59 protein-coding genes and 1 tRNA gene (1 of these 60 cut by a window edge) are annotated in these 55,697 nt (G+C 64.4%); 31 read left to right on the top strand and 29 right to left on the bottom strand.

Annotated elements, in window-relative coordinates; translation table 11 throughout:
• From prmC to FJ430_RS08170, 4 genes are all read right to left on the bottom strand, one after another.
• Positions 1-426, bottom strand: partial view of a peptide chain release factor N(5)-glutamine methyltransferase gene (prmC, locus tag FJ430_RS08185; protein WP_140711003.1) — the 5' end (the start) only. Its footprint begins 444 nt before the window's first position; 426 of the gene's 870 nt are visible here — the first part of the coding sequence; it begins with the start codon at positions 424-426; the stop codon falls past the left edge of the window.
• Positions 419-1,498 (bottom strand): peptide chain release factor 1, encoded by a 1,080-nt coding sequence (gene prfA / locus FJ430_RS08180; RefSeq protein WP_140711002.1) that lies wholly within the window; start codon positions 1,496-1,498, stop codon positions 419-421. The genes prmC and prfA overlap by 8 nt, the downstream gene beginning before the upstream one ends.
• A gap of 208 nt (positions 1,499-1,706) precedes the next feature.
• Positions 1,707-3,977, bottom strand: a complete 2,271-nt coding sequence (ptsP, locus tag FJ430_RS08175; RefSeq protein ID WP_140645253.1) for a phosphoenolpyruvate--protein phosphotransferase — start codon at positions 3,975-3,977, stop codon at positions 1,707-1,709.
• Positions 3,978-4,060: 83 nt separating this feature from the next.
• The gene (locus tag FJ430_RS08170) at positions 4,061-5,314 is read right to left on the bottom strand and encodes an aspartate kinase (protein WP_140711001.1); all 1,254 of its coding nucleotides are present in this window, start codon (positions 5,312-5,314) and stop codon (positions 4,061-4,063) included.
• 213 nt (positions 5,315-5,527) lie between these two features.
• Here FJ430_RS08170 and FJ430_RS08165 point away from each other — a divergent pair, with 213 nt between their 5' ends.
• Positions 5,528-5,818 (top strand): antibiotic biosynthesis monooxygenase family protein, encoded by a 291-nt coding sequence (locus FJ430_RS08165; RefSeq protein ID WP_140711000.1) that lies wholly within the window; start codon positions 5,528-5,530, stop codon positions 5,816-5,818.
• A 118-nt stretch (positions 5,819-5,936) separates the two neighbouring features.
• Here the strand turns inward: FJ430_RS08165 and FJ430_RS08160 are convergent, their stop codons facing one another.
• Positions 5,937-6,500, bottom strand: coding sequence for a putative glycolipid-binding domain-containing protein (locus FJ430_RS08160; protein ID WP_140710999.1), 564 nt, complete (start codon positions 6,498-6,500; stop codon positions 5,937-5,939).
• A 276-nt stretch (positions 6,501-6,776) separates the two neighbouring features.
• On the opposite strand from FJ430_RS08160, the gene ubiG reads away from it, so the two are divergent.
• Positions 6,777-7,526, top strand: coding sequence for a bifunctional 2-polyprenyl-6-hydroxyphenol methylase/3-demethylubiquinol 3-O-methyltransferase UbiG (gene ubiG / locus FJ430_RS08155; RefSeq protein WP_140645249.1), 750 nt, complete (start codon positions 6,777-6,779; stop codon positions 7,524-7,526).
• 11 nt (positions 7,527-7,537) lie between these two features.
• Here ubiG and FJ430_RS08150 read toward each other — a convergent pair whose 3' ends face one another.
• Both FJ430_RS08150 and FJ430_RS08145 read right to left on the bottom strand, forming a co-directional pair.
• Positions 7,538-8,059: a flavin reductase family protein gene (locus tag FJ430_RS08150; RefSeq protein WP_140710998.1), complete on the bottom strand. Its 522-nt coding sequence runs from the start codon at positions 8,057-8,059 to the stop codon at positions 7,538-7,540.
• 14 nt (positions 8,060-8,073) lie between these two features.
• Positions 8,074-9,198 carry an LLM class flavin-dependent oxidoreductase gene (locus FJ430_RS08145; RefSeq protein ID WP_140710997.1) on the bottom strand — a complete coding sequence of 375 codons (1,125 nt, stop codon included), beginning with the start codon at positions 9,196-9,198 and terminating at the stop codon, positions 8,074-8,076.
• A 111-nt stretch (positions 9,199-9,309) separates the two neighbouring features.
• Between FJ430_RS08145 and FJ430_RS08140 the strand changes: the two genes are divergently transcribed.
• Positions 9,310-9,891: a winged helix DNA-binding protein gene (locus FJ430_RS08140; RefSeq protein WP_140710996.1), complete on the top strand. Its 582-nt coding sequence runs from the start codon at positions 9,310-9,312 to the stop codon at positions 9,889-9,891.
• Here FJ430_RS08140 and FJ430_RS08135 read toward each other — a convergent pair.
• Positions 9,888-10,820: a DMT family transporter gene (locus FJ430_RS08135; protein ID WP_140710995.1), complete on the bottom strand. Its 933-nt coding sequence runs from the start codon at positions 10,818-10,820 to the stop codon at positions 9,888-9,890. The two genes, FJ430_RS08140 and FJ430_RS08135, sit on opposite strands and share 4 nt — an antisense overlap.
• 99 nt (positions 10,821-10,919) lie before the next feature.
• Between FJ430_RS08135 and FJ430_RS08130 the strand changes: the two genes are divergently transcribed.
• Positions 10,920-11,405, top strand: a complete 486-nt coding sequence (locus FJ430_RS08130; protein ID WP_140711007.1) for a MarR family winged helix-turn-helix transcriptional regulator — start codon at positions 10,920-10,922, stop codon at positions 11,403-11,405.
• Positions 11,406-11,420: 15 nt separating this feature from the next.
• On the opposite strand, the gene FJ430_RS08125 is transcribed toward FJ430_RS08130, so the two are convergent.
• The 5 genes from FJ430_RS08125 to FJ430_RS08105 form a co-directional block, all read right to left on the bottom strand.
• Entirely contained in the window at positions 11,421-12,008 is a 588-nt protein-coding gene (locus tag FJ430_RS08125) for a hypothetical protein (RefSeq protein WP_181175597.1), read from the bottom strand.
• A gap of 59 nt (positions 12,009-12,067) precedes the next feature.
• Positions 12,068-12,493, bottom strand: coding sequence for a DUF1178 family protein (locus FJ430_RS08120; RefSeq protein WP_140710993.1), 426 nt, complete (start codon positions 12,491-12,493; stop codon positions 12,068-12,070).
• A complete protein-coding gene (locus tag FJ430_RS08115; protein WP_140710992.1) occupies positions 12,490-13,356 on the bottom strand; it encodes a carbon-nitrogen hydrolase family protein in 867 nt (288 codons plus the stop codon). Before FJ430_RS08115 ends, FJ430_RS08120 begins: the two co-directional genes overlap by 4 nt.
• 2 nt (positions 13,357-13,358) lie before the next feature.
• Entirely contained in the window at positions 13,359-13,622 is a 264-nt protein-coding gene (gene grxC, locus FJ430_RS08110; protein ID WP_140645242.1) for a glutaredoxin 3, read from the bottom strand.
• Between the two features lie 70 nt (positions 13,623-13,692).
• The gene (locus tag FJ430_RS08105) at positions 13,693-14,493 is read right to left on the bottom strand and encodes a ComF family protein (RefSeq protein ID WP_140658875.1); all 801 of its coding nucleotides are present in this window, start codon (positions 14,491-14,493) and stop codon (positions 13,693-13,695) included.
• Between the two features lie 63 nt (positions 14,494-14,556).
• On the opposite strand from FJ430_RS08105, the gene FJ430_RS08100 reads away from it, so the two are divergent.
• Entirely contained in the window at positions 14,557-15,429 is an 873-nt protein-coding gene (locus tag FJ430_RS08100) for a methyltransferase domain-containing protein (RefSeq protein ID WP_140710991.1), read from the top strand.
• 12 nt (positions 15,430-15,441) lie between these two features.
• Here FJ430_RS08100 and FJ430_RS08095 read toward each other — a convergent pair whose 3' ends face one another.
• From FJ430_RS08095 to argJ, 5 genes are all read right to left on the bottom strand, one after another.
• On the bottom strand, positions 15,442-15,621 hold the full coding sequence (locus FJ430_RS08095; protein ID WP_140710990.1) for a Flp family type IVb pilin: 180 nt from the start codon (positions 15,619-15,621) through the stop codon (positions 15,442-15,444).
• A gap of 111 nt (positions 15,622-15,732) precedes the next feature.
• Complete coding sequence (locus FJ430_RS08090; RefSeq protein ID WP_140645239.1) at positions 15,733-16,053, bottom strand: hypothetical protein; 321 nt, start codon at positions 16,051-16,053, stop codon at positions 15,733-15,735.
• A 168-nt stretch (positions 16,054-16,221) separates the two neighbouring features.
• On the bottom strand, positions 16,222-16,644 hold the full coding sequence (locus tag FJ430_RS08085) for a (deoxy)nucleoside triphosphate pyrophosphohydrolase (protein ID WP_140645238.1): 423 nt from the start codon (positions 16,642-16,644) through the stop codon (positions 16,222-16,224).
• A complete protein-coding gene (locus FJ430_RS08080) occupies positions 16,641-17,420 on the bottom strand; it encodes a GNAT family N-acetyltransferase (RefSeq protein ID WP_181175596.1) in 780 nt (259 codons plus the stop codon). Before FJ430_RS08080 ends, FJ430_RS08085 begins: the two co-directional genes overlap by 4 nt.
• The gene (gene argJ, locus FJ430_RS08075; protein WP_140710989.1) at positions 17,420-18,661 is read right to left on the bottom strand and encodes a bifunctional glutamate N-acetyltransferase/amino-acid acetyltransferase ArgJ; all 1,242 of its coding nucleotides are present in this window, start codon (positions 18,659-18,661) and stop codon (positions 17,420-17,422) included. Before argJ ends, FJ430_RS08080 begins: the two co-directional genes overlap by 1 nt.
• A gap of 188 nt (positions 18,662-18,849) precedes the next feature.
• Between argJ and FJ430_RS08070 the strand changes: the two genes are divergently transcribed.
• Entirely contained in the window at positions 18,850-19,443 is a 594-nt protein-coding gene (locus FJ430_RS08070; RefSeq protein WP_140710988.1) for a TetR/AcrR family transcriptional regulator, read from the top strand.
• Positions 19,444-19,503: 60 nt separating this feature from the next.
• On the opposite strand, the gene FJ430_RS08065 is transcribed toward FJ430_RS08070, so the two are convergent.
• On the bottom strand, positions 19,504-20,418 hold the full coding sequence (locus tag FJ430_RS08065) for a peptidylprolyl isomerase (RefSeq protein WP_140645235.1): 915 nt from the start codon (positions 20,416-20,418) through the stop codon (positions 19,504-19,506).
• Positions 20,419-20,679: 261 nt separating this feature from the next.
• On the opposite strand from FJ430_RS08065, the gene secA reads away from it, so the two are divergent.
• Positions 20,680-23,412, top strand: a complete 2,733-nt coding sequence (gene secA, locus FJ430_RS08060; RefSeq protein WP_140710987.1) for a preprotein translocase subunit SecA — start codon at positions 20,680-20,682, stop codon at positions 23,410-23,412.
• A gap of 216 nt (positions 23,413-23,628) precedes the next feature.
• Here secA and FJ430_RS08055 read toward each other — a convergent pair whose 3' ends face one another.
• The gene (locus FJ430_RS08055) at positions 23,629-24,726 is read right to left on the bottom strand and encodes a malate/lactate/ureidoglycolate dehydrogenase (protein ID WP_140658901.1); all 1,098 of its coding nucleotides are present in this window, start codon (positions 24,724-24,726) and stop codon (positions 23,629-23,631) included.
• A 29-nt stretch (positions 24,727-24,755) separates the two neighbouring features.
• A complete protein-coding gene (locus tag FJ430_RS08050) occupies positions 24,756-27,341 on the bottom strand; it encodes a helix-turn-helix transcriptional regulator (protein ID WP_140710986.1) in 2,586 nt (861 codons plus the stop codon).
• A 238-nt stretch (positions 27,342-27,579) separates the two neighbouring features.
• Between FJ430_RS08050 and FJ430_RS08045 the strand changes: the two genes are divergently transcribed.
• The 12 genes from FJ430_RS08045 to FJ430_RS07990 all read left to right on the top strand — a co-directional run bounded on the left by FJ430_RS08045 (position 27,580) and on the right by FJ430_RS07990 (position 38,967).
• A complete protein-coding gene (locus FJ430_RS08045; RefSeq protein WP_140658868.1) occupies positions 27,580-27,852 on the top strand; it encodes a DUF4242 domain-containing protein in 273 nt (90 codons plus the stop codon).
• A 457-nt stretch (positions 27,853-28,309) separates the two neighbouring features.
• The gene (locus FJ430_RS08040) at positions 28,310-28,759 is read left to right on the top strand and encodes a hypothetical protein (protein WP_226892223.1); all 450 of its coding nucleotides are present in this window, start codon (positions 28,310-28,312) and stop codon (positions 28,757-28,759) included.
• A gap of 452 nt (positions 28,760-29,211) precedes the next feature.
• Positions 29,212-30,615 (top strand): lipopolysaccharide biosynthesis protein, encoded by a 1,404-nt coding sequence (locus FJ430_RS08035; RefSeq protein ID WP_140645231.1) that lies wholly within the window; start codon positions 29,212-29,214, stop codon positions 30,613-30,615.
• Complete coding sequence (locus tag FJ430_RS08030) at positions 30,615-31,895, top strand: GNAT family N-acetyltransferase (RefSeq protein WP_140710984.1); 1,281 nt, start codon at positions 30,615-30,617, stop codon at positions 31,893-31,895. The genes FJ430_RS08035 and FJ430_RS08030 overlap by 1 nt, the downstream gene beginning before the upstream one ends.
• Before the next feature lie 68 nt (positions 31,896-31,963).
• Positions 31,964-33,124, top strand: coding sequence for a YncE family protein (locus FJ430_RS08025; protein ID WP_140710983.1), 1,161 nt, complete (start codon positions 31,964-31,966; stop codon positions 33,122-33,124).
• Positions 33,125-33,455: 331 nt separating this feature from the next.
• Positions 33,456-34,136: a hypothetical protein gene (locus FJ430_RS08020; protein WP_140710982.1), complete on the top strand. Its 681-nt coding sequence runs from the start codon at positions 33,456-33,458 to the stop codon at positions 34,134-34,136.
• A 320-nt stretch (positions 34,137-34,456) separates the two neighbouring features.
• Positions 34,457-34,789 carry an ArsR/SmtB family transcription factor gene (locus tag FJ430_RS08015; protein ID WP_140645227.1) on the top strand — a complete coding sequence of 111 codons (333 nt, stop codon included), beginning with the start codon at positions 34,457-34,459 and terminating at the stop codon, positions 34,787-34,789.
• 75 nt (positions 34,790-34,864) lie between these two features.
• Complete coding sequence (locus FJ430_RS08010) at positions 34,865-35,503, top strand: aquaporin (protein ID WP_246677367.1); 639 nt, start codon at positions 34,865-34,867, stop codon at positions 35,501-35,503.
• On the top strand, positions 35,500-35,922 hold the full coding sequence (arsC, locus tag FJ430_RS08005; protein WP_140710981.1) for an arsenate reductase (glutaredoxin): 423 nt from the start codon (positions 35,500-35,502) through the stop codon (positions 35,920-35,922). The genes FJ430_RS08010 and arsC overlap by 4 nt, the downstream gene beginning before the upstream one ends.
• A gap of 65 nt (positions 35,923-35,987) precedes the next feature.
• Positions 35,988-36,308, top strand: a complete 321-nt coding sequence (locus FJ430_RS08000) for an ArsR/SmtB family transcription factor (RefSeq protein WP_140658860.1) — start codon at positions 35,988-35,990, stop codon at positions 36,306-36,308.
• Between the two features lie 55 nt (positions 36,309-36,363).
• Positions 36,364-37,752, top strand: a complete 1,389-nt coding sequence (locus tag FJ430_RS07995; protein ID WP_140711005.1) for an NAD(P)-binding protein — start codon at positions 36,364-36,366, stop codon at positions 37,750-37,752.
• A gap of 15 nt (positions 37,753-37,767) precedes the next feature.
• Positions 37,768-38,967: an MFS transporter gene (locus FJ430_RS07990; RefSeq protein ID WP_140710980.1), complete on the top strand. Its 1,200-nt coding sequence runs from the start codon at positions 37,768-37,770 to the stop codon at positions 38,965-38,967.
• A 273-nt stretch (positions 38,968-39,240) separates the two neighbouring features.
• On the opposite strand, the gene FJ430_RS07985 is transcribed toward FJ430_RS07990, so the two are convergent.
• A tRNA-Leu gene (locus FJ430_RS07985) sits at positions 39,241-39,325 on the bottom strand.
• A 272-nt stretch (positions 39,326-39,597) separates the two neighbouring features.
• Here FJ430_RS07985 and FJ430_RS07980 point away from each other — a divergent pair.
• Positions 39,598-40,185 (top strand): YqaA family protein, encoded by a 588-nt coding sequence (locus FJ430_RS07980; protein ID WP_140658858.1) that lies wholly within the window; start codon positions 39,598-39,600, stop codon positions 40,183-40,185.
• Between the two features lie 24 nt (positions 40,186-40,209).
• Entirely contained in the window at positions 40,210-40,728 is a 519-nt protein-coding gene (locus tag FJ430_RS07975) for a disulfide bond formation protein B (RefSeq protein ID WP_140645221.1), read from the top strand.
• Positions 40,729-41,136: 408 nt separating this feature from the next.
• On the opposite strand, the gene FJ430_RS07970 is transcribed toward FJ430_RS07975, so the two are convergent.
• The gene (locus FJ430_RS07970; protein ID WP_027167440.1) at positions 41,137-41,694 is read right to left on the bottom strand and encodes an HNH endonuclease; all 558 of its coding nucleotides are present in this window, start codon (positions 41,692-41,694) and stop codon (positions 41,137-41,139) included.
• 111 nt (positions 41,695-41,805) lie between these two features.
• A complete protein-coding gene (locus tag FJ430_RS07965; protein ID WP_140710979.1) occupies positions 41,806-42,465 on the bottom strand; it encodes a DNA-3-methyladenine glycosylase family protein in 660 nt (219 codons plus the stop codon).
• A gap of 91 nt (positions 42,466-42,556) precedes the next feature.
• Here FJ430_RS07965 and gluQRS point away from each other — a divergent pair, with 91 nt between their 5' ends.
• Positions 42,557-43,429 carry a tRNA glutamyl-Q(34) synthetase GluQRS gene (gluQRS, locus tag FJ430_RS07960; protein ID WP_140710977.1) on the top strand — a complete coding sequence of 291 codons (873 nt, stop codon included), beginning with the start codon at positions 42,557-42,559 and terminating at the stop codon, positions 43,427-43,429.
• On the opposite strand, the gene FJ430_RS07955 is transcribed toward gluQRS, so the two are convergent.
• Positions 43,426-43,713 (bottom strand): hypothetical protein, encoded by a 288-nt coding sequence (locus FJ430_RS07955; RefSeq protein ID WP_140658855.1) that lies wholly within the window; start codon positions 43,711-43,713, stop codon positions 43,426-43,428. The genes gluQRS and FJ430_RS07955 overlap by 4 nt on opposite strands.
• A 153-nt stretch (positions 43,714-43,866) precedes the next feature.
• Between FJ430_RS07955 and FJ430_RS07950 the strand changes: the two genes are divergently transcribed.
• A complete protein-coding gene (locus tag FJ430_RS07950; protein WP_226892109.1) occupies positions 43,867-44,769 on the top strand; it encodes a DMT family transporter in 903 nt (300 codons plus the stop codon).
• Here the strand turns inward: FJ430_RS07950 and FJ430_RS07945 are convergent.
• Positions 44,739-45,590: a YihY/virulence factor BrkB family protein gene (locus FJ430_RS07945; protein ID WP_140645216.1), complete on the bottom strand. Its 852-nt coding sequence runs from the start codon at positions 45,588-45,590 to the stop codon at positions 44,739-44,741. The genes FJ430_RS07950 and FJ430_RS07945 overlap by 31 nt on opposite strands.
• A 58-nt stretch (positions 45,591-45,648) precedes the next feature.
• On the opposite strand from FJ430_RS07945, the gene FJ430_RS07940 reads away from it, so the two are divergent.
• The 7 genes from FJ430_RS07940 to FJ430_RS07910 all read left to right on the top strand — a co-directional run bounded on the left by FJ430_RS07940 (position 45,649) and on the right by FJ430_RS07910 (position 51,103).
• On the top strand, positions 45,649-46,515 hold the full coding sequence (locus tag FJ430_RS07940) for an SDR family oxidoreductase (protein WP_140704933.1): 867 nt from the start codon (positions 45,649-45,651) through the stop codon (positions 46,513-46,515).
• A gap of 25 nt (positions 46,516-46,540) precedes the next feature.
• Positions 46,541-46,732, top strand: a complete 192-nt coding sequence (locus tag FJ430_RS07935) for a twin transmembrane helix small protein (RefSeq protein ID WP_140645214.1) — start codon at positions 46,541-46,543, stop codon at positions 46,730-46,732.
• 19 nt (positions 46,733-46,751) lie between these two features.
• Positions 46,752-47,333, top strand: coding sequence for a cob(I)yrinic acid a,c-diamide adenosyltransferase (locus tag FJ430_RS07930; protein WP_140704931.1), 582 nt, complete (start codon positions 46,752-46,754; stop codon positions 47,331-47,333).
• Positions 47,334-47,354: 21 nt separating this feature from the next.
• Positions 47,355-48,158: a rhomboid family intramembrane serine protease gene (locus FJ430_RS07925; protein WP_140645212.1), complete on the top strand. Its 804-nt coding sequence runs from the start codon at positions 47,355-47,357 to the stop codon at positions 48,156-48,158.
• Between the two features lie 162 nt (positions 48,159-48,320).
• Entirely contained in the window at positions 48,321-49,070 is a 750-nt protein-coding gene (locus FJ430_RS07920; protein WP_140658799.1) for an electron transfer flavoprotein subunit beta/FixA family protein, read from the top strand.
• A gap of 23 nt (positions 49,071-49,093) precedes the next feature.
• Positions 49,094-50,023, top strand: coding sequence for an electron transfer flavoprotein subunit alpha/FixB family protein (locus FJ430_RS07915; RefSeq protein WP_140704929.1), 930 nt, complete (start codon positions 49,094-49,096; stop codon positions 50,021-50,023).
• A 201-nt stretch (positions 50,024-50,224) separates the two neighbouring features.
• Positions 50,225-51,103, top strand: coding sequence for a 3-hydroxybutyryl-CoA dehydrogenase (locus FJ430_RS07910; protein ID WP_140658797.1), 879 nt, complete (start codon positions 50,225-50,227; stop codon positions 51,101-51,103).
• A gap of 30 nt (positions 51,104-51,133) precedes the next feature.
• Here FJ430_RS07910 and FJ430_RS07905 read toward each other — a convergent pair whose 3' ends face one another.
• From FJ430_RS07905 to FJ430_RS07895, 3 genes are all read right to left on the bottom strand, one after another.
• On the bottom strand, positions 51,134-53,110 hold the full coding sequence (locus FJ430_RS07905; protein ID WP_226892108.1) for a PAS domain S-box protein: 1,977 nt from the start codon (positions 53,108-53,110) through the stop codon (positions 51,134-51,136).
• A 166-nt stretch (positions 53,111-53,276) separates the two neighbouring features.
• A complete protein-coding gene (locus FJ430_RS07900; RefSeq protein WP_140704925.1) occupies positions 53,277-53,915 on the bottom strand; it encodes an NrsF family protein in 639 nt (212 codons plus the stop codon).
• A 1-nt stretch (position 53,916) separates the two neighbouring features.
• Positions 53,917-54,453 carry a sigma-70 family RNA polymerase sigma factor gene (locus FJ430_RS07895; RefSeq protein WP_140645206.1) on the bottom strand — a complete coding sequence of 179 codons (537 nt, stop codon included), beginning with the start codon at positions 54,451-54,453 and terminating at the stop codon, positions 53,917-53,919.
• Between the two features lie 205 nt (positions 54,454-54,658).
• On the opposite strand from FJ430_RS07895, the gene FJ430_RS07890 reads away from it, so the two are divergent.
• Positions 54,659-55,660 (top strand): iron ABC transporter substrate-binding protein, encoded by a 1,002-nt coding sequence (locus FJ430_RS07890; protein WP_140704923.1) that lies wholly within the window; start codon positions 54,659-54,661, stop codon positions 55,658-55,660.
• Positions 55,661-55,697 lie beyond the last annotated feature (37 nt).

The raw sequence follows: 55,697 nt of genomic DNA, 5'->3' as shown, positions 1-55,697 counted from the left end.
GCCGAGCAGGGCCAGCGCGATGGCTCCGGTGCCCGTGCCGAGATCGAGAATACGGCATTCCCCGAGCCTTTCGGCCGTTGCCCGGGCGAACGGCAGGACGGCGTCGACCAGCGTCTCGGTGTCCGGCCGGGGCTCCAGCGTCTCCGGCGAAAGCGACAGGCGCAAACCGTAGAATTCGCGGTAGCCGAGGATACGGTGTACCGGCTCGCCTGCGATGCGACGCCTGAGGGCCGCTTCGATGGCCGAAAGCGCCGCGGAACCCACCTTTTGCTCCGCTTCGGCAATGGCCTGGGTGCGGGTCGTGCCGGAGAAATGCTCGACGATCAGCCGGGAATCGAGCGCCGGATCGGCAATGCCGGCGGCGGCCAGGCGCCCGCGCGCCACCCTGAGCAGCGGCCCGAGCGCCGCGGGCAGTTGGTCAGCCATCGAGGCTCATATCGGCAAGCAGCTTCGACTGATGGTCGGCGATCAGCGCGTCGACCACCTCGTCGAGCTCGCCCATCATCACCCGGTCGAGCTTGTAGAGCGTGAGGTTGATGCGGTGGTCGGTGACGCGCCCTTGCGGGAAATTATAGGTGCGGATGCGCTCCGACCGGTCGCCCGAGCCGACCTGCGACTTTCGCGAGGACGAGCGTTCCTCGTCGGCCCGGCTGCGCTCCAGGTCGTAGAGCCGCGCGCGCAGGATCTGCATGGCGCGTGCCCGGTTCTGGTGTTGCGACTTTTCCGCCTGCACCACCATGATGCCGGTCGGCAAATGGGTAATGCGAACCGCCGAATCGGTGGTGTTGACGTGCTGGCCGCCCGAACCCGAGGCCCGCATCGTGTCGATGCGGATATCCTCGGCCCGGATCTCGATATCGACCTCTTCGGCCTCCGGCAGCACCGCCACTGTCGCAGCCGAGGTGTGGATGCGTCCGCCGGCCTCGGTTTCCGGCACACGCTGGACGCGGTGCACGCCGGATTCGAACTTCAGATGCGCGAACACGCCCTTGCCCGACACCGAGGCGATGATTTCCTTATAGCCGCCTACCTCGCCGTCGCTCGCCGACACCGTCTCGAAGCGCCAGCCACGCGAGGCGGCATAACGCTCATACATGCGGAACAGATCGCCGGCGAACAAGGCCGCTTCGTCGCCGCCGGTGCCGGCGCGGATTTCGAGGATGGCGTTCCTCTCGTCGGCCGCATCCTTGGGCAGAAGCAGGATCTGGATGTCCTTCTGCAGCGCTTCGATGCGGCTCTCGACTTCCGGCAGGTCCGCCTCGGCCAGCGCGCGCATATCGGCATCGGTCGCCTTGTCGGCCAGCATCGACTCGAGGTCCGTCTGCTCCTGCTCGGCGGCGCGCAATGCCCGGATCTTGCCCACCATCTCCTGGATGTCGGCATATTCGGAGGCCATCTTGACGTATTGATCGGCGGCGGGCCCGGCCGACATCTGCGCCTCGAGCATGTCGAAACGCTTGACGACTTGATCCATACGGTCGCGGGGCAGGTTGATCATGGTCTTGGAACTTCAATGAAATTCACGTCAGGGCCGGTCGGAAAATAGCGAGTTTCGAGTACCGGAGCGGAATGTACATTTAGGTACATGAGCACCGGCCTGCGCCGGCCATAGCCTTAATTCAACTGCCACGCCACTCATGAATGCTTCGGCCGGCGAAGGCCGGAAGCGCGGAAAATCGCCATTTGCAGACCGCCCTCACGTGAATCTAGAGCGGAATCGAACGATCGTCGGCAAAGGCCTGCAGCAGCGCCCGCATCGGCGTACCCTGGGCGGGCGCCATCAGATTGTCCCTGAAGAAGGCCTGCAGTTCCTGCAGCGGAAGTTCGGTCAGCATCGCCTTGACCGGGCCGATCGAGGCCGGCGACATCGAGATCGAACGGAAGCCGAGGCCGATCAGCGCCATCGCCGAGATCGGCTTGCCGGCCAGCTCGCCGCAAAGCGTCACCGGCGTGTGATTGCGGGCGCCGGCATCGGCGATCGTCTTCAGCACCCGCAGGAACGGCGCCGAAAGCGTGTCGAAGCGGTCGGCAAGCTGCGTATTGCCGCGGTCGACCGCCATGACGAACTGGAAGAGGTCGTTGGAGCCGACCGAGACGAAATCCACCGCCTTCATCAATTCGTCGAGCTGGAACAGGAGCGAGGGCACTTCCAGCATCGCGCCGAGCTTGAGGCTGGTGGGCAGGTGGTGCGCGAAGCGCGACAAATGCCGGACCTCGCGGTCGATGATCTCGCGCGCCTGCGCGACTTCCGACAGCTCGGTGACCATGGGCAGCATCAGCTTCAGTTCGCGGCCACCGCTGGCTTTGAGCAGCGCCCGGATCTGCGTCCTGAGCAGGCCAGGACGATCGAGCGTCAGCCGGATCGCCCGCCAGCCCAGCGCCGGGTTCTCTTCCTGGATCGCGCCCTTGAAGTAAGGCAGCACCTTGTCGCCGCCGATGTCGATGGTGCGGAAAGTGACCGGTTTGCCGCGCGCGGCGTCGAGCACATCACGATAGAGCCGCTCCTGCGCCTCGGCGCGCGGGAAGGTCGAGGCAACCATGAACTGCAGCTCGGTGCGGAACAGGCCGATGCCGGCGGCGCCCGACTCGGTAAGCTGCGGCAGGTCGACGGCAAGGCCCGCATTCATCAGGAGATCGACCGGAATCCCGTCCCTGGTCAGCGACGGCTTCTTGCGCAGCTCACGGTAGACTTCCTGCCGTCGGGCCCGGAACCGGACCTTTTCGGCATAGGCGGCTTCCAGGTCGGATTGCGGCCTGAGATGGATGGTGCCTTCCTCGCCGTCGACGATGATGGCGTCGCCGTTTTCCGCCATGGAAACGGCGCCCTTCACCTGTCCGGCGACCGGAATGCCCATGGCGCGCGCGACGATCACGACATGGCTGGTGGCGGCGCCGTCCTCGAGCACCAGGCCGCGCAGCTTGTCGCGCGGATAGTCGAGCAGTTCGGCCGCGCCCATCGAGCGGGCGACGATGATGGCGTCCTTGGGCAGCGCGGCCGCGACATCCTCCGGCCCGCGCCCCATCAGCTGGCGCAACAGCCGGTTGGCGAGATCGTCGAAATCGCTCATCCGCTCGCGCAGATAGGGATCGGTCATGTGCAGCATGCGCGCGCGCATGTCGCTTTGCACCTTTTCGACCGCGGCTTCCGCCGTCAGGCCGTTGCGGATCGCCTCTTCCAGCCGACGCACCCAACCACTGTCATTAGCGAACATGCGGTAGGCTTCGAGCACCTCGCGGTGCTCGCCCTCGAAGGCGACCTCGCGCCGCTCCAGCATGTCGTCGATGGAGAGGCGCAGCGAGCCGAGCGAGGACTGCAGCCGGCGCACCTCCTCCTCGCTGTCCTCGTTGAACAGGTTGGTGACGACGATGCGCGGCTCGTGCAGCACGACATGGCCGAGACCGACGCCATCGTTGAAGGAGACGCCGGTGAAGCTCGCCGGGCGGCGCAGGTCGAGCTCCAGCCCCGGCTTGGTGAGGCGGGCAAGATCGCCGGTGGCGATCATCTCGGCGATCACCATCGCCGTCGTTTCAAGCGCTTCGACCTCGTCGTCGCGATAGTGGCGCATGGTCTTGTTCTGCACCACCAGCACGCCCAGCGTGCGCCCTGCCCTCAGCACCGGCACGCCGAGGAAGGAATTGTAGATCTCTTCGCCCGTCTCCGGCAGGTAGGCGAAGGCCGGATGTTCCTGCGCGTTGGAGAGATTGAGCGGCCGCGCGCTGGCGGCGATTGTGCCGACCAGGCCCTGTCCGAGCCTGAGCTGCGCCAGGTGGACGGCGTTCGGGTTCAGACCTTCGGTGGCGTAGAGTTCGAGCACCGAGTCGGCGCGCAGCACATAGAGCGAGCAGACTTCGGCGACCATGTTGGAGGCGATGTCGCGCACGATGCGGTCGAGCCGCTCCTGCGGCTCCAGCGGCTCTTGCATGAGCTCGCGAAGCCGTTTGAGCAGAACGCGCGGGCCACTGGCCGTATCACGCATCGCGGCTTGTTCTCCAATGGCCATCTCGCCCGCCGCAGTTTCTCCTGCGGCCGGCGTTCACGCAACAACTGACTCAGTTCTTGCTATTGCTTATCCAGACCGTAGACGGAATGCAAAGTGCGAACCGCCAGTTCCGTATAGGGACCGTCGATCAGTATCGAAATTTTGATCTCGGACGTGGTGATGGCGCGGATATTGATCGCCTTGTCGGCCAGCGCCTTGAAGGCGGTGGCGGCGACGCCGGCGTGGCTCCTCATACCGATGCCGATGACCGAAACCTTCGACATGCCGGCTTCCGACTGCACGACGTCGTAGCCGACTTCGGGCTTCAGCTTCTCCAGCACGCCAAGCGCCTTGTCGACGTCGCCGGACGGCACGGTGAAGGTCATGTCGGTGAATTTGCCGTCCTCGGAAATGTTCTGGACGATCATGTCGACATTGATGTTGGCCTCGGCCAGCGGACCGAAGATGCCGGCGGCGACGCCTGGACGGTCGCCGACGCGGCGCAGCGAAATCTGCGCTTCGTCCTTGGCGTAGGCAATTCCGGTGACGACCTGCTGTTCCACGATCTCTTCCTCGTCGCAAATGAGCGTTCCGGGCGGATTGAGCAAATCCCCCATTCCGGGCGCATCGGGATCGTCGAAGGACGACCGCACGAAGGTACGCACCCTGTGTACCATGGCAAGCTCAACCGAGCGCACCTGCAGCACCTTGGCGCCGAGCGAAGCCATTTCGAGCATTTCCTCGAACGAAATCTTGGCGAGACGCCGGGATTTCGGCTCGATGCGAGGGTCGGTCGTGTAGACGCCGTCGACGTCGGTATAGATGTCGCATCGGTCGGCCTTGACCGCCGCGGCGATCGCCACGGCGCTGGTGTCGGAGCCGCCGCGGCCAAGCGTCGCGATACGGTTGTCCGGCCCGATGCCCTGGAACCCGGCGATGACCGCCACCTGGCCCTCGCCGAAGCGCTTGATCAGGAAGGCGCCGTCGATGTCGAGGATGCGCGCCGCGCCATGGGCATTGTCGGTCTTGATCGGGATCTGCCAGCCCTGCCAGGATCGTGCATGAATGCCCATGTTCTGCAACGTGATCGCCAACAGGCCGGCCGTGACCTGCTCGCCCGAAGCGACAACGGCGTCATATTCGCGCGCGTCGTGCATGGGCGAGGCTTCGCGGGTCCAGCCGACCAGCTCGTTGGTCTTGCCGGCCATGGCCGAGACCACCACGGCGACGTCGTGACCGGCATCGACCTCGCGTTTGACATGGCGCGCCACATTGCGGATGCGGGCGATGTCGGCGACCGAGGTTCCGCCGAATTTCATCACGATACGCGCCATGGAAGCGAAATGCCTTTGACTCAAGCCGGCTCAAGGCCGGAACGGGAGGAAACGCCAGGGTGACCAAGCGCGGAAATGCGCGGCCTCCTTAGCCAAAACAGCAAGGCTTCGCAAGCGAGCGCACTTATTAGCCGGCCCGGCACCACTCATCCTGACGGATTCCTGTCGCCGGTCATGCCACAAGACTGCCGAAACGGCCCGTTGGAGATTCTCATGTCCGAGACCCTGGAAATCGTCACCTTCCGCCTGAAGCCCGGCACCGAAGCCGGCTTTGTCGGGGTCATGACGGATTGGCTTGCCCGGCAGCCGGGCTTCCTAAGCCGGCAGCTCGGCAGGTGCGAGGATGGAAGCTGGGTGGACGTCGTGCGCTGGCAGAGCCTGGAACAGGCCCAGGCGGCGGCGGACCGCATCATGGCCGAGATCGGCGCCAGCGAGGCGGTTCAGGCGATCGACCCGGCCAGCGTCGACATGAGGCACGCGGCGGTCGCGCTGTCGAAAATCTAATGCATGTCGCGCAAAAGTGTGCGGCGGTTTTGCGATAACGACATGCATGGAAACAAAGCCTTAAAGCGCGTCGCCTGAATCCGCTTCAGCGCGACGCGCTTTAGCCGGTCGAGGATGCTCAACGCAGCGCGATGGCCTTCCACAGTCCTGGATAGTCGACAATGAAGCCGGACGGCGAGACGTCCAACACCTGGTCGTAGCCGAATTTCGGCGCGGCATAGGCGTAGCGGCTGTCGTCGAGGCGACGGTAGGTCTGGTCCAGACGTTCAAGCCTTAGCTCCGGAAAGGCCAGATAGGCCGCCGGGGCAGGCGCCGCAGCGCCGACGGCAAGGTCGAAGCGGCGGATCGCCAGCAGGTTCGTTGCCGGCGTGAAGCCGAGGTCGACATCGACAAGCCCGGCAACCTCCGCCTGCTCCGCGCCATTCAGCGTCCATCGGCCGTCGGCCAGCCGTTCGACCTCGTAGCGCAAGGTTTGCGTGCCGAGAAACCCGTCGACACTTGCGAAACGCGTGCGCCAGCCGGCATCGCAATCCGCCGCATAGGCAAGGCTGCAGGGCTGGCCGTCATGGAGGAAGAGGGCATGGCCCTTGAGCCGCCAACCGCTCTGGGTCGCACAAAGCAGGCAGGCATCGTGGCCTTCAAGGTCGAGACGGCGCCAGAGGATCGACGTGTGAGGTCGCATGATCGCGTTCCTTTTCGAACAGTCTATGCCGTCCCATTCGCGCGAAGTCACAATCCCGTTTCACCATCTGCCCGACCAAGCTGCCACGTGCTGACAGCACGAGAGCTTGGCGGCAGCTGAAAAAACCTGCCTTGACATTCCCTCCCCCGCGCCCGACTTCCTAACGTCAGCGCCGCGCGTCCTTTGGGACGCAGGACATTGTAGCACTTTGACTTTGTGCATGATCCTTTCCGAAATCGATTCCAATTTTCGGGATCATGCGCTGGAGACCCGCCTATGCCAGAGCCCCGCCGATCGACCATCGATGCCGGAGAAGTCGAGCGCTTCTCCGCCCTTGCCGCCGAATGGTGGAATCCGAACGGCAAGTTCCGTCCGCTGCACAAGTTCAACCCGGTGCGGCTTGCCTATATCCGCGACCAGGTGGCGGCGCGTTTTGGCCGCGATCCGCGCGCGGCGCGGCCTTTCGATGGCCTGCGCTTCCTCGATATCGGCTGCGGCGGCGGGCTTTTGTGCGAGCCGATGGCCAGGCTTGGCGCCGAAGTGGTCGGCGCCGATGCTTCCGCGACCAACATCGAAGTGGCGAAGCTACATGCGGCGGAGGCCGGCGTCAGCGTCGACTACCGCGCCACCACGGCCGAGGCGCTAGCCGATGCCGGCGAGGTCTTCGATGTCATCCTGAACATGGAAGTGGTCGAGCATGTCGCCGATGTCGACCTGTTCGTCGCCAAATGCGGGCAGATGGTCCGCCCCGGCGGCATCATGTTCGTCGCCACCATCAACCGCACGCTGAAAGCGCTTGGCCTTGCCATCATCGGCGCCGAATATGTGTTGCGCTGGCTGCCGCGCGGCACGCATCAGTTCGGCAAGCTGGTGCGGCCGGAGGAGCTGGCAAAGGCACTGGGCGCGGCCGGTCTCACGGTGATCGACCGCACCGGCGTCATCTATCACCCACTGGCCGACCGCTGGCAGCGCTCGAAGGACATGGACGTCAACTACATGGTGCTGGCCGAGAAAGCCTCGGTCTGATCAATGGGTCCTCAGGCTTCCAACGGCCGATAGCCGCCGCGCCAATAGATCAGGGCCTGTCCGGCATCCTGCGTCCTCACCGCCTCGACCGAACCGATGACGATCGAATGCGTGCCGCGATCGATCATCTCGTCGAGGCTGCAGTCGAAAGCGGCCACCGCGTCGCACAGCAGCGACGCGCCCGTCTTCAGCGTCGTCCATTCGGCGCCCTTGTAACGATCCTTGCCCTTGATGCCGCCGAAGCCGGAGAAGCGCTCGGCAACCTGCTGGTGCTGGGGCCCGAGCGAGTTGACGCCGAAATGCCGGTAGCGCTCGATGATCGGCCAGGTCGATGAGGAGCGGTTGACGCAGGCGATCACCTTCGGCGGCTCGGCCGACAGCGACACCACGGAAATGACGACGAGGCCGGTACGGTCATCGCCGACGCCGGCGGTGATGACGCTGACATTGCCGACGATGAGCCGCATGGCGGCGCGGAAATCAGCGACGCTGACCGGATTTTCTGGCGTGGACTGACCTTCTGCCGTGGACATTGCCATCTCCTTGTCTAAGCCGCCGACTGCATCGCGGCCGGCGCGACGCGAATGGCTCTTTCTTCGAGAATAGGCAGGACCGTGTCGCGGAAATAGGGGAATTCCTCGACATAATCGACGAAGGACAAGGTCGAGCCGCGGAAGCCGGCTTGGTGCAGTTGGGTGATGCCGTTGGCCACCTGCTCGGGCGTGCCGGTCAGCGGAAAACCGCCATGGCCCGCCGCCATGCGGTCGCGGATGAGCGCCAGAAGGTCGTGCGGGAAGGATTGCGCGTGGGCGAATTGCAGCCGCACCAGATTGTCCACCGCCGCCCAATCGGCATTGGCGCGGCCGAAATGCTCAAGATAGTCGTTGGCTTCCTTTTCCGTCGGTCGGCACACGACATGGGCGAAGGTCAGCACATCGACGTCCCTGCCCGCCGCTTTGCCCTGCTCCTTCAGCGCCGCGAGCTCGTCCTTCGAGCGCGAGAGGTCGATCGCCGGCGTGAACAGGAAATCGGCGTTGCGGACGGCAAATTTCCGCCCCTCGTCCGAGCCGGCCGCGTTGAGGATCGGCAACGGCGATGACGGGCGCGGATCGCCGAGCACGTTCCTGAGCTTGAACCAGGTTCCGTCCCAGTCGAAGGCCTCCGTGCGGCTCCACAGGGCGCGCACGATATCGAACCATTCCTGCGCGTAGCCGTAGCGGGTGGTGTGGTCGTCGGGCAGCGCCAGCCCAAGTGCCTCGTATTCCGGCTTGTTCCAGCCGGCGACGACGTTGAGGCCGATGCGGCAGCGGCTGATCTGGTCGATGGTGGCCAGTTGCTTGGCGACGACGACAGGATGGTTCGCCGCCGTATGGGTCGTGGCAAAGACGGTGATGTTGCGGGTGAGCGCCAGCAGCCCCGCTGCCCAGGTGATCGTCTCAAGCACGTTGCCATGAAAATTGGTTTCGCCGCCGTAACCGATCCAGCGCGCGATCGGCAGCATGAAGTCGATGCCGGCTTCATCGAGAAGGCGGGCGAGCTTGAGATTGTTGTCCCAGGAATTGTCCCAGCGCTCGGCGACCTTGGTGACGGTCATGCCGCCGGAACAGTTGGACGCGAAGGTGCCGAGAAAGAAAGGCTGTGTGCCAGGCGCGAACTTGTCGAGCATGCTCATGACGATGTTCTCCTCACATTTTTGATTATAATTTATGATAGAAAGTCTATCATAAATTCATGTGGACGCAATCGCGTGGATCGGCGCATCCTCGCGGCAAGGGAGAGGCTGATGAACGAGCGTCGCAAATCGCTGGAAACACAGGAAGAACTGCTCGACCGCGGCTGGCATCTGGCGCGCACGCCGCTCGAGATCGACGTCACCGAGGTCGAATATGCGCTGATGCGCTCCTACGAGGCGTTCGGCCACTGGCAGGCGGAGTGCCTCGCCACCGTGATCGAGTTTTCGGCCAGCGGGCCGGAAAACGCGCTGCTCCACATCATCAGGATGAACGACCGGCCCAAAAGCGTCCGCGACCTCGCCCAGATGACCAATCGCGACGACATTCCCAACATCCAGTACAGCCTGCGCAAGCTGTTGAAGGGCGGGCTGATCACGCGCACCGGCAGCGGCAGGGCCGGCGTGACCTACGAGGTGACGCCGCTGGGGCATCGGGTGACGGAACGCTATGCCGATATCCGTTCGGTGTTGCTCATCGAAGCGGTGAAGCGCATTCCCGAGATGGCCGAGAAACTCGGGGACGTCGCGCGCACGCTGGAGTTGATGACGGGCATCTATGAGCAGGCGGCGCGCGCCGCCGCCACCCATCGCCGCCGCCACCCGCGGCCGGAACCCTCCGGCAAGGAGGATTAGCTCCGGGACGACGCCGGCTCGACCCGAACCGGCGCCGGCGCGCCGGCTTGGCTTTGCGCCTTGGTCGTGATGAAAACCCCGGCGGTGATGATGGCGGCGCCCAGCCAGGTCAGAAGCTGGTAATGCTCACCGAGGAAGAGCGTGCCGGCGAACAACCCAACGGCCGCCGCCACATAGCCGATCTGGCTGAGATAGACCGGCCCGCCGACCGCCTGCAGGCGGAAGAAGAAGGCAAACATCGCCGAGGCCGACACAACCTGACCGACGACGACGAGGGGCACGGCGCCCAGCGGGGCGAAGGCATGCGTGCCCAGAAGGCCGAGGATGCCAATGAGAAGCAGCGTGGCCGAGGCCAGGTGGCTGCCGACTGCAAGCTCGATCGGGCCGGTGTCTTGCGGCCAGTCGACGGTGCGGTAGATGTTGCCGGCGGCGAGGCTGACCGGGATGAGCAGTCCGATCGCCACCCAGAAATAATCGGCCGGCTGGCCGGCCTCGCCGCGCGTCAGCGCAACCATCGCCGCGCCTACGAAACCGACGGCGATGCCGATGACGCCGAGCAGGTTGGGGCGCCTGACACCGAGCAGGATCGAGAACACCAGCGTGATCACCGGCGACAGCGTGAACATGATGCCGGTGTAGCCGGCGCCGAGATGCGGGATGGCCGAGAACATCAAAAGATTGGGGACGGCATAGGAAATCGCCGCGGTGACGAAGAAATAGCGCAGCTTGTGCGGCGTCAGCCGGATCCGCTCGCCGCGCAGCAGAAGCGCCAGAAACAGCACGCCGCCTGCGCCCAGCGAAATGACGAAGGCCCAGACCGTGGCCGGTACCCCGGCGGCGGTGGCGAGCTTGCCGAACGGCAGCGTCATGCCAAGCAGGCCGCCCGTCACGACCAGAAGCCAGATCGCTGAATCCCAGAGAAATCTCATTGGTTCGTCCTGTCGCTGCGAGACCGCTTGGCGGCCAGTTCTTGTTGCAGTAAGATAATGCAAAGATTCTTTATGTCAAGATACTTTACGGTGAGCAATATGGATCGAGCGGGCAGGGCCATGGAACAGTGGCGACGGGAACGACCGGATCTCGACGTGTCGCCGATGGGCGTCATCGGGCGGCTCAACGAGGCCTCGGCGCTCATTGCGCGCGACCGGCTCGCGCCGGTATTCGCCCGCTTCGGGCTGCAGTCCGGCGAATTCGACGTGTTGGCGACGCTGCGCCGTTCCGGCGCGCCCTATGCGCTGACGCCGACCGAGCTCTACGAGGCGACGATGGTGACGTCGGGCGCCATGACCGCCCGCCTCGACCGCCTGGAAAAGGCCGGTCTGACCCGGCGCGCGCCGCACCCCAGCGACCGGCGCGGTGTGGTGGTGCAATTGACCGAGAAAGGGCTTGAGCTCATCAACGAAGCGCTTGCCGCCCACGTCGCCAACGAGCACGAAATCCTTGCTGGCCTGACACGCGAGGACCGGGAAATGCTGGCGAAGCTGCTCGGCAAATTGATTGGCAGCATGAGTTGACACCTGACGAGAGGATCAATTCCGCCTCGACTTCGCAGCCAATCTCCTGTTGCGCCATCTTCGGAGGGCGATCATTCTTCGCAGCAACCACTCGGGAACGCCGACATAACGCGCGGCCTCGACCTCTGCCGCTAAGGCTTGCTCGGCCATTGCGGTATCGCTCATGTCGGGCAAAGCGTTCAGCATCCTGTCGGCCTCGTCAAATGCTTCAGCTGCCCCGGGAAGTGCTTTGGTGAAAGCCATTTGGCGCCGGATACACGTCTGTTCAATACGCTGGCGCAATTCTTCGCGATACTCGATGCCGAACCGTGCGAGACGCGCATGTGTTGCCTCATGCACGATCACTGAGGCAATGAGCTCACACGACGTCTTTTTGTCGAGCACGAACCGTTGATCGAGCTGGCAAGTCCAGGTACCTACGCTGAACTGTCCGCGATAGGGGATTGCCAAAATCCAAATACGACTGAGGTCTCTTGCAAGCCTACGGTAGCGGATTGGATCGTGTTGGCGAATGAGCGACAGGGCCTGGACCACCCGATCAATCTCTTGCTGATCTCCAACAACCAGCAAACCGTCCACTGTCAGACTGTCCGAGGTCTTCAACCAAATCCACTGAAAGAACCTCTCTACGAGGCCCGAAAAAATTTCTCGCCGCCGCCCGCTCAGTTCCGGTCGTCCGGAAAGCTCGGGATTGGCATGAACTCGACGCCGTCCTCGGCGAGGCTCTGCGCCTCTTCGGGGGTCGCTTCGCCGTAGATGCCGCGCGGATCGGCCTCGCCGAAATGGATCTTGCGCGCTTCCTCGGCGAACTTGTCGCCGACATAGTCGGCATTCTCGCGCACCTTCTCGGCCAGCGCCTTGAGCTGCGCCAACGCCTGCTTCTGCGCCTCGCCCATGCCCAAGGCCACCTTCTCCTGCTTGCGGGATGTGGAGACGGCGGGCGCCATCAACGCCTTCTCGACCTTGTGCGAGCCGCAGCTCGGGCAATCGACGAAGCCGCGCTTCTTCTGGGCGTCGAAATCATCATTGTTGCGGAACCACGCTTCGAACTCGTGCTCGTGTTCGCAGATCAGGGAGAAACGGATCAAGAGGCGGCACCCCTGAGACGCGGCGCTTCGCTTGTCCCGGCTTTGACGGTGAAATCCCGCGCATTTTTCAGATTGGGGATCTTGCGGCGCGCGGCCAGCGACTGGGCCGGGTCGATCTCGGCGAAGATCACACCGGGCTCGTTATGCGCGGCCTCGGCGATGATGCGCCCCCACGGATCGACGATCAGCGAATGGCCATATGTCTCGCGCCCGTCCTCATGCAGGCCGCCCTGCGCGGCGGCGATAACATAGGCGCCGTTCTCGATGGCGCGGGCGCGCAGCAGCACTTGCCAGTGCGCTTCGCCGGTCTGGCGCGTGAAGGCGGCCGGCACCGTCAGCACTTCGGCCCCGGCCATCGCCTCGGCGCGGAACAGCTGCGGAAAGCGCAGGTCGTAGCAGACGGCAAAGCCAAGCTTCGTCCCTTCGATGTCGGTCACGGCCGCTTCCGTCCCTGGCTCGTAGGACGCGGATTCGCGCCAGCTCTCGCCATTGTCGAGATCGACGTCGAACATATGGATCTTGTCGTAACCGGCGATCACGGCGCCGTCTGGCGAAAACAGGAAAGCGCGGTTGGCGAGCTTCCCGTCGGCGCGGCGAATGGCCGTCGAGCCGATATGCAGGTGAATGCCGAGCTCCTTCGCCAACCTGCGCGCGGTCGCGACGACGATGTCCTTATCCTCCGCGGTAAAAGCGGCCGCGCCGGCTTCCTTGTCGCGCACCAGCGCTCCGGTCATTTCCGGCGTCTGGACGTAGGTGGCGCCCTGGCCGGCGGCCTGGCGGACCAGGATCTCCATGTCGGCGGCGTTGCGTTCCGGGCTCGTGCCCGAACGCATCTGCACGGCGGCGGCCTTGAAACTACCCATGGTCATCTCCCGTTGGCGAGCATCGCGTCCAGCCGGCCCCGCGACTCCAGATCGTGGAGGTCGTCGCAACCGCCGACATGCGTGTCGCCGATGAAAATCTGCGGAAAGGTGGCTCGCCCATGCGCCTTGGAAATCATTTCCTGGCGCAGCTCCGGCGAGAACGAGGCGTCGTGCTCGGTATAGGCTACCCCCTTGCGGTCGAGCAGCCGCTTGGCGGCGTTGCAGTAGCCGCACATCATGCGGGTGTAGATCGTCACATCAGCCATTGGCCGGCAGTCCTCATGCATGCCGTCCAGAGAGGTACGAAAGCGACATGCGGCAAACAACAATTAAAACCTATATAGTCGCGGACTCATCGGGCCGAAAGTCCCCAGGCAGGACGCGGGCGAAAGTAAGGATGTCGACGGCTCCGGCGCCACCCCTCTTCAGCGCCTTGGCGACCGCCCGCACCGTTGCGCCGGTGGTGTAAACATCGTCGACCACGAGCACCCGGCGCCCGGCTATCTCGATTTCGGCTTCCGGCGGGACGCGAAAGGCGGCGCGCACATTCTCCTCGCGCTCGTGCCGTTCGAGCCCGACCTGCTGGCGCGTCAGCTTCACGCGCCTGATCGCGGATGGCGAGAAGGGCAGCCCGCCGAGCTTTGCAACGGCCCGTCCGAGCTCTGCCGACTGGTTGAATTGGCGCCGGAAGAAGCGCCGCCAGTGCAACGGCACCGGCACGACCAGGTCGGCCTCCGCGGCCAGCTCCGCGCCGGCGCGCATCATCCAGTTCGCCATCCACGGCGCGAGGTCGGTTCGATCCTGATATTTCAGCCCCTGCACCATCTGCCGCGCGACGCCTGAATAGACGACGGCCGCCCGCGCCCTCTCGAAGGGCGGAGGATCGGCGATCGCCTCGGCGGACAGAAACCCCTCGCCCATGTCGTGGGTGAAGGGCGTGCCCATCACCGGGCACCAGGGCTTCTCCAGCAGCCTCAGCTTCGGCCAGCAGGCGCCGCACAGCACGCCAGGCTGCGACACATGGCGACGGCAGCCGGCGCAAACCGGCGGAAACAACAGGCGCGCCGGCCAGGCCAGTGCCTGCCGGGCCATATCCTGGACCGCTATGGTCTTGATCTTGTGCACCGGATCGGCCACGTGATTGGAACCCGGCGCACCTTAACACCACTCCGGCACGCGCGGACAACAGGAAGCTTTTCGTTGCAGCCCTTGATCGACACCGAGCTCTGGCTCGCGCGCAAGCGCAGGGCTCTCGCCCGCCCCGTCGAAGGCGCCGATTTCCTGATGCGGCGCGCCGCGGAAGACCTTGCCGACCGGCTGGGTGCCGTCGAACGCCGCTTCGGCAAGGCGGCCGCGCTGTTTTGTCAGACGTCGGCGGCGGCGGACGTGCTCGCCGGCAGCGGCAAGGTCGGCGAGGTCGTACGCGTCGAGATGGACGAAGCGCTTCTGGCCGGCGGCCCCGGCCTGGTGGCGCCGCCGGAGACCGTGCCGTTCGAGGAAGGCAGCCTCGACCTCGCTGTCTCCCTGCTCTCGCTGCACGCCGTGAACGACATTCCCGGCGTGCTCGCGCAAATCCGCCGGGCACTGAGACCGGACGGGCTGTTCCTCGGCGCTCTTACCGGCACGGGCACATTGGCGGAACTACGCGAAAGCATGCTTGCGGCCGAGACGGAGCTTTACGGCGGCGCGAGCCCGCGCATCCTTCCTTTCACCGACGTGCGCGACGCGGGCGCGCTGCTGCAGCGCGCCGGCCTGGCATTGCCGGTCGCCGATGTCGAAACGGTCGCGGTGCGCTACGATACGCTGTTCGATCTCGCGGCCGATCTCCGCGCCATGGGCGAAACCAACGTGCTCATCGATCGCAGCCGCCGGTCGGCCGGCAGACGCCTGTTTGCCCGCGCGGCCGAAATCTATGCCGAGCGATTCTCGGATCCGGACGGCCGTATCCGCGCAAGTTTTTCGATTGTTTGGATGTCCGGCTGGGCGCCAGACGCCTCGCAGCAAAAACCGCTCAGACCCGGATCGGCCAAGGTCTCGCTAAAGGCTGTCCTGGAGAACCCGCCTAAGATTTGAGCGCACCCGTCGTCAGTGAGCGAAGGCGTTGGCCAGCTTGCTGTTGTTGTCGGTGAACAGCCATACGAGGCCATCGGCCGCCTGTTTGACCCCGGCGATGATGGCGAGCGACAAAACCACGACGATCAGGCCATATTCGACGGCCGTGGCGCCCGTTTCATCTTTAATGAATTGCTGCAGCAGGTTTTTCATGATCATCGATCCCTCATGCAGAAACTCTAATGTCTTACCCGTTAAGAAAGGTTAACGGCAAAAGCTTAACAGCGAGTGAAACGCCGCCGTGCCGCGAAATCATTAACCAAGTCAGCACTCGCCGCTGCGGCTGCCGTCATTGCGGATGACGCAGATTGAACTGGGCAAAGGCTGCAGCACGCTGCGGCGCAGCGTATATGTATTGGGGCGATGACCGATCGATCCGGTCGCCGTCATGTCGAGCCCGCCGGGAAAGCCGTCGCGAGCGCTCTGCGGCCGGGTCTGGCTGTCCAGGAAAGGCGTTGCGATCAGCGCCAGCGCCACCGCGGCCGAGCCGAAGAGAAGCGTGATCCGCAGGATGCCCATGCCGGCGTCCACCGCGCGGAAGCCGCGGTCGGGCCGGATCGAGTCCCAGTCTCTTTCGAGGCTCATGCCGTGTTTCCCAGTCATCGACGATATCGCCGCGCGAAACGGCCTCGTGCAATTTTTCACATCGAGATAAATCTTCCATTAACGCTGGCTAAAGCAGCTCCCGGGAAACGTGCGGAACATTCACCGTCTCCAGGAAACGGTGAGCTGTCGCAAGGGCAAACCGCGAAACTACAGAAGGTCGATGAGGAACTGGATCAGCGGCGCGTCGGCCGGCGGCATCGGATAGTCGCGCATCTGCCGGGGCCTGACCCATTTGAGTCCCTGCCCTTCTTTAGGCTGCGCGATCCCGCGGAAGCGGCGGCAGACATAAAGCGGCATCAGGAGATGGAAATCGTCATAGGAGTGGCTGGCGAAGGTGAGCGGCGCCAGGCACGGGATCTCCGTCTCGATGCCGAGCTCCTCATGCAATTCGCGCACCAGGCATTCCTCCGGCGTCTCGCCGGGCTCGACCTTGCCGCCTGGAAACTCCCACAGGCCGGCAAGCTGCTTTCCTTCCGGACGCTGCGCCAGGAGCACGCGCCGGTCGGTGTCGACCAGCGCGCAGGCGGCGACCAGCAGCAGACGCTTTCCGGTTGGCTTGCTCTCGCTCATGCGCCCGGCGGCCGTCGATAATGGTAGCGATAGACTTCGTCGAAGCCGAGCGACCGGTAGAGCGAGAGCGCCGGTTCGTTGCTGGCCTCGACCTGCAGCCAGGCTTCGCGCGCGCCGCGCAGCCGGGCCCATTTCAGCGCCGACAGGATGAGATTGCGGCCATGGCCCTTCTTGCGCGCCGATTCTTCGGTGGCAACCTCGAACAGACCCGCGAGATCGCCGTCATGCACGCAGATCAGCGTCGCCACCGGCTCGTTGCCCTCCTCGAGCGCGAACAGCCCCGCTTCCGGCTGGATCGCGCCGATGACCTCGGACAGGCCGGGCCGCAGCGAGGCGTCCGAGCCGCTCGTCCTCAGCGACGCGCCGATGAAGCGGCTGATGTCCTTGAGCGGAATCTGGTCCATGGCCGCGCCGAGCCCGACCTCCTTCAGCGGCAGCCGCATGACCAGGGATTCGTCGAACCTGTTCCAGCCGGCCTTGTCGAGATGCGTGGACAGAACCCGTCCCGACAGCGGCGACATGCGAAAGGTCAGCGGCCGGCCATAGGCGTCGAAGCGCCGCGCGGCGCGGCCGATGCGCTCTTCGATGGCGTGCGTGTCGCCCGGATCGAGCGGATTGACCGAGTTCAGGCGCTTGGCGGGGTGTCCTGCCGTGAGCCGTACCACCCAGGTCCCGTCATAAAGGACGGCGGCCGCCGGCCAGGCGCGAAAGCCCGCCGCCTCGTAGCGGCGCACGACCGCCAACACGCTTGCCGGATGCCCGGACACCGGCGCCATCAGCTCCGATAATCGCCATTGATGGCGACATATTCCTTGGTGAGGTCGCAGGTCCACACCGTCGCCTTGCCGCGGCCGATGCCGAGATCGGCGCGAATGCGGATATCGTCGCGCTTCATATAGGCCGAGGTCGCTTCCTCCGAATAGGTCGGATCGCGTTCGCCCTCATGCGCGAGCCGATTGTCGCCGAACCAGATCGACAGCCGGTCGCGGTCGGCCGGTTCGCCTGCCTTGCCGACCGCCATGACGACGCGGCCCCAATTGGCGTCCTCGCCGGCGACGGCCGTCTTGACCAGCGGCGAATTGGCGATCGAAAGCGCGATGCGCTTGGCCGAGCGGGCGGACTTCGCGCCGGTGACCGTGACCTCGACCTGCTTGCGCGCGCCCTCGCCGTCGCGCACTACCTGCAGCGCCAGCGACTTCAGCACCTTGCCGAGCGCCCGGCGGAAGGCGCCAAGCCGCGCATCCTTGGGATCGCTGATCGCCGGCGCGCCGCGGGCGGCGGCCTTGCCGGTGGCGAAGATGAGCAGCGTATCGCTGGTCGAGGTGTCGCTGTCGACGGTCACCGCATTGAAGGTCTTGGCCGTGCCGCGCGAAAGCAGGTCCTGCAGTGCGGGGGCGGCGATCGGCGCGTCGGTGGCGATGAAGGAAAGCATCGTCGCCATGTCGGGCGCGATCATGCCGGCGCCCTTGGCGATGCCGTTGATGGTGACGTCGGCGTCGCCGAGCTTGACCGTCGCCGTCGCCACCTTCGGATAGGTATCCGTGGTCATGATCGCCTTGGCCGCCTCGGTCCACAGATCCGGCTTGCCGTCCTTGGCCAGGCCGGCGAGCAGATGGCTGAATTTGGTGGTGTCGAGCGGCTCGCCGATGACGCCGGTCGAGGCCAGGAAAACCTCGCTCTGCGAGCATCCGGCGGCCTTCGCCGCCGCCTCGCCGGTCAGCGCGGTCGAAGCCTTGCCCTTCTTGCCGGTGAAGGCGTTGGCGTTGCCGGAATTGACCACCAGGACGCGCGCCTTGCCGGCGGGCAGGTTCTGACGGCAGAAGTCGACCGGCGCCGACGGGCATTTCGACTTGGTGAACACGCCGGCGACAGCCGTGCCCGGATCGAAGACCATGGCCAAGAGGTCGGTTCTGTTCTTGTATTTGATGCCGGCTTCGGCGGTCGCGATGCGCACACCCTCGATGACCGGCATCTTTGGATATTTCTTCGGTGCAAGCGGCGAAATCGTAGCGGACATCGGAACCCCGGAGCGGCAAGAACGCGAAAGGAAGGCCGGTTTGCCCGATAGCGCGCGTCGGCGCAAGGGGCGTTCTGGCCGCGCCTTCCCGGCCTGGCCGGCGGCTTGGCAGTTGGAAACGCGTCGTTTCGTTTCGTCGCCGAAGCCAATATGATCGGCGCCAGATTCACTGGCTAAGGAAGACCTCGATGGACGAAGCCGCCGCTCGCGGGCGCAAGTCGATCGGCGCGAAACGCAATCCCGAGAGCGCCGATGCCATCGTCAAGGCCGCCGAGGCGGTGTTGCGCGAAGCGGGCTATGCCGGCTTCTCGATCGAGGCCGTCGCCCGGCGGGCGCGCGCGGGAAAGCCGACCATCTATCGCTGGTGGCCGAGCAAGGCGGCGCTGCTGATCGAGGTCTACCAGCGGCAGAAGCGCGTCGAGACGCCCGACACCGGGAACATCGAGGACGATCTGGCCGGCTTCCTTCAGAACCTTTTCGCGCATTGGCGCGACACCCCGTCGGGCAACATCTTCCGCTCGCTGATCGCGGAGGCGCAATCGGACGAGACAGCCGCGGCCGCCCTTGCAGAATATTCGAAAGGACGCCGCAGCCATACCGGTCGGATGATCGAGCGCGCCAAGGCGCGGGGCGAGGTGGCGGCCGATATCGATGCCGGGATCGTCGCCGATCTGATCGCTTCCTTCGCCTGGCGGCATCTTCTGGCCGGACGGCTCGACGAGGACGACGCGCTGATCCGCGCCGCCATACGCTACATCACGCGGGGTATAATGAACGCTTGACCCCCGAAAGCGAAAGGGCGCCCGAAGGCGCCCTTTTAGAATTATCCAGCCGCAAGCGGATTACTTGCCGGCTTCCAGCGTGTCGATGTCCTTCTTGAGCTTCTCGTCCGGGATCTCGACCTTGGCGGCCGCGCGCAGCTCCTTGACCATGGCGAAATACTTGTCGCGGATCACCGCCTGCTTGGCCTGATCCTTGACGTCGTCGAAGGCCGGCGGCTGCTTGGCGCGCTTGTCCTCGACCTTGATGACGTGCCAGCCGAACTGCGACTGCACCGGCTCCTTCGAATATTTGCCGACGTCGAGCGCGAAGGCCGCCTTGTCGAACTCCGGCACCATCTGCCCTGGGCCGAACCAGCCGAGGTCGCCGCCACTGGTCTTGCCGCTCGGATCGCTGGTGTGTTCGTTGGCGAGCTTCTGGAAGTCGGCGCCGCCGTCGAGCTGCTTGATGATCGCCTCGGCCTCTTCCTTCGTCTTCACGAGGATGTGACGGGCGTGGATTTCGTTGACCGGCGGCGTGTTGGCGATCTCCTGGTCGTAGCGGGCGCGCACTTCTGCGTCCGTCACCTTGTCGACCACTTCCTTCTCGACCACCTCGCCATGCAGGGCGCGAGCCTGCAGGAACGCCATGCGGCGCTGGAAGTCGGCGTCCTTGTCGAGGCCGCTGTCGACCGCCTTCTTGGCCATGACGCGGATTTCGATCGCGGCCGAAAGGGCAGCCGCGCGGCGCTGTTCGGGCGGCATCTGCGCGAACTGTTGCGACAGTTCGCCTTCGGCGAGTTGAAGATCGGCCTCGGTCAGCTTCTCGCCATTGACGGTGGCGACCACAGCATTGGGATCGACCGGAGCCGCCGCCGGCGCTGTGGCGTCCTGGGCGGGCTTGGTCTCCTGCGCCATCAGCGGCGACAGGCTAAGAGCCGAGAGCCCGAAGACCAGACCGAGGCTGGCGAGCGAGGCGCGGCGGAACGACAGGGACATCAAGATAACTCCAATGGGATTGCCAATAAGGACCGCGTGAGCGGAAGGGTTCCAAATCAGTCGGATTGTGGCGGAATTTGGCGCTGCCCATAGGGCTAACGCGGCGTTGACATCGATTGAGCCCCCTCTTATCTGTCCATCGACTTGGCGTCCAGAACCGTTTTCCGGGCGCTTTTTGCGTTTGTCCGCATTCACGCGGATTTGATGGGCCCGCCAGGCGCCTGTCGCAAACGGCTAAATTGCTATCGAAAGGACCATTGGATGGTCAGTCTCGGCGGTCTCGCCCGTAAGGTTTTCGGTTCTTCCAACGACCGCCGTGTCAAGTCGACCCGGCCCAGGGTCGAAGCCATCAACGCCATGGAAAACGAGATGCGGGCGCTTTCCGACGCCGAGCTCTCGGGCCGCACTGAAAAATTCCGCCAGGATCTCGCCAACGGCGCCGCGCTCGACGACCTGCTGGTTCCAGCCTTCGCCACGGTGCGCGAGGCGGCCCGCCGCGTGCTTGGCATGCGTCCCTTTGACGTACAATTGATCGGCGGCATGGTGCTTCACAATGGCGGCATCGCCGAGATGCGCACCGGCGAGGGCAAGACGCTGGTCGCCACTCTGCCGGTCTATCTCAATGCGCTTGCCGGCCAGGGCGTCCATGTCGTCACCGTCAACGACTATCTCGCCACCCGCGACGCCGAATGGATGGGCCGCGTCTATAAATTCCTCGGCCTGACCGTCGGCATCATCGTCCACGGCCTTTCCGACGACGAGCGCCGCGAGGCTTACGCCTCCGACGTTACCTATGCCACCAACAACGAGCTCGGCTTCGACTATCTGCGCGACAACATGAAGTATGAGCGCTCGCAGATGGTGCAGCGCGGCCATGCCTACGCCATCGTCGACGAAGTCGATTCCATCCTGGTCGACGAAGCGCGCACGCCGCTGATCATTTCCGGTCCGCTCGAGGACCGCTCGGAAATGTACAACACCATCGACGCCTTCATGCTGAAGCTCGGCCCGGCCGACTACGAGGTCGACGAGAAGCAGAAGACGACGATCTTCACCGAGGACGGCACCGAGAAGCTGGAAAACATGCTGCGCGACGCGGGCCTGTTGAAAGGCGAGTCGCTCTACGACGTGGAGAACGTCGCCATCGTCCATCACGTCAACAATGCGCTGAAGGCGCATCTTCTGTTCCAGAAGGACCGCGACTATATCGTGCGCAATGGCGAGATCGTCATCATCGACGAGTTCACCGGTCGCATGATGCCGGGCCGCCGCTACTCCGAAGGCCTGCACCAGGCACTCGAGGCCAAGGAGCATGTGCAGATCCAGCCGGAGAACCAGACGCTGGCCTCCGTCACCTTCCAGAACTATTTCCGCCTCTACAAGAAGCTTGCCGGCATGACCGGCACGGCGCTGACCGAGGCCGAGGAGTTCGGCAACATTTACGGCCTCGAGGTCACCGAGATCCCGACCAACCTGCCGGTCATCCGCAAGGATGAGGACGACGAGGTCTACCGTACGGTCGAAGAGAAGTACAAGGCGATCGTCAAGGAAATCCGCGAGGCCAGCGCCAAAGGCCAGCCGACGCTGGTCGGCACCACCTCGATCGAGAAATCCGAGCAGTTGGCCGAACGCCTGCGCAAGGATGGCTTCAAGGACTTCGAAGTCCTGAACGCGCGCCACCATGAGCGCGAGGCGGCTATCGTCGCCCAGGCCGGCAAGCCCGGCGCCATCACCATCGCCACCAACATGGCCGGCCGCGGCACTGACATCAAGCTCGGCGGCAACGCCGAGATGCGCATCGCCGAAGAGCTTGGCGACATGCCGCCCGGACCCGAGCGCGAGGCTCGGGAAAAAGAGATTAACGACGACGTCGAGCGCCTGAAGGAAAAGGCGCTGGCCGCCGGCGGCCTTTACGTTCTGGCCACCGAACGCCACGAATCGCGCCGCATCGACAACCAGCTTAGAGGTCGTTCAGGAAGACAGGGCGATCCCGGCCGGTCAAAATTCTTCCTGTCGCTGCAGGACGACCTGATGCGCATCTTCGGCTCCGAGCGCATGGATGGCATGCTGCAGAAGCTCGGCCTCAAGGAAGACGAGGCGATCATCCATCCCTGGATCAACAAGGCGCTGGAGAAGGCGCAGAAGAAGGTCGAGGCGCGCAACTTCGACATCCGCAAGAACCTGTTGAAATATGACGACGTCTCGAACGACCAGCGCAAGGTGGTGTTCGAGCAGCGTATCGAGCTGATGGACGGCGAAGGCCTGTCGGAGACGATCGCCGAGATGCGCGAGGGCGTCATCGAGGAGATCGTCGCCAAGAACATCCCCGAAAACGCCTATGCCGAGCAGTGGAACGTCGCCGGCCTCAAGGAGGAAGCGGCGCAGTTTCTCAACCTCGACCTGCCGATCGAGGAATGGGTCAAGGAAGAGGGCATCGCCGAGGACGACATCCGCGAGCGCATCGCGGCCGCGGCCGACGCCGCCGCCAAGGAGCGCGCCGATCGCTTTGGCCCCGACGTGATGAACTATGTCGAACGTTCGGTGGTGCTGCAGACGCTCGACCATCTGTGGCGCGAGCACATCGTCAATCTCGACCACCTGCGTTCGGTCGTCGGCTTCCGCGGTTACGCCCAGCGCGACCCGCTGCAGGAATACAAGGGCGAGGCCTTCGAGCTGTTCCAGGGCATGCTCGGCAACCTGCGCCAGGCCGTCACCGCGCAGCTGATGCGCGTCGAGCTGGTGCGCCAGGCGGCGGACGCGCCGCCGCCCGAAGCCCCCGAGATGTTCGGCAGCCATATCGACGGCTCCACCGGCGAGGATGATTTCCTGGGCGGCGAGACCGCGCTTCTTATGCGTCAGGACACCAGCGCCGTCGTCGCGCCGGAAAACCGCGACCCGAAGAACCCCGCGAGCTGGGGCAAGGTCGGCCGCAACGAGCTCTGCCCCTGCGGCTCCGGCAAGAAGTACAAGCACTGCCACGGCACGTTCGCCTGAGCAGGTCTTCAGTCCCGGCTTTCGCCGGGACTTTTCAACGGATATGACCCCAGTCCCAGACAACTTTCGCAAGGGGCTGAACAGGTCCAAAGCCGTGCCCGGCGTGCCCGACTACTTCCAACTGCACGACCTTAACTTCAATTCATCCATAAAGCCTGCAGTCATGGTGTCGGATATCGACACGACGCGGCAAACAATTCTATCGAAGATCGCGTCCTACAACGTCGGAGGCTGGACCCCGAGCGACAACGCGGCTGCACAGATCGCATCCCATGTCTGCTTCTGCAGCGGAACGCCGGAGCGCAGGCGCTCCTCGCGGGACCGGGCTTCCGGCTCGCCTGGAACCAGGACCGGAGTACCGGGCGTGGTCGGTCGCGAGGCCTTCACATAGTTGGCGTAAGCGCGCGCTCTCTGCAGGAAATCCGGCTCTCCAAAGCGGGCCGGGTCGAGGTAGATCGACAGCATGCCGTTGCTTATGCGGCCGCGCTTACCGCCAGGGATAGGACCGGACGTCGCGCCTCCAGCCAGGACGCCCGCCAGGATTTCGCACATGAAGGCAAGGCCGGAGCCCTTGTGCAGACCGAAAGCGACGAGAGCGCCCTCGCCATGCGCTAAGTCCCGAACGCCGCCCGGCACGATCGGTCCGTAAAGTGCCGACGGGTCCGAGGTGAACTTTCCGTCGAGCCCGACCAGCGCTCCCTCCGGCACTGGCTTGCCGCCGTTCGATGCGACCAGTACCTTGCCTTCGGCAACAAGCGACGTCGCGAAATCAAGCAGGAACATAGGTTCCTTGCCGTCCGACGGAACGCCTATGCAGATGGGATTCGTGGAAAACCGTCGATCGATCCCACCGAACGGCGCAACCAGCTCACCGCCGCCCACATTGACGAAATGCAACGAAACCAGACCGGCATCGGCGGCCCGTTCTGCCCAGTCGCCGATCCGGCCGAGATGGCTGGAGTTTCGCAGGCCGATCATCGAAACGCCCGCGGCCCTGGCTTTCTCCACGCCTGTGTCGACGGCCAACGGACCGATTGTCTGGCCGAAGCCCCAATTGCCGTCCACTGTGGCGAAGGAGGGACCCTCCGAGACCACCGTCAGCGTCTGCCCCGGTCGGACATAACCCTGCCGCAGCCAATAGAGATAACGCGGAGTGCGTATCACGCCGTGGCTGTCATGGCCCGCTAGATTGGCCGACAGAAGGTAGTGTCCGATCCGATCCGCTTCGTCCCGCGCGCAGCCGGCGGTCGCGAAAATAGTCGCGACGAACTCTTTCAGCCGCGCGGCAGGAATGACGTAAGTTGGCTCCTCCATGACCATTGGTTTGTGCGGTACAATCAAGTTTAGATCAATCCCGAATCGCGCGCGGCCGCCGTCGCCTCGCCGCGCGAGACGGCCTCCAGCTTGTCCAGCACCGCCGACACGTGATGATCGACCGTCTTTGGCGAGATGGTCAGATGCGCGGCGATCTTCTTGTTGGAAAAGCCGCGTTCGATCAGCTGCAGCACCTCCATCTGGCGCTGCGTGAGGCCGGCCTGGTTGGCGCGCGTCGCCTGTCGCGGTCCTCTCGCGATGTGGCTGACGCCGCTTTCCCGCATAAGGCCGCGGACGTGCTGCGCGACCGCCCTCGCGCCAAGGTCCTCAAAAATGGCAAGCGCTTCGCGCTGCGCCGCTTCGTCGCCGAGCAGCAAGGCCATTGCCTGTTCGAAAGGCGCCCCCATTTCGGCCCATAGCGCTGCGGCGGCGCGCCAGTCGCCGGTCAGTTGCAGGCGGTGCGGCTCCGCCATGCCGTTCGTATCGCCGGGGTCGGATCCGGGCGACAACAGCTGCCGCCAGGTGGCAAGTTCGCCGAACACGGCCGGCGTCGGCGCGAGGCTTTCGGCAACCGCGATCAGGCGCAAGGCTTCCTGCCTGTCGGCTTGTCCAAGCCAGGCCAACTCAGCCAGCACCTCGGCAAACGCCACAAGGCGCTGCAGCTCCATGCCCTTGTCCAGGAACCGCCTCATCTCTTCGACGATCGGCTCGGCCGATGGGTCGCCGCGGCGGATGCGCAGCCTCGCCAGAGCCACCAGCGACGGATAGCGCACGAGCGGCGTCGTTGCGTCGTCGTCGACAACCTCATGCGCCATTGTCGCGGCGTCGTCCCAAAAGCCGCGCCGAAGCAAAAGCTGCGCCTGCACGCCGCGCATGTAGTCGCGCCATGTCGCGAGATCGTTCTCGACGCAATAGCCAATGCCGCGATCCAGGAACGACGCCGCCTCCTTGAAGCTGAGGCTATTCATCTCGACGCAGGCGCAGTTCGTGAAGGCGCGCGCCGCATGCTCCTGGAAGTTGCCCGACAGCGCAATCCCAAGGCTGCGTGCGAGATCGCGCCGCCCTTTGGCAAAATCCAGCCATTGTCCGGCGGCGCCGACATTGTTCAGCGCATGACAGACAATGTCCGCCCGGTTGAGCCGCTCCGCCAGTTCGGCCGCCTTGCCGCCGAGCGAAAGCGTGTCCTCGAGCCGCTCGGCCAGCATCGCCAGTTGCGAGAGGTTAGAGTAGGCCATCGCCAGCTCGGCGCTGTCGGGAGCGGTCTCCAGAAGCTCCACGGCCTGCTCGCCGAAACGGTCCGCTGCCTCGCGATCGCCGAGCAGATAAGCAAAGCGCGACAGGCACCTGAGGCAGTCGCCTTCCTTGAGCCGATCGCCCAGCGCCCGGCGCAGCTGGCGCGCCCGGTCCTGCGCTTCCATCGCCGCGTCGATGCGGCCGATCAGATGGCACTCGAAGGCATGGCCTTCATAAAGCTCCGCCCGCTTCTCGATCGGCAGGATATCCGCGTGGCGCAGGGCGACCTCGTAGTAACCCGCCGCATCGCGATGGGCACCGACGCGGGAAGCCTCGCGCGCGGCGACCGGCGCCAGCTCGCGCACCACGTCCAGGCTTTGCGCCTCCACGGCATGATGCACCAGCCTTGCGGTGGCGACTTGCGGATTTTCCCGCAACGCTGCCAAGGCGCGCTCGTTGTACTCCCGTCTCTTGCTGGGCGTCAGCGCCATCTCGATCGCCGTGCGGGCGATCTCGTGGCGGAAGGCATAGCCGTCGCCGAAATCCTCGAGCAGGCCGTTGGCGACGCATTCGGCGAGCTGGCCGGCGGCGGCAATTCCGCAAAGGCCGCTGAGCGCCCAGGCGTCGGCGCGGCGCGGGAACACCGAGACCGCGTCGAGCATCGAGCGGGCGCCGGAGGAGAGCTGCTCGGCGCGCGCGAGCACCGCGTCGCGCACGCTGACCGGCAGCAGGCCGTCTTTCTCGCCGGCCAGCAACTCCGTCACAAAGAAGGCATTGCCTGCCGTGGCGCGGTAGATGGCGCCGCCGTCGCGGCCGGCGGCCTCGGCGAGCGACAGGACGGCCGTCTCGCTGAGCAAAGGGACCTCGATACGATGGACGTTGCCGGCCGGGATTTCGCCGAGCGCCCGGCGCACCCGCATCTGCCCCTCGCTGCGGTCGGTGCGCGCCGTGATCAGAAGCAGGATGTGGGTGCTCGCGATACGCCGGCCCAGGAAGCGCACGAAATCGAGCGTCGCATCATCCGCCCAGTGCAGATCCTCGATGACCAGGACGCTTGGACCCTTCGTCTCGAAAACGTCGAGCGCGTCGGAAAAGAACGGCAGCCTTTGCCCCTGACGGGCATCGATCGCCTGCGGCAACTCCCATCCCGCCTCGCGCGCAAGATCGTAGAGCGCGCCGAGCGGGTCGGGAATCGAGAGGTCTTCGCAGGCACCGCGCAACAGCTTCACGCCTGCCGTCATCCGCTCCGTGAACGCCTCGACCAGCGTCGTCTTGCCGGCGCCGGCTTCGCCGGACAGCGCCACGACGCGGCCGTGGCCTCGCACGGTGCCGGCCAGCACGGCCTCCAGTTGGTTCAGTTGCGTCTGTCTTTCCAGAAGCATCGTCACTCTCGCGAATGGGATTGTTGGCGCGGCGGATGCCGCTGGATAGTCGGTACGAAGCTGTGGAAATGTGACCTTCCACACGTTCCAGTGCCTGCTTCCACATAGAACGCTCCAAAGATAGGGAATCGTCCCGTCAAATATGGGGAAAGGTGCCGATGCGCGCCTTCCGCGAAGGTGATTTCTGCTGGGTCGCGCTTGAACCGAGCGCAACTCACCAACGAAAGGAACCCCTATCGTGCCTCGTTACCTGATTGAACGTACCTTTCCCGATGGGCTTCATGTGCCGATGAACGACGCCGGCGCGACCGCGATGGGCGGCGTCATCGCCCGCAACGCCGAGAAAGGCGTAACCTGGGTGCAATCCTTCGTCTCGCCGGACAAGTCGAAGAGCTTCTGCATCTATGACGCGCCCTCGCCGGAGGCGATCCGCAGCACCGCGCAGAAGAATGCGCTTCCCGTCGACAAGATCACGGAGGTGCGGGTCCTTGACCCCTACTTTTATCGCTGATCGGGCAGATGAACGACAAAACGATGAGACGATCGTCCTTGTCGATGGCGGACCTGTTGTCATGCCGGACAGCGAGGGAGTATCCGCCGCGGCGGATACTCTCGCACCGCGGCGCGGCTTCATGCGGCGGCTCGTGTCGGCACTGTTTTCGCCTGTGCGAAACAGGCGCCGCCGGCCTCTCCCGCAGGATCACCATCTGAGGCGCGACATCGGCCTCCGTGAGCGGGAATTGCCGCGCGAATACTGGGAATATTGGTGGCATTACTGATGTTCCATACCGGCCCTGGCGGGACCTCGCGGTCTCGCCCTTCGAATGACACGCGCGCCAAGCGTCGCAGGCCCGGCCTTGAAAAAGACCGGCCCTGCCCTTGCGCGCGCGCTTAACGGAATTGGAGAGAGAACAGTGAGCATCCCCAGCCTGACCAGATATTTCATCGGCGCATCGGCCCTGGCCGTCATGGCGGCAAGCGCCACCCACGCCGAAACCGTCAATCCGCTTGCCGAAAAGGTGCGGGCGCTGGACAGCCGCTTCGAGGACGTCGCGGTGGCGAAAGCTGAAGGCTACGCGCCGATCCCCTGCGCCAGCGGCATCACCGGCGGCGCCATGGGCATCCACTACGTCAATGCGACCTACCTCAAGGACGACGCCGTCGACGTCGCCAAGCCGGAGGCGGTCATGTACGAGCCGATGGCCGACGGCACGCTGAAGCTGGTCGCCGTCGAATATATCACTTCGAAGGGTCCGGCCTCGCTCGAAGGCCAGCTGTTCAACTTCAACAGCGCCCCCAACCGCTACGGCCTCGGCCCGTTCTACGAGCTGCATGTCTGGGCCTGGAAGCAGAACCCCACCGGCGCCTTCGCCGACATGAACCCGAATGTGTCCTGCGACGCTATGAAGGGGATGTAAGCAGCGCCCTTGCCTTCTCCCCGTTTGACGGGGAGAAGGTGGCCCGAAGGGCCGGATGAGGGGCAGCGCCGGCGATTGCGATTGGCCGCGTTTCGCAGCTAGTGACCTGAAATTAGTGCCAAAACGGCAACAAGGTACGAGACCGCAATCATGGCGTAGGCAATCTGGAGAAAGGTTATTCCGTCACCCTTAATTCGAGAATGACCTCCCAGATATTCCCAAAAATCTTGTCCCGACACGGGAAAATTCAGCGCGAATTCCCGTACGAGATGTCTGCTTATTTGCTATCATGCCCGCGCAGCTTTTTAGCTTTCTACGGCTTGCGCACTTCAGCGCAATTTCCGAAAGCCCGCGCTGCCCCTCATACGCCCGCCGGCACCCCACCCACCCTTTCTTAAGGTGTTTCGGATAGACCGAAACCTTGGAAAGAGGCGGAAAACGGAGAGTTCTGGGTGCGCTTTTCCGCGGCGACGACTGCCGGGCGGTTCCTGCCGCAGCGCTGGGCGCTGCGCATGCGTCCGTTGCTTGGCCGCATCGACGCAGTGCTGTTCACCGCCGACGAGCGCGGCGAAGCCGGGCGCATGTCGCTGATCGCCTTTTCGATCCGTATCATCAGCGCCTTCATCGCCTTCGTCAGCCAGGTGCTGATGGCGCGCTGGATGGGCTCGTTCGAATACGGCATCTCGGTGCTGGTCTGGGTGACGATGGTCATCGTCGGCAACCTCGCCTGCCTCGGCTTCCACACCTCGGTCATTCGTTTCATTCCCGAATATCGCGAACGCGGCATGCTGGCCGAACTGCGCGGCATCGTGCTCGCCAGCCGCCTGTTCGTGCTCGCTGCTTCGACGCTGATCGCGGGCCTCGGCGCCCTTGGCGTGTGGCTCGCCTCGGACTGGATCGAGAACTACTACGTCATCCCCTTCATCCTCGGCGTCATCTGCCTGCCGATGATCGCGCTCGGCGATCTCCTGCAGGGGCTGGCGCGCGCCAATTCCTGGGCGCTGCTGGCGCTCTCGCCCACCTATCTGGTGCGGCCGGTGCTGATTCTGGCGTTCATGGCGCTGATGCTTGGCCTGCACTACGTGCCCGACGCCAAGACCGCGATCTTCGCCTCGATCGCGGCCACCTATGTCACGACGCTCGGCCAGCTGATGGCCGTCACCTCGCGCATGGAGAAAAAGATACCGGCCGGGCCGATGGCGGTGCATTTCGGCCAGTGGATCCTCGTTTCGCTGCCGATATTCCTGGTCGAGAGCTTCTTCTTCCTGCTCACCAATGCCGACGTGCTGATGGTCGGCGCCTATATGAACCCCAACGATGTCGCCGTCTATTTCGCCACGGTGAAGACGCTGGCGCTGGTGCATTTCGTCTATTTCGCGGTCAAGGCCGGCGTTGCCCAGCGCTACGCGCAGTTCACCCATGGCGAACCGGACAAGCTCGCCGCCTTCGCTCGCGAGACCGTGTCCTGGACCTTCTGGCCCTCGTTGCTGATGGCGCTCATGGTGCTGGCGCTGGGCGAGCCGATGCTGATGCTGTTCGGTCCCGAATTCACCGCTGGCTACCCGCTGCTCTTCCTGCTTGTGCTGGGCGTCGTGGCGCGCGCCGCCGTCGGCCCCTGCGAAAGCCTGCTCACCATGAGCGGCAACCAGAACATCTGCGCCGCCGTCTATGCCATGACGCTTGCCCTGAACATCGGCCTCAACGTGCTGTTGATCCCGCTGTTCGGCCTCTGGGGCGCGGCAATCGCCACCAGCCTCGCCATGGTCTTCGAGGCCAGTGCGCTGTCCTTCACCGTCTGGCGCAAGCTCGGCATCGTGATGGCGATCTTCGTGCCCGCAAACAAGGAAATCGCCTGATGGCCGCCGTCCCGTTGCTCGAAGAGACCAGCGGCGGCACCGCCGGCGCCATGGTCTCCAACCTTGCCGGCCTGGCGCGCGAGGTCGACCCCGCCCATATCGAGCTCTTCGCCAGCAACCGGCCGGAGCGCAAGCTCGCCATCTACCCAGCCTCGGCGGGCTTCGAACTTGTCGAGGAACTCGACTATCTCAGCGCCCGCACGATCGAGCCGAACGTCTTCTTCAACCCGCGCTTCCTGGCGCCGGCGATGCCCCGGCTGGAAGACCGCGAGGTGCGGCTTGCCGTCATCCGCGACGGCGACGAATACCGCAACCGGCTGCGGCTTCTGGTGCCGTTCTCGGTCGAGCGGCCGGCGATCCCGCTCGGCGTCCCGGTGATGCGCACATGGTCGAGCCCGTTCGGCCCGCTCGGAACGCCGCTGGTCGATCGCGACGATCCGGTCGGCGTCATCGAGGATTTCTTCTCGATGCTGTCGCGGCCGCATCTCAAGCTGCCCAAGGTCTTCGTGCTGCCCGACATCAAGCTCGACGGTCCGGTGGCGAGCCTCATGACCTCGTTTGCCGACAGCCGCGGCCTGACCATGGTGACCACCGGCAAGGTCGAGCGCCCGGTGCTTGAAAGCGATGCCGACGGCGAGGACTACCTCAAGGCCTCGCTGCGCGCGCATCACTATCGCGAATTCCGCCGGCTGAAGCGGCGCCTCGCCGATCAAGGCAAGCTCGAGCACATCGTGGCACGCGGGCAGGACGAGATACGCCACGCCATCGAAAGCTTCCTGACGCTTGAAGCGGCCGGCTGGAAAGGCCGCGAGCGCACCGCGATGGCGATCGACCGTTACCGCGCCGCCTTCGCCCGCGAAGCCGTGCATAGGCTGGCCGAGCAGGACATGTGCCGTATCCATCTGCTGACGCTCGACGGCCGCACCGTCGCCTGCCTGGTCGTCTTCGTCGAGGCCGGCGTCGCTTACACCTGGAAGACGGCCTATGACGAGGCGCTTTCCGCCTATTCGCCGGGCACGCTGCTGATGATCGAGGTGACCAAGCAGCATCTCGACGATCCCAACATCGTCATGACCGATTCCTGCGCGGTTCCGGACCATCCGGTGATGAGCCGGCTGTGGAGCGAGCGCAAGCCGATGGGCACGCTGGTGGTCGGGCTGACGCCGGATGCCGACCGGCTGGCCCGTCAGGCGGCCTCGCAACTGCATCTCTACCGTGAGACCCGCAACATGGCGCGCATCCTGCGCAACCGCATGCGGAGTCTTTTGAAAAGGCGCTAGATCAACGGCGGGACACAAGCTATGGGTCCGCGCGGCGAACTCGGGCCGGCCTACACGAAACCATCCAGATGATCAGAAGTCGTTTGCGTCACACCAGTTTCCGTGCGGCCGTGCTGCTGATTGCGCTCATGCCTGCCCGGGCCTGGGCCGATACCTGTCCGGAGGATTGCTCCGATCCGCCACCCGCGCCTGTCAACATCTACAGCCAGACCGCGGCCGGCCATCTGAGCCCCGCCACCGCCGGCGCGCTGCCGCGCGTCTATGTGCCGAACCGCTCCTCCAACAGCGTCTCGGTGATCGACACCGTCACCTTGAAGGAGGTCGGCCGGTTCCAGGTCGGCAGCAAGCCGCAGCACGTCGTGCCGTCCTGGGACCTCAAGACGCTTTGGGTCGCCAACAACGGCACCGGCAGGAACGGCAGCTTGCCGCCGATCGACCCGATGACGGCCAGGCCCGGCCAGCAGATCCCGGTCGACGACCCCTATAATCTCTACTTCATGCCGGACGGCAGCGCGGCAATCGTCGTCGACGAGGCGATGGAGCAGCTCGATTTCCGCGAACCGCACACCATGACGTTGAAATCGAGCCTGCCGACGCCGACTTGCCCGGGCATCAACCATGCCGACTTCTCTGCCGACGGTTCCTACGCGATCTTCACCTGCGAATATGGCGACGGCGGCCTGGCCAAGATCGACTTGAAGAACCAGAAGCTGCTCGGCCATCTCGACCTCTCCAAGATGGGCATGCCGCAGGACATCCGCCTGTCGCCCGACGGCAAGGTCTTCTACGTCGCCGACATGATGAATGACGGCGTGCTCCTGGTCGACGGCGACAGTTTTCGGGAAATCGGCTTCATCCCGACCGGCATCGGCGCGCACGGCTTCGTCGTCAGCCGCGACGGCAAGCGGCTCTATGTCTCGAACCGCGGCTCGCACAAGATGGAGCAGGGCAAGGCCAACGGCCCGGGCAGCGTGACGGTGATCGACTTCGCCACCCGCGCCGTGGTCGCGCAATGGCCGATCCCGGGCGGCGGCAGCCCCGACATGCGCAATGTCAGCGCCGACGGCAGGCAATTATGGCTGTCCGGCCGCTTCGACAGCGACGTCTACATGATCGACACGACGTGCGGCGCCGTGACCAAGATCCGCGTCGGCGTCGAGCCGCACGGGCTTACGGTGTGGCCACAGCCGGGGCGCTACTCGCAGGGGCACACGGGGAATATGCGGTAGCAGCCGGCTCCAACACAGCAGTTCAGGCCGGGCTGCGCCGATGCCCGATCGGCATGAGATTGCTGGTGAGCCCGCCGGGCCGGACGAGCTCCTGCGGGATGCCCAGCCAGGAATGCCGCCGACATGGCGTCGAAATGGCGACTGTTTCGTCCGACCGATCAGGGTGCCCATCGAGCTGACCAAGGCGGGCAATCCGACGATCCCAACTTCGTGATGTCCTTGTGTCTGCACAAATGGCACATCGTCACACAACTGAAATCCGGCGCGCCTAGCGGGTTCCTCGCCGCATCGCCGGCACATCTCCCGCCACTTCCTACATCGAGGAAAGACCATGCTTTTTCGTGCCATTATCGCGCCACTGGGCATCTCACTGTCCATGGCATCATCCAGCTTCGCCGCCGACCTTGTCGAAGCACCCCCGCCGGCAGCACCGACCTGGACTCTGGGGATTGAGGGAAGTCCCGAGTTCTACGCCATCGACAATGGCAGCAACAAAGCGCGATCGCTCGCCGACACCTACTTCAAGTTCAGCGTCTCGCACAATTTCGCCGACAATTTCGTCGGCGGGATATTCATCCAGCCGACCTTCAAGACCGGTGGAAAGACACAATATTACGGCGAGGCGAGTCTCGGCTACAAGATCAAGCTGACGGACGCCTTCACCTTCACTCCCAGCGTTGCCCTCGGCTACACTTGGCATGACACCGGCATCGTCAAGGACGCCGACGCAAATGCGCAGATCCCCTACTACGCCTTGTATCTCGCCGGAGATTGGAAACTGTCCAAGCAATGGACGTGGAATGTCTTCAACTTCCGCTACCGCAACGCCTTCAACACCACCTGGGAAACGCCGAAGCTGGCCACAGGCGTGACCTACAACATCGATCCCACCAATGCCGTCTATGCCAGCCTCGGCTATTCGTGGAAAAAGACCGATACGACGTCGGCACCTTACGACGATCTCGCCGGCGACAAGCTCAACATCGCGATCGGCTACAAGCACTCGCTCTGATCGCTAGAGCAATTCCAGGAAAAGTGTGTAGCGGTTTTTCGTCCGGAATTGCGTGAAAACAACAAAGGCGCAGGCTGGCCGTCGTCGGCCTGCGCCTCACGCCCGCAAGGCAGCTCTTGCGGCTCTGAGGCCGCCTCCAGAATGTCTCAGGACCGCGATGCGCTCCTAATAGGCCGGAGACCCGGCAGGGGAACGTGGCGCGTGCTGATAATCGGATTGGGCGCGCAAATCTTTGGCCAAAAAATTCCGACCCCCATCAGCCTGTCATCCAACCGTCATGCTGCCCATCTACACATCCACAAATCCGGATGGATGGATGGATGGACAAGACTACTGCTCTGCTGGCGCTGGCCGCGCTTGGTCAGGACACAAGGTTAGAGACGTTCCGGCTGCTCGTGCAAGCGGGTGCCGAAGGCGTTCCAGCCGGCGAGATCGCATCGCAACTGGGAACGGTGCAGAACACCATGTCTGCGCATCTGAAGGTCCTCGACCGCGCCGGGCTTGTTCGCGCCGAACGGGAGGGGCGGATCATCCGGTATGTCGTCGACATGAACGCCTTTCGCGATCTGCTGGCCTACCTGATGGAAGACTGCTGCAGGGGCGCCCCGGAGCTTTGCCGGCCGGTCATCCAGGCGGTGACCTGTAAGTGCTAACGATCTCAATGGAGGCTCGGCACCGTGTCAGCTGACCTGCCGCGACGGCTAGCTGCCGAAGGACTTGGAACTGCGATGCTGGTCGCCACCGTGGTCGGTTCCGGGATCATGGCCGACCGGCTGACCCATGATGTGGCGCTCGCCTTGCTCTGCAACACCTTGCCGACCGGCGCGATACTGATCGTTTTGATCACCATCCTCGGTCCGATTTCCGGTGCGCATTTCAACCCAGCGGTCACGCTCGTGTTCAGCCTGAGGCATCAAATGGCCCGCGATGTGGCCCTGACCTACGTGGCAGCCCAGCTCGCGGGAGGCATACTCGGCACACTGACGGCTCATGCCATGTTTGATATGCCGCTCTTCAGTCTCTCGACCACGGTGCGCTCGGGGTCTGGTCTGTGGATCGCTGAGGCGGTTGCGACCTTCGGCCTCGTCTTCACCATCCTTGCCGGTCTCCGCTTTCGCTCTGATGCCATCCCGTGGCTGGTTGGCCTCTACATCGTGGCCGCCTACTGGTTCACTGCCTCGACATCGTTCGCAAACCCGGCCGTGGCCGTGGCCCGCGCCCTCTCCAATACCTTCGCGGGCATCCGGCCGCTCGATGTCCCGGCCTTCATCGCCGCCCAGCTTGCCGGGGCTCTGGTGGCAATGGCGCTTGCCGGCTGGCTGCTTGCGGAACCCCAAGCCATCACCAATGAGGAACCCGCCGAATGACCATCACGATCTATCACAACCCCCAGTGCGGCACCTCGCGAAACACGCTGGCCATGATCAGGCAGAGCGGCGAAGAGCCCGAGATCATCGAATACCTCAAGACGCCTCCCTCACGTGCAAAGCTGGTTGAGCTGATCGCAGCCATGGGGATCACTACCCGTGCGCTGCTTCGGGAGAAGGGAACGCCCTATGAGGAGCTTGGGCTCGCGGACCCGAAGTGGTCAGACGACGATCTGATCGACGCCATGCTCAACCATCCGATCCTGATCAACCGCCCAATCGTGGTGACCCCGCTGGGCGCGGTCCTTGCGCGACCTTCTGAGGCGGTCCTCTCGATTTTGCCCAATCCCGACATCGGCCCCTTCACCAAGGAAGACGGCGAGGTCGTTATCGACGCGACCGGTAAACGGGTCGTTTGATCATATTTCGATCTTTGTCGAAATAGGTATTGACCTGTGCCGGCGGCGGGTGTAGTGTTATTTCCATGAAACTCGAACAAGCAGCAAAACAGCTCGAAGCCATCGGCAACCCGACACGGCTCAAGCTCTATCGCACACTGGTCAGAGCCGGCGAAGCAGGCCGGCCCGTGGGGTACTTGCAGGACAGCCTTGGCATCGCGGCCTCGACGCTGTCCCACCATCTGCATCGCCTCATTCTGACCGGCCTCGTGACGCAGGAGCGGCAGGCAACGACCCTGATCTGTCGGGCCAACTACCCTATCATGAGGGAGCTGATCGGCTTCTTGGCTGACGAGTGCTGCGCTGACGCCGCTTGCGGTGCCGTCGATGGCGAAGCAGCGGCATAGCGCATATTTTTTTGTTTCGTATTTCGATGATCCCGGAAGGATGGAAACAATGCCGATGAATGACCATGACGATCTCCCTGTTGCCGTCATCGGAGCCGGCCCGGTCGGCTTGGCGGCTGCAGTTCAGCTCGTTCAGCGTGGGCTCCCCGTGAAGGTCTACGAGGCCGGCGCGGAAGTCGCCACCAATCTCCGCGACTGGGGTCATGTTCGGGTGTTCACGCCTTGGCGCTACTGTGTGGATCGGACGGCGGTAAGGTTTCTTGAGCGCAATGGCTGGACGATGCCCGATCCTGAGGCGTTCCCAACCGCTGACGAGCTGATTGCGCACTACCTTGAACCGCTCGCAAGGCTGCCTGAACTCTCAACGTCTATCGAGACCAACGCCAACGTGATCGGCATCTCCCGCTGGGGTGCGGACAAGGTATTGAGCAAGGATCGACAGGCAAGGCCCTTCATGTTGGTCGTGAAGACCGCCGACGGGATCAGGAGCGACCGCGCGCGCGCCGTCGTTGATGCGTCCGGGACATGGCAGACGCCAAACCCACTTGGGGGCGGTGGTATCACGGCGGAGGGTGAAGCGGAGTTCGCTGACAAGATCGCTTACGGCATCCCCGACATTCTCGGCCGCGACCGCAACCTCTATGCCGGTCGCACGACGCTGGTTGCTGGCTCCGGCCTTTCGGCCGCCAACGCTCTGCTGGAACTCGATAGACTGGCTGCTGACGAGCCGGGCACCGCTTCTCTCTGGGTGACACGCAGTACCGATCTTGTTCGCATCTACGGTGGTGGAGACGCCGACCAACTTCCCGCTCGTGGCGAGCTGGGTGCCGATGCTCGCGAGCTGGTGGAAAGTGGCGGCACAACGATGGTCACCGGCTTCGCAACGCTGGCCATCCGCGGCTCAAATGGCCGCCTGACCGTTGAAGGTCAAACGCGGGACGGCTTACAAGTGCTGGGGCCTGTTGACCGTATCATCGCCGCGACCGGCCAGCGGCCCGATCTCTCGCTCACGCGCGAACTTAGGCTGGACCTTGACCCGTGGCTTGAGAGCGTCAAGGCGCTGGGGCCTCTGATCGACCCCAACGAGCACTCCTGCGGCGACGTTCCCCCGCACGGCCATCGCGAACTGAGTCATCCCGAGCCGGACTTCTACACTGTCGGCGTCAAGAGCTACGGCCGCGCTCCGACCTTCTTGCTGCTGACCGGGTATGAACAGGTACGGTCGGTCGCGGCAGCCCTCGCTGGCGAGATGGCGGCTGCGGATGCCGTGCAACTGGTGCTACCCGAAACAGGCGTCTGCACGGTCCCTCCCTCAACCATACGCGCGACGGGTGGCGGGTGTTGTGGTGGCCCAGCTCCTTCCGAGGCTGACGCCTGTTGTGTCGCCGACGCTGAAGCGAAAGCCGCTGGCAAGAGCGGCTGCGGTTGCAACGCAGCGGCTTGAACGAAACAAACCGCGATGGAGCGCAGTCGGCGAACGATCATAACCGTCCTTGGACTGACCCAGATCATGGCTTGGGGGTCCACCTACTACTTGCCGGCGGTCATCGCACCGAAGGTAGCCGCCGACACTGGCTGGCCGCTGACTTGGGTCGTTGGCGGATTGTCGCTCGGCTTGCTCGTCGCCGGCTTGATCTCGCCTCATGTCGGCTCATCCATTGAACGGCACGGCGGCCGAAACGTGCTTGCGTTCAGCGCGTGCTCGATCGGCGTCGGCCAGATCGGGCTTGCGGCCGCCCCAAACCTCGTCGCCTACATCGCGGCATGGGTCGTTGTGGGACTTGGCATGGGTGCAGGCTTGTACGACGCCGCCTTCGGCACCCTCGGTCGGCTCTATGGGCACGGCGCGCGCTCCGCTATCACAACCCTCTCGTTGTTCGGCGGGTTCGCCAGCACCATCTGTTGGCCGATCTCGGCCTTCCTGATTGGCGAGACGGGTTGGCGCGGCACCTGCCTCGTCTATGCCGCGGTACAGTTGTTGTTCGCCCTCCCCCTCTATCTCGCAATGCTGCCGCGTGGGGTGCCTCCGCCGAGCGTCCCGGACCGGCCTGGAAAGACACAGGCTGCGGTCCCTTCTGCGGCGACCTCGGTTCCGATCATGGTTCTCCTGGCTGCCACGCTGACGTTGGCGGCGGCCATTTCGTCGACAGTGTCAGTTCATCTGCTCACCATCTTGCAGGCTGGCGGCATGGCGCTCGCCGCCGCCGTTGGGCTCGGGGCACTCGTCGGCCCCGCTCAAGTGTCGGCGCGTGCTGTCGAGATGTTCATCGCCCGCTACCATCATCCCATCTGGACCAAGTTCGCGTCCGTGACATTCGTCGCCATCGGCATTGGTGCGCTCTGGGTCGGGGTTCCGGTTGTGGCTGTGGCGCTTGCCTTCTACGGGGCTGGTATCGGCCTCGAAACGATAGCGCGGGGCACGCTGCCGCTGGCTCTGTTTGGCCCTGCGGGATATGCGAGGCTCATGGGGCGTCTCGCTATGCCCAGCTTGATCGCTCAGGCAGCAGCGCCGTCCGTGGGAGCGTTGTTGTTGGAGCAAGCCGGCCCTCGTGGCACCCTTGCAGCTCTCGCCGCTTTGGCGTTGCTGAACGTCGGGCTCGCCTGCAGCTTGGGCTGGCTGATCTTCCGTCGTCGAACACTGCAGGTTCAGATGCAGTAATGCATAGCGACCGGCTGTCACTCCAGGGTTGCTCTCGGCTACACTTGGCACGACACCGGCATCGTCAAGGACGCCGACGCGAACGACGATCTCGCCGGCGACAAGCTCAACATCGCGATCGGCTACAAGCACTCGCTCTGATCGCATAAGACGGCGCAGGCTGGCCGTCGTCGGCCTGCGCCAGTCGTCAAAACCCGAAAGATTGGAGAAGGATAGCCTGCCAACTCGCAGAGCGAAGGATGGCCTGCCACCCGAAGCTCGCAGAGCGAAGGATGGTGCCCCTAGCCGGGATCGAACCAGCACTCCTTGCGGAACTCGATTTTGAGTCGAGCGCGTCTACCAATTCCGCCATAGGGGCTCAGACCGGACGGCCTGGATGGGCGCGGACTATACGGTTGGACGGGCTTTCGTCAACTGGCCTGTTGCCGATTTACCAGTGGTAGCCGCGCCCGGACCTCGCCTTACGGTTCCGTAAGGGCGCCGCCATTGTGCGGCGCGTAAAATCTTTCTAGAGAAACGAAACTTATCGCGTCTGGCTGGAAACGCCGGCTGCGGCGCTTTGGGTCCTTGTTTCGTGCATGCCGGTGCCCGAAAACCACTCCGCCGTTCGGAACCAAATCAGGAGAGCCGATGCTTCGCGGACTTTACGACTGGACCCTGTCGCTGGCGGCGCGCAAATCCGCCGAATGGTGGCTGGCCTTCATCGCCTTCGTCGAAAGCTCCGTGTTCTTCATACCGGCCGACGTGCTGTTCCTGCCCATGGCGTTGGCGGCGCCCAAACGCGCCTATCGCTACGCGTTGACGGCTACTGTTGCGTCCGTGCTGGGCGGCATAGCCGGCTGGCTGATCGGCTACTATGCCTACGACACGATAGCACGCCCGATCCTGGAGCATTTCGGCGGCCTATCCACGTTCGAGAAATGGCAGTCGTCCGGCGCCGGGCTGATGCTGGTGCTGCTCGTCACATCCGGCGCCGCGCACCTGCCGCCGATCAAGGTGGTCACCATTCTGGCCGGGGCGCTTCACGTCAATCTTTTGGTCTTCATCGTCTCGGCGATCGTGGCGCGGGGCGCCCGTTTCCTGCTGCTCGCCTGGCTGCTGCGCCGCTATGGCGAAGAGATCAGGGAGTTCATCGAAAAGCGTTTGGGATTGATTGTCGGCGCCGGCGCCGCTGCCCTGATTTTGCTCTATATCCTCGTCAGATACGCCCACGGATAGCGACGCAACAACGGATTTCCATCGATGACAGCGACCATGATTGCCGACACTGGACGCCAGCGCACGCGCGCGGCGCTCTTTCTTGCCGTCGCCATGGCGGCGACCGTCGGCTCGGCGCTGGCCTTTCAATATATCGGCGGCTACATCCCCTGCCACCTCTGCCTCGAGCAGCGCACCCCCTACTATATCGGCGTGCCGCTGATGGTGCTGGCGGTGATCGCCTCGATGCTGCGCGCGCCGGCCTGGGTGACGCGCGGCCTGCTGGCGATCGGCGGCCTTTTGATGCTCTACGGCCTTTATCTCGGCGTCTACCATTCGGGCGTCGAATGGGCCTGGTGGCAAGGTCCGGCCGACTGCACCGCCGGCGCCGGCCCGGTCGACACTGGCGGCAAGGGCGTGCTCGACGCGCTCGACAAGTTCGTGCCGCCCTCCTGCGACAAGGCGGCGCTGCGCATCCTCGGCCTGTCGCTCGCCGGCTGGAACGCCATCGCCAGCCTCATCCTCGCCGCCGTCGCCTTCCGCAGCGCGCTCGCGCGGGATTGAGCGAGATTGATTGGATTCAGCGGCGCAGGGTTCGAGCAAAAATTCGGCAGGCTGAGTCGAATGGCGCGGCTTTCGACGTCCGAGCCAGGTCGACCCCCCACTCCGTCTCGGCTTCGCCGAGCCACCTCTCCCCCGATCGACGGGGTAGAGGAACGGCGCGAGCCTAGTAGCCAGCGCTCCTTCAAGCAGGCTCCCTTCCTCTCCCTCCGGAGGGGGGAGAGGTGGCGCTGCGAAGCAGCGACGGAGTGGGGGAAGCCCGTCCTTAAACGCGAAGCCATTGACAAGTAGGGATGACCGAGTTGGTCCGATATCAGGGTGTGTCTGATAATCACGGTCTGTCAGGTACGTGAGCACCGGAAGCGCAGAAAGCTGCGGCAGACGGCCGGGCTCGCGGATTTCTGCCGAACTCTAAGGTTCGAGTTCGACATCCCAGTAGAGATAATCCATCCAGCTTTCATGCAGATGGTTGGGCGGGAACAGGCGGCCGTTGTTGTGCAGGTCGTGTACCGTCGGCTGATAGGGTTTTTGCAGCGGCCACATCTTGGCCTGGGCCGGCATCATGCCGCCTTTGCGAAGATTGCAAGGCGAGCAGGCGGCGACGACATTCTCCCAGGTCGTCGCCCCGCCGCGATGGCGCGGGATGACATGGTCGAACGTCAAATCCTCCGGCGTGCCGCAATATTGGCACTGGAAGCGGTCGCGCAGGAAGACGTTGAAGCGGGTGAAGGCCGGATGCCGCGACGGCTTCACATAGGCTTTCAGGCTCACCACGCTCGGCAGCTTCATCGAGAAGGTCGGCGAGGAGACGGCGTGCTCGTATTCGGCGACGATGTTGACCCGGTCGAGGAAGACGGCCTTGATGGCGTCCTGCCACGACCAGAGCGACAGGGGGTAATAGCTGAGCGGACGGTAGTCCGCATTCAGCACCAGCGCGGGAAGCCCATCCGGAGATACGGCAACCGTCACGTCCTTCGCCTCCTTGCTTCTAGAACCGAACGGCGCGGATACTGTAAGCCCGACATGACAGGGATGTGAAGCGGATTGTCTCTCGCCGAAGCCGCCAAAAACGCATGATTTTCATGCTTTTTTGGCCATTTCGACAGGCGGCGCCGCATCCCTGCCCTTCAATTCCCGGTAATAAGCCCAAAAAAGCCGCGACGCGACACCCCGCCACGGGCTCCATGATTCGGCCAGCCGGATAAGCATTTTCTCCGGCGGACGCGGGTCGATGCCGAGCGCATGGCCAACCGCCGTCTGCAAAGCGACGTCGCGCGCGGGGAACACGTCGGGATGGCCGGCGGCAAACAGCAGGTAGCATTCGGCCGTCCATGGGCCGATGCCGGGCACGGCCGTCATAGCCGCGATCGCCTCGCCGGCGTCCAGCGTGCACAGGTGATCGAGATCGAGCCCGCCGGCCACGGCTTGCGCGACGGCGAGCAGCCCGCGCTGCTTCGGCCGCGACAGCCCGGCCTCGCGAAAAATCCCTTCACCGGCGGCAAGGATCCCCTGCGGCGTCAGCGGATCGACCAATTTCACCAGCCGCCCGAAGATGGCGTCGGCGCTCGCGCGGGAAACTTGCTGTGAAACGATAATGGAAGCGAGGCTCCTGAACCCTGGCTCCGACAGCCGAAGCGGCACTTCGCCCGCTTTGCCGCGTATGGTCTCCAGCCGCGGATCGATCCGGCAGAGCGCGTCGAGCCCTGCCGCAATGTCGTCGAGCGAGGCGATGCGTTGCACGTTGCTGGTTCCCAGGGCGCCCGCGAAGTGGCAATGGAGGGCTAAATACCAATTGGCAAACGCGCCTTTCAACCCGAATGCCGCCTGAAAGATGACGCTCCTGACATTCCGCTTCGCGCCGAGCCCCAATGGCGAACTGCATCTCGGCCACGCCTACTCGGCTCTGCTCAACCAGCGGATGGCGGCGCAAGCGGGCGGACGCCTGCTGCTGCGCATCGAGGATATCGACGTCGCCCGCTGCACGCCGCAATTCGAGGCCGGCATTTTCCGCGACCTCGAATGGCTGGGATTGAACTGGGAGCGGCCGGTGCGCCGCCAGTCCGAGCATTTCGCCGAATACCGGGCGGTGCTCGACCGGCTGATCGCCGAGGAACTCGTCTATCCCGCTTTCATGAGCCGCGGCGAGATCCGCGCCTTCATCGCCGAGACCGGCGGCCGCGACTGGCCGCGCGATCCCGACGGCGTGCCGCTCTACCCGCCGCTCGACAAGGCCTTGCCCGCCAGGGAGCGCAAGCGGCGGATTGCCGAGAACATGCCTTTTGCCTGGCGGCTCGACGTCGAAGCGGCGATGGCGCGCTTCGCGGCCGGCCTGTCATGGGCGGAGTTCATCGATGAGACGATGTCGGCGACACGAACCGTCGCAGCACGACCACAGGATTGGGGCGACGTCATCGTCGCCCGCCGCGACATCCCGACCAGCTACCATCTCGCCGTCGTCGTCGACGACGCGCTGCAGGATGTCAGCCATGTCGTGCGCGGCCAGGACCTTTATTCGGCGACCGGGGTGCAGCGCCTGCTGCAAGAACTGCTCGACCTGCCTCAGCCACGCTATTTCCACCACCGCGTGATCCTTGGCACGGATGGCCGGAAACTGTCCAAGAGCTTCAAGGACACAGGTCTTGCCGCGCTCCGAGACGCGGGCGTGCCGGTACGGGACGTCAGGCGTCTTATCGGACTTGATTAAAGTCGGGCCATCCCAGCCTTGATCAGCGCCAGCACGCTGATGAAGACAAAGGCGCCGCCCAGCCCGCAGGCAACCGCCAGCTTGAGATCGCTCAGGCTGATGCCATGCTTGTTGGCGACCGCCACCGCGACGAAAAAGCCGAAGATGAACAGCAGCGTATTGCCGGTCGGGCCGAAACCGCTCTCCTTCATGATCGCGTCGAGCGCCGTGCCGAAGAAGAAGCCGAAGCCGGCGATGATCGCGAAGGCGAACAGAAGCCAGGTCGTGTCGAGATGCAAAAACATGCCTCACCATGGCGCGACCACGCGCCATGCCCCTCTTGGCACGGTTTGTTGAATTCGACTTAGCTTATGGATCAACCGTTTCGTTTTGCTTGCGGGATTGAACGGCTTTAGAGCAATTGCCGTCATCAACCGTTCATCCTGGCAGCCTCCCCCATGCAGAGCATCAAGCGGTTCATCCCCGCCTCCTTCGTCGTTCTGTGGGCGACCGGCTTCATCGGCGCGCGCTATGCCATGCCCTGGGCGGAACCCTTTACCTTCCTTGCCATCCGCTTCGTGATAGCGGCGATCCTGTTTGCGGGGCTGACCGTGCTGCTCGGCTCGCGCAAGGCGACGCGCGAAGAGGCGCTGCACGCAACGGTGGCCGGCGTCCTCATGCATGGCGTCTATCTCGGTGCCGTCTTCTGGGCGATCCACAGGGGCATGCCGGCGGGTCTATCGGCGCTGATCGTCGGCCTGCAGCCGCTGATCACGGCGGTGCTTGCCGGCAAATTCCTCGGCGAGGCGATCCTGCCGCGCCATTGGGCCGGCCTTGCGGTCGGGCTGCTTGGCGTCGTCATCGTGCTCTGGCCGAAGCTCGGCGCACTGGGCGGCGGCGTCACGCCGGCGACGCTGACGGCTTCGCTTGTCTCCGTGCTCGGCATGAGCGCCGGCACCATCTGGCAGAAGCGCTATGCCTCCGGCGGCGATCTGGTGTCGGCGACGATGTGGCAGTATGTCGGCGGCTCCGCGGTGATGATCCTGGGCTCGCTCGCTTTCGAGACCCGCGCCGTCACCGTCAATGGCGAGCTGATCTTCGCCATGGCTTGGCTGGTCCTGGTGCTGTCGGTCGGCGCCATATTCCTGTTGATGGTGATGATCAGGGACGGCGAGATGTCGAAGGTCGCCTCGCTGTTCTACCTCGTGCCGGCCGTAACCGCGGTCATCGCCTGGGTGCTTTTCAACGAGCGGCTCAACCTGCTGCAGATCGCCGGCATGGCGATCGCCACGCTCGGCGTCGCCCTGGCAACCGCCAGATCTAACGGGGTTCAACCGACGCGCGCGCGCGCCTCCAGATAGCGGCTGATTGCGGCGTTGAGCTCGCCGCCCAGGATGAAGATCGCCGAGATGATGTAGAGGAAGACGACCGCGATCATGATCGAGGCGAGCCCGGCATAGGTCGTCACATAGGACGAGAAATGGTCGAGATAGGTGGCGAAGATCGTCGACCCGACCAGCCAGGCGACCAGCGTGAAGACGATGCCCGGTATGATCGAGACGAAGCGACGCTTGCCGGCCGGCAGCCAGATATGCACCGAGAACAGCCCGATGACGATGACCGTCGAGGCGATCACGTAACGCCAGATGGTGATCGTTCCCATATAGGGCTTGATCCATTCCAGATGCGCTTCCGCCAGCCGCGCGAGCAGCGGCGCGAACACCAGAAGCACGCTGATTGCGAGGAAGCAGGCGGTGGCGATCAGGACGAAGATGATGCTCTGCACCCTGCGATGGACGATGCCGCGCGTCTCGGTGACGCGATAGGCGCGGTTGAGCGAGGTGCGCAGCGCCTCGATGCCGTTCGAGGCGAAATAGGCCGCAAGCAGCACGCCGTAGGTCAGAAGGTCGGTGCGCCGCACGGTGAGCACGTTCTGCACCTCATGCGCGATCGGCTTGGCGATCTGCTCGGGCCAGGTGTCGAAGACCAGATGCACGGCCGTGTCGGCGAAGGCGCGTGCGCCGAGGAAGCTGCCGAGCGTCGTGGCGAAGATCAGGAACGGAAACAGCGCCATCAGCGAGGTGATCGCCAGATGGCTGGCCATTGCCCAGCCGTCATCGGTGTTGAAATGTCCAATCGCATCGTAGAGCACGCGCTTGAGGGCAACGATATTCCGCAGCAAGGACCCGCGCTCCGCTCGATTGTGTCGACGCCGCGAATATGGGAAGGGATTGCGGCAAATGGCAACCCCAGGTCCCACAACGCGCCCCGCCGCCAAGGAGTTGCGCACCGTCATCGTCACCGGCGCCTCCTCCGGCATCGGCGCCTATTGCGCGCGGGCGTTGAAGGCGGAGGGCTGGCGGGTGTTCGCCACGGCGCGCAAGCCCGCCGATATTTCGGTCCTCGAGGCGGACGGCATAGAGGCGTTCTACCTTGACTATCGAGAACCTCAATCCATCGCCGCCTTGGTCGATGCGGTGCTGGAGCGTACCGGCGGCGCGCTTGACGCGCTGTTCAACAACGGCGCCTACGCCCAGCCCGGCGCCGTCGAGGATCTGCCGGTCGCGGCACTTCGCGAGCAGTTCGAGGCCAATTTCTTCGGCTGGCATGATCTTACCCGGCGCATCGTGCCGGTCATGCGTCGCCAGGGGCACGGCCGGCTCGTCCACTGCTCCTCGATCCTCGGGCTGGCTCCGGTCCGCTTCCGCGGCGCCTATTCGGCCTCCAAGCACGCCATCGAAGGCCTGATGCTGTGCATGCGCCAGGAGCTCGAAGGCAGCGGCATCCACCTTTCCCTCATCGAGCCGGGACCGGTAACGTCGAAGATCGCCAGCAACGGCCTGCCCTGGTTCCTGAAGAACATCGATGTCGAGAATTCCGTCCACCGCGCTGACTATCAGGCGCAGCTCGCCCGGCTTCAGGCGGGCGGCATCGTGTCGAAGCTGAAACCAGGGCCGGAGATCGTGCACAGGGCGTTGCGCCACGCGCTTCTGTCACAGCGCCCGCGCCCGCACTATGTGGTAACGGTGCCGGCCAGGATCGGTGTGGCGCTGAAACGCGTCTTGCCGGCATCCTTGCTTTATCGCGTGCTCGCCAGGCGCGCCTGACCGAACCTGAACCGGAGCCAGCCAGATGCTCATCACCCTGAAGATCCTCGCCGTCATCGCCATGGCCGCCGTGGTGATCGTGCTGGTCCGCGGTCTGATCAACATGATGCGCGGCGGCTCCGGCATCACCTCGAACAAGCTGATGCAGACGCGCGTCATGCTGCAGGCCGTGGCCTTGGCGCTGCTGTTGCTGGTGGTCTATTTCACGCGCAAATAGCGCGGCTGAGGGGGATCGCGTGGTCAAGCTCAACAAGATCTACACCCGCACCGGCGACGACGGCACGACGGGGCTCGGCACCGGCGAGCGGCGGCTGAAATCCGATCTGCGCGTCGATGCCTACGGCACCGTCGACGAGGCCAATGCCTGCATCGGCATGGCCCGCCTTCACACCGGCGCGGCGCATCCCGCGATCGACGCCATGCTGTCGCGCATCCAGAACGATCTGTTCGATCTGGGAGCCGACCTCGCCGTGCCGGACGACGGCAAGCCCTTGGAATACGAGCCGCTGCGCATCGTCGCCGCCCAGACCGACCGCGTCGAACAGGATATTGACGCGCTCAACAAAAGCCTGCGGCCGCTGAAATCCTTCGTGCTGAACGGCGGCACGCCGGCGGCCGCCGCGCTCCATCTGGCCCGCACCGTGGCGCGCCGCGCCGAGCGCCTGATGGTGGCGCTGGCGCAGGATCCGGCCGAGCATGTCAACCGCGAGGCGCTCAAATACATCAACCGTGTCTCGGATTTCCTGTTCGTCGCCGCCCGCGCGGTCAATGACAATGGAGAGGCCGACGTGCTATGGGTGCCCGGCAAGAACCGCTGAATTTGGGGGCGGGAGGGTCCGATGTTCATCCCGCTTTACGACACCAACAGGCTGCGCCACATCCGCCTGCAATATGTGACGATCGGCCTGATCGTGGCGAACGTGCTCGTCTATCTGGCGACCACGCTTGGCGGCGAAAACTTCACCAATGCCGCGGTTCTCGGTCTCGGCTTCATCCCGTCCGTGGTTCACGACAAGGTCGAGCTCTCGCCCGAATTCGTCGTCATCCCCGAGAGCCTGAGCTATCTCACCTATTCCTTCCTGCATGCCGATATCTTCCATCTCGGCGGCAACATGCTGTTCCTCTGGGTGTTCGGCGACAATGTCGAGGACGCGCTCGGCCACATACGCTACCTGATCTTCTATCTCGCCTGCGCCGTCGCCGGCGCCTTCTTCCAGGGGCTGGTGGCCTGGGATTCGCAGGTGCCGTTGATCGGCGCCTCGGGCGCCATCGCCGGCGTCGTCGCCGCCTATCTGATCCTCTACCCCCGGGTGAAAGTCTGGGTGCTGGCCTTTGCCCGCATTCCGCTGCGCATCCCGGCCTTCATTCCGCTGATCCTGTGGATCCTGTTCCAGATCGTGATGTTTGCCGCGGGCGGCGAGGACCAGATCTCCTGGGCCTGCCATATCGGCGGCATCATCGCCGGATCGATCCTGGTGCTGGTGCTGCGCAGCCGCGGCGTGCCGCTGCTGGCCGGCGCCGACGGCGAGCCGGATCCGACGCCCAACGTCCAGCAGCCGCCTGTTCCTGTCGAACCGGCCGCTGGCGACCCGGCCCAGCCGGCGTCGCAATGGGGCCGTGGAGCAGCGACGTCCCGCGACTGAACCGATTTGGGTGCGTCGTGGGATATTGACGCGCCGATTTGCCGCCACTACGGAAACGGCACCGTTGGGCGGATATTCCGCCCGTGATGTCGGCTTTCGACAACTCTGACAGGGCGCACGCTGGTATAGCGCCCCGACTATCTCAGGAGAGGTGACAGGAAAATGAAGATCCTTGTGCCCGTGAAGCGGGTTGTGGACGCCAACGTCAAGGTCCGGGTGAAAGCCGATGGACTGGGCGTTGAGCTTGCCAACGTCAAGATGGCGATGAACCCGTTCGACGAGATCGCGGTCGAGGAAGCCATCCGCATCAAGGAAGCCGGCAAGGCGGAAGAGATCATCGTCGTCTCGGTCGGCCCGCAGCAGGCGCAGGAGACGCTGCGCACCGCGCTCGCCATGGGCGCCGACCGCGCCATCCTGGTCAAGACCGACGAGCAGACCGAGCCGCTGGGCGTCGCCAAGGTGCTGAAGGGCGTGGTCGAGGCCGAGGCGCCCGGCCTTGTCATCCTCGGCAAGCAGGCGATCGACGACGATTCGAACCAGACCGGCCAGATGCTGGCGGCACTGCTTGGTTGGTCGCAGGGCACCTTCGCGTCCAAGATCGTGCTCGAAGGCGATCATGCCAAGGTGACGCGCGAAGTCGATGGCGGCCTGCAGACGGTGGAATTGAAGATGCCGGCGATCGTCACCGCCGACCTGCGCCTCAACCAGCCGCGCTATGCCTCGCTGCCCAACATCATGAAGGCCAAGAAGAAGCCGCTCGACGAGAAGAGCCCGGCCGACTACGGCGCCGACGTCAAGCCACGCCTCAAGGTGGTCAAGACCGAGGAACCGAGCGGCCGCAAGGCGGGCGTCAAGGTCAAGAGCGTGGCCGAATTGGTCGAGAAGCTGAAGAACGAAGCCGGCGTGCTCTGAGCGGTCAGGAAAGGATAAAGAAAATGGCAATTCTCCTCATCGCCGAACACGACAACGCAAGTCTTTCCGACCAGACGGCCAAGGCGCTGTCGGCCGCGCTGCAGATCGGCTCCGATGTCGACGTGCTGGTGGCCGGCAAGGGCGCCAAGGCTGCCGCCGACGCCGCCGCCAAGCTGAAGGGCGTCCGCAAGGTGCTGCTCGCCGAGGCCGACGAGCTTTCGGAACGCCTCGCCGAGCCGACCGCGGCTCTCATCGTCTCGCTGGCTGGCGGCTACGACACGATCGTCGCGCCCGCCACCTCGTCGGGCAAGAACGTCGCGCCGCGCGTCGCGGCGCTGCTCGACGTCGCTCAGGTGTCCGAGATTATCGAGGTCGTCTCGCCCGACACCTTCAAGCGGCCGATCTATGCCGGCAACGCCATCCAGACCGTGCAGTCGACCGAAGCCAAGAAGGTCATCACGGTGCGCACCGCATCCTTCTCGGCGGCGCCGGAAGGCGGCTCGGCCTCGGTCGAAACGGCCAACGCCGCCGCCAATCCGGGCCTCTCCTCCTTCGTCGAAAACAAGCTCTCCGAGAACGATCGACCGGAACTGACTTCGGCCAAGATCATCATCTCGGGTGGCCGCGCGCTCGGCTCCTCGGAGAAGTTCCAGGAAGTCATCCTGCCGGTCGCCGACAAGCTCGGCGCCGCGGTCGGCGCCTCGCGCGCCGCGGTCGACGCCGGCTACGCGCCGAACGACTGGCAGGTCGGACAGACCGGCAAGGTGGTCGCGCCCGACCTCTACATCGCCGTCGGCATCTCCGGCGCCATCCAGCACCTGGCCGGCATGAAGGATTCGAAGGTCATCGTCGCCATCAACAAGGACGAGGAAGCCCCGATCTTCCAGGTTGCCGACTACGGCCTGGTCGGCGATCTCTTCGTCATCCTGCCGGAGCTGCAAAAGGCGCTTTGACGCAGCCGGTTCCGGCATATTAAAATCCGAAGGGTGGGGTAGACGAAGTCGCCCCGCCCTTTTAGTTTGCACTGCACAAAAAGCGGGCCATCAAGGCCTGAAGCCAATCCGGCGGTTTTGCGTCCGGATTGCAGGAAATAAACAAATAGGAGCGTTTCCGCGCTTCAAAGAAGCGGAAATGCTCAGGACGGGATCGGGGTAATGAGCAAGATCGAGACGATCGGCATTGTCGGCGCGGGTCAGATGGGTGGCGGTATCGCCCATGTCTCGGCGCTCGGGGGCTACAAGGTCCTGATCCACGACGTGTCGCCCGACCGGATCGAGAAGGGCATCGCCACCGTCAGCGGCAACATGGCGCGCCAGGTCGGTTCCGGCAAGCTGGAGGAGACGGCGCGCAACGAAGCGATGGCGCGCATCTCCGCCGCCCCGGCCATGGCCGACCTCGCCGCCGCCGACCTTGTGATCGAAGCGGCGACCGAGGACGAGACGGTCAAGCGCAAGATCTACGCGCAGCTCTGCCCGCAGCTCAATCCGGAAGCGATTCTGGCGACCAACACCTCGTCCATCTCGATCACCCGGCTTGCCGCCCAGACCGATCGTCCCGAGCGCTTCATCGGCATACATTTCATGAACCCGGTGCCGGTGATGAAGCTGGTCGAGCTGGTGCGCGGCATCGCCACCGAGGACCAGACCTTCGAGGCGGCCAAGACCTATGTGAAGCACCTCGACAAGACGATCACCGTTTCCGAGGATTTCCCGGCCTTCATCGTCAACCGCATTCTGCTGCCGATGATCAACGAGGCGATCTACACGCTCTACGAAGGCGTCGGTACGGTCGATGCCATCGACACCGCAATGCGGCTGGGCGCCAACCACCCGATGGGACCGCTGCAGCTCGCCGACTTCATCGGCCTCGACACCTGCCTGTCGATCATGCAGGTGCTGCATGAGGGCCTGTCGGATTCGAAATACCGCCCCTGCCCGCTGCTGGTGAAATATGTCGAGGCCGGCTGGCTCGGCCGCAAGACCGGCCGCGGCTTCTACGACTATCGCGGCGACCATCCGGTGCCGACGCGCTGATCTTCGCCGGCTGAACCCTTTCGGCGCGGCTCAGGAGGCCGCGGCAAGCGGCGGAGGCCGCACGACGCCTTTCGAAACATCCTCGGTCGAAACTTCGTCGGGTGCCGCCGAAACGCAGCCGCGTCCTGCCGCCTTGGCGGCATAGCAGGCGGCGTCGGCGCGGGCGATGATCTCGTCCACTTCGCCGCAACCGGCGCGGATCGGCGCGAGCCCGATGCTGGCGCCGATCGAATGCGGGCGCCCGTCCCAGCTGAAATTGAGGTTGCGGATGGCGTCGATGACCGAGTGCGCCGCGATCGGCCCACGCGCCGCGGCGCCCGATTTGAGGATGACGGCGAACTCGTCGCCGCCGAGCCGCGCGACGATGTCTTCCGGGCCAAGCACATTGCGCAGGGTGTCGGCCACGCGCTTGAGCAGCGCATCGCCCGCGGCATGGCCGCCGGTGTCGTTGACCGCCTTGAAGTGGTCGAGGTCGACGAACATGAACTGATGCTCGCCGCCATTGAGACGGCACTGGTCGACCAGTTCCTCCATAGTGCGGATGAAGCTCGAGCGGTTGGCGAGCCCGGTCAGCGCGTCATGGGCGGCGGCGTAGGCCAGCTGGCGCTGCAGGGCGCGCGCGTCGGTGAAATCCTGGAAGACGATGACGAGGCCGCAGAACTCGTCGCGGTCGTTCATCATCGGCGACACCACTTGGCGGATGCTGCAGCGCGTGTCGTCGCGCCGGACAAGGACAGCCCGCGTGTTCTGGTCGCAGTGCGGCCGCTCGCTCGTCGAAGGGCGCGTCAGCCCGATCCTCTGCCCGCTTTCCTCGTCGACCGCCCAATAAACATGGCCGAGCACCTTGCCCATAGCCTCGCCAACGTCAACTCCGGTGAGCTTTTCGGCAACCGGGTTCATGAAGGTGACGCGATTGGCGGCATCGGTGCAGATCACCGCGTCGCCGATCGACTGCAGCGTCACCCTGAGACGTTCCTTCTCGTCGGCCAGCATCGCCGCCGAGACCATCAGCCGCGCCTCGGCCTCTTTGCGCTCGGTGATATCGGTCAGGCTGCCGATGGCCTGGACCAGCCGGCCCTCGCCGTCACGCTCGATCACCTTGCCGCGGTCGAGGATCCAGACCCAGTGGCCGTCCTTGTGCCGCATCCGGAACTCCGCCTCGAAAAAGGCCGTCTCGCCGGCAAGATGCGCGCGATCCGCCTGGGCGACGCGCTCGCGATCGTCGGGGTGGATCATGGTCAGCCAGCGGTCGGGGTCGCCGTCGAGCTCGCCGTCGGCATAGCCCAGCATCTTCACCCAGGTTTCGGAATAGGTCGTCCCGCCCTTGCGCATATCGAGGCTCCAGATGCCCTGCCCGGCACTGGTGAGCGCGAAATTCCATCGGGTCTCGGCCTCGGCGATGCGCGCCTCGGCCTGCCTGCGGGCGTCGATGTCCTCGATCTGCGACACCAGATAAAGCGGCTTGCCTGTGTCCTCGTCGCGGATGACCGAGCCGGCAAGCTGCGCCCAGACCGGGGTCCCGTCTTTCCTGAGGTAGCGCTTTTCGAAATGGTAGGAGCTGATCCGGCCTTTCCGCACGTTCATCATCGTCTCGCGGCCGATCGAAAGATCGTCCGGATGCGTGATCTGCGGGAAGGTCAGCGCCTCGATCTCCGCGCGGCTGTAGCCGAGCATGGCTGCGAAGGCAGGGTTGGCCTGCTGGATGCGACCGTCGAGGCCGACAATGGCGACGCCGATCGCCGAATCCTCCATGGCGCGGCGGAAGCGCTGCTCGCTCTCGGCTATCTGCCGGCGATCATCGACGATGCGGTGAATGAACAGCGCCGACAAAAACAGCGTCGCGGCGGTGATGGCGACGGATATCTGCAGGCAGAGCCTCAGCGCGTCGGCGCCCAGTTCAAGACGCGGCAGCAGGATCGACACGGCTGCGGCAAACAGGCCGACCGCCAGCAGACCCTGCGCAGCGTGCCTGTCGGCACGGAGCCCTTTCCAGTTCAACCACGCCACGATGCGATCCCACCCAACACGCAACTGCACGTTGCCACAACCCTGGCGGATCGGTTTTAAGGAATGGTTGCGTGGACGCTGGCGATCACTCCGCTAACCGGCAAACAATTGCCGGCATGCTTAAGGTACTGTTTCCAAACTGTACCGAAGAATCGGTGTGCGGCGGCTACCAGCGCACGAAGAGCCGGCCGCCGATGGCTCCGAGCAGCGTCAGGAAGGCGATCGCGACCGTATACCAGGTGGCAACGAAGAGCGGTGAATCGTCGAAGCAATGCGCGGCATAGAAGGTTGCCGCGACCCCGCCCGCGAGCAGGCCGGCGACGGCGCCGGCAAGCACCGGCCGCGTCGGCGCGCCGTAACGCAGCATGCCGAGGAAGATCGCCAGCGGACCGATGCCGATCAGCGGGATGAAACTCATGCAGATCATCATGTTCGTGCCGACGAGCCGCTTGCCCCAATCGGCCTCGGGCACGACAAATAGCTCGAGGATCACGGCCAGCACGACCAGAAGCGGCGCGGCGATCATCCAGGCCATTGCCCGCCTGGTCGAAGCACCCGGCATCGACAGCGCGCGGATCAGCGCGAAGGCGCTGACCGCAAGCACCAGCGTGAACAGGAATTTCGACATGAAGCGCATCGTGTGCATGGCCAGCATGATGTCGGGGCGCGGCCCGATGGTCGCAAAGAAAACCACCGCCGCGATCACCACGGCCACGCCGACCGCCAGCCACCAGGCCTTGCCCATCGGCATCGCCTTGTCGCGGGCATCGGCATCGAGCGCCTTGATGAGATCCTCGGTCCTCATGTCACTGTCGTCCGAATCTTTTGGCGATCGCCGCGAGGCCGCGATGCAGGGACACCCGCACCGCCGTCTCGCTGATGCCGAGCTTGGCCGCCGTCTCGCCGATCGACTGCCCGTCGACCGAGATCGAGGAGACGACCGAGCGTTGCGCGGGCGGCAACCCGTCGAGCGCCCGGTTGATATCGCGCTCGCTCACCGTCTCCGTCTCCGGCTCGGCGAAGGTTTCGGCGATCTCGTCAATCTCGACCTCGATGCGCCGCCCGCGCCTGCGGAACGCGTCGATCAGCTTGAAGCGGGCGATCGCATAGATCCAGGGCAACACCGGCGCATCCGGCCGCCAAGTGTGGCGTTTCACATGAATGGCCAGCAATGTTTCCTGCACGACATCCTCGGGGTCGACCCCGCCCTGAACGATTTTGCGCCGGACAAAGCCGCGAACAAGGGTGGCGACCCGGTGCAGAAAGTCGGCATAAGCCCTTTCGTCTCCACCGATCGCGGCCCTGAGCAGCCGGGAAACCTCGGCCTCGTCCTTGCCGGTCACAAGAGTTTACCCCCAGATGTTCGCGTCTCGGCCTTGGTTTGTTACGTGGCCGGCGAAATAATGTCCAAGCCAAACTACCGCAAAATCACGAAAGTTTGCGGCACGGCGACCGATTGAAGCAGGGTCACAATGTTGACTACAATAATCAGGTATTGATAGGTGCAGCCGTGCCCGAACCCTGTCTCCAGATTTGAGGATGATGCCCATGAAGATTGCCCTTTCCACGCTCGCCACCGCGCTGGCGCTCGGCCTGATCGCCGCCCCGGCCATGGCCGAGGATCAAGGCATCATCGTCTACAATGCCCAACATGAGGGCCTCGCCAAGGAATGGGCGGCGGGCTTCACCAAGGAAACCGGCATCAAGGTCACGCTGCGCAACGGCGGCGACAGCGATTTTTCCAACCAGATCGTCGCCGAGGGCGCGGCCTCGCCGGCCGACGTGTTCCTGACCGAGAATTCGCCGGCCATGGCGCTGGTCGAGGCGGCCGACCTGTTCGCGCCGGTCGACGCCGATACGCTGGCGCAGGTTCCGCAGGAATACCAGCCGTCGAGCGGCAAGTGGGTCGGCGTCGCCGCCCGCAGCACCGTCTTTGCCTACAACAAGGACAAGCTCAAGGAAGACCAGTTGCCCAAGTCGCTGCTCGATCTTGCCGATCCGAGCTGGAAGGGCCGCTGGGCCGCTTCGCCGTCCGGCGCCGACTTCCAGGCCATCGTCAGCGCGCTGCTGCAGATCAAGGGCGAAGCCGCCACCTCCGACTGGCTGAAGGCGATGAAGGCGAACTTCACCGCCTACAAGGGCAACTCGACGGTGATGAAGGCGGTCAATGCCGGCGAGATCGATGGCGGCGTGATCTACCACTATTACTATTTCGGCGATCAGGCCAAGACCGGTGAAAACAGCGGGAATGTCGCCCTGCACTATTTCAAGAACCAGGACCCGGGCGCCTTCGTTTCGGTGTCGGGCGGCGGCGTGCTGGCTTCCAGCAAGCATCCGAAGGAAGCCCAGGCCTTCCTGAAGTGGGTGACCGGCAAGGGCGGCCAGGACGTGCTGAAGACCGGCACGTCCTATGAATATGCGGTCGGCAACGGTGCCGAATCCAACCCTAAGCTGGTGCCGCTCCCCGACCTGCAGGCGCCGAAAGTCGATCCGGCGACGCTGAATTCCAAGAAGGTCATCGACCTGATGACGCAAGCCGGCTTGCTTTAGTTCGCGTTGGTCCTAAAAGGGCAAACGACCGTGCTCC

This window comes from Mesorhizobium sp. B2-8-5, from assembly GCF_006440675.2.
Classification (GTDB): Bacteria; Pseudomonadota; Alphaproteobacteria; order Rhizobiales; family Rhizobiaceae; genus Mesorhizobium.
The sequence above is the reverse complement of the archived record's forward strand: the minus strand, read 5'-3'. Positions and strand labels throughout refer to the sequence as shown.

Coding starts and splice junctions, on each gene's coding strand:
- FJ430_RS07990 (WP_140710980.1), top strand. CDS start 37,768: ATGGAGCGCAGTCGGCGAACGATCATAACCGTCCTTGGACTGACCCAG.
- FJ430_RS07955 (WP_140658855.1), bottom strand. CDS start 43,713: ATGTTTTTGCATCTCGACACGACCTGGCTTCTGTTCGCCTTCGCGATC.
- FJ430_RS07920 (WP_140658799.1), top strand. CDS start 48,321: ATGAAGATCCTTGTGCCCGTGAAGCGGGTTGTGGACGCCAACGTCAAG.
- FJ430_RS08050 (WP_140710986.1), bottom strand. CDS start 27,341: ATGCTTCTGGAAAGACAGACGCAACTGAACCAACTGGAGGCCGTGCTG.
- FJ430_RS08165 (WP_140711000.1), top strand. CDS start 5,528: ATGTCCGAGACCCTGGAAATCGTCACCTTCCGCCTGAAGCCCGGCACC.
- FJ430_RS07925 (WP_140645212.1), top strand. CDS start 47,355: ATGTTCATCCCGCTTTACGACACCAACAGGCTGCGCCACATCCGCCTG.
- FJ430_RS08095 (WP_140710990.1), bottom strand. CDS start 15,621: ATGAAAAACCTGCTGCAGCAATTCATTAAAGATGAAACGGGCGCCACG.
- ubiG (WP_140645249.1), top strand. CDS start 6,777: ATGCCAGAGCCCCGCCGATCGACCATCGATGCCGGAGAAGTCGAGCGC.
- FJ430_RS07935 (WP_140645214.1), top strand. CDS start 46,541: ATGCTCATCACCCTGAAGATCCTCGCCGTCATCGCCATGGCCGCCGTG.
- FJ430_RS08085 (WP_140645238.1), bottom strand. CDS start 16,644: ATGAGCGAGAGCAAGCCAACCGGAAAGCGTCTGCTGCTGGTCGCCGCC.
- FJ430_RS07950 (WP_226892109.1), top strand. CDS start 43,867: ATGCAGAGCATCAAGCGGTTCATCCCCGCCTCCTTCGTCGTTCTGTGG.
- FJ430_RS08065 (WP_140645235.1), bottom strand. CDS start 20,418: ATGTCCCTGTCGTTCCGCCGCGCCTCGCTCGCCAGCCTCGGTCTGGTC.
- FJ430_RS07910 (WP_140658797.1), top strand. CDS start 50,225: ATGAGCAAGATCGAGACGATCGGCATTGTCGGCGCGGGTCAGATGGGT.
- FJ430_RS08130 (WP_140711007.1), top strand. CDS start 10,920: ATGGATCGAGCGGGCAGGGCCATGGAACAGTGGCGACGGGAACGACCG.
- secA (WP_140710987.1), top strand. CDS start 20,680: ATGGTCAGTCTCGGCGGTCTCGCCCGTAAGGTTTTCGGTTCTTCCAAC.
- FJ430_RS08070 (WP_140710988.1), top strand. CDS start 18,850: ATGGACGAAGCCGCCGCTCGCGGGCGCAAGTCGATCGGCGCGAAACGC.
- FJ430_RS08115 (WP_140710992.1), bottom strand. CDS start 13,356: ATGGGTAGTTTCAAGGCCGCCGCCGTGCAGATGCGTTCGGGCACGAGC.
- argJ (WP_140710989.1), bottom strand. CDS start 18,661: ATGTCCGCTACGATTTCGCCGCTTGCACCGAAGAAATATCCAAAGATG.
- FJ430_RS07995 (WP_140711005.1), top strand. CDS start 36,364: ATGAATGACCATGACGATCTCCCTGTTGCCGTCATCGGAGCCGGCCCG.
- FJ430_RS08040 (WP_226892223.1), top strand. CDS start 28,310: ATGGCGGCAAGCGCCACCCACGCCGAAACCGTCAATCCGCTTGCCGAA.
- FJ430_RS07915 (WP_140704929.1), top strand. CDS start 49,094: ATGGCAATTCTCCTCATCGCCGAACACGACAACGCAAGTCTTTCCGAC.
- FJ430_RS08160 (WP_140710999.1), bottom strand. CDS start 6,500: ATGCGACCTCACACGTCGATCCTCTGGCGCCGTCTCGACCTTGAAGGC.
- FJ430_RS07900 (WP_140704925.1), bottom strand. CDS start 53,915: ATGAGGACCGAGGATCTCATCAAGGCGCTCGATGCCGATGCCCGCGAC.
- FJ430_RS07940 (WP_140704933.1), top strand. CDS start 45,649: ATGGCAACCCCAGGTCCCACAACGCGCCCCGCCGCCAAGGAGTTGCGC.
- FJ430_RS08020 (WP_140710982.1), top strand. CDS start 33,456: ATGCTTTTTCGTGCCATTATCGCGCCACTGGGCATCTCACTGTCCATG.
- FJ430_RS08015 (WP_140645227.1), top strand. CDS start 34,457: ATGGACAAGACTACTGCTCTGCTGGCGCTGGCCGCGCTTGGTCAGGAC.
- gluQRS (WP_140710977.1), top strand. CDS start 42,557: ATGACGCTCCTGACATTCCGCTTCGCGCCGAGCCCCAATGGCGAACTG.
- FJ430_RS08030 (WP_140710984.1), top strand. CDS start 30,615: ATGGCCGCCGTCCCGTTGCTCGAAGAGACCAGCGGCGGCACCGCCGGC.
- FJ430_RS08150 (WP_140710998.1), bottom strand. CDS start 8,059: ATGTCCACGGCAGAAGGTCAGTCCACGCCAGAAAATCCGGTCAGCGTC.
- FJ430_RS08135 (WP_140710995.1), bottom strand. CDS start 10,820: ATGAGATTTCTCTGGGATTCAGCGATCTGGCTTCTGGTCGTGACGGGC.
- ptsP (WP_140645253.1), bottom strand. CDS start 3,977: ATGCGTGATACGGCCAGTGGCCCGCGCGTTCTGCTCAAACGGCTTCGC.
- FJ430_RS08025 (WP_140710983.1), top strand. CDS start 31,964: ATGATCAGAAGTCGTTTGCGTCACACCAGTTTCCGTGCGGCCGTGCTG.
- FJ430_RS08055 (WP_140658901.1), bottom strand. CDS start 24,726: ATGGAGGAGCCAACTTACGTCATTCCTGCCGCGCGGCTGAAAGAGTTC.
- FJ430_RS07980 (WP_140658858.1), top strand. CDS start 39,598: ATGCTTCGCGGACTTTACGACTGGACCCTGTCGCTGGCGGCGCGCAAA.
- FJ430_RS08090 (WP_140645239.1), bottom strand. CDS start 16,053: ATGAGCCTCGAAAGAGACTGGGACTCGATCCGGCCCGACCGCGGCTTC.
- FJ430_RS08140 (WP_140710996.1), top strand. CDS start 9,310: ATGAACGAGCGTCGCAAATCGCTGGAAACACAGGAAGAACTGCTCGAC.
- FJ430_RS08145 (WP_140710997.1), bottom strand. CDS start 9,198: ATGAGCATGCTCGACAAGTTCGCGCCTGGCACACAGCCTTTCTTTCTC.
- FJ430_RS08170 (WP_140711001.1), bottom strand. CDS start 5,314: ATGGCGCGTATCGTGATGAAATTCGGCGGAACCTCGGTCGCCGACATC.
- FJ430_RS08000 (WP_140658860.1), top strand. CDS start 35,988: ATGAAACTCGAACAAGCAGCAAAACAGCTCGAAGCCATCGGCAACCCG.
- FJ430_RS08080 (WP_181175596.1), bottom strand. CDS start 17,420: ATGGCGCCGGTGTCCGGGCATCCGGCAAGCGTGTTGGCGGTCGTGCGC.
- FJ430_RS07890 (WP_140704923.1), top strand. CDS start 54,659: ATGAAGATTGCCCTTTCCACGCTCGCCACCGCGCTGGCGCTCGGCCTG.
- FJ430_RS08010 (WP_246677367.1), top strand. CDS start 34,865: ATGCTGGTCGCCACCGTGGTCGGTTCCGGGATCATGGCCGACCGGCTG.
- FJ430_RS07975 (WP_140645221.1), top strand. CDS start 40,210: ATGACAGCGACCATGATTGCCGACACTGGACGCCAGCGCACGCGCGCG.
- prfA (WP_140711002.1), bottom strand. CDS start 1,498: ATGATCAACCTGCCCCGCGACCGTATGGATCAAGTCGTCAAGCGTTTC.
- arsC (WP_140710981.1), top strand. CDS start 35,500: ATGACCATCACGATCTATCACAACCCCCAGTGCGGCACCTCGCGAAAC.
- grxC (WP_140645242.1), bottom strand. CDS start 13,622: ATGGCTGATGTGACGATCTACACCCGCATGATGTGCGGCTACTGCAAC.